General features: G+C 65.3%; 47 protein-coding genes, 1 tRNA gene and 4 pseudogenes (2 of these 52 running past the window's edge). 23 read left to right on the top strand and 29 right to left on the bottom strand.

Annotated features, from left to right (window positions below; all coding sequences use genetic code 11):
• Positions 1-202, top strand: the 3' end of a protein-coding gene (locus QF031_RS02325; RefSeq protein WP_307423554.1) for an alpha-galactosidase. 1,991 nt of this gene lie to the left of the window's left edge; the window shows 202 of its 2,193 coding nt (coding positions 1,992-2,193); its start codon lies off the left edge, out of view; the stop codon is at positions 200-202.
• A 131-nt stretch (positions 203-333) separates the two neighbouring features.
• Positions 334-798, top strand: a complete 465-nt coding sequence (aroQ, locus tag QF031_RS02320; protein ID WP_307423551.1) for a type II 3-dehydroquinate dehydratase — start codon at positions 334-336, stop codon at positions 796-798.
• A gap of 4 nt (positions 799-802) precedes the next feature.
• On the opposite strand, the gene QF031_RS02315 is transcribed toward aroQ, so the two are convergent.
• The gene (locus QF031_RS02315; protein ID WP_307423548.1) at positions 803-1,987 is read right to left on the bottom strand and encodes a MarP family serine protease; all 1,185 of its coding nucleotides are present in this window, start codon (positions 1,985-1,987) and stop codon (positions 803-805) included.
• Between the two features lie 195 nt (positions 1,988-2,182).
• Between QF031_RS02315 and QF031_RS02310 the strand changes: the two genes are divergently transcribed.
• Positions 2,183-2,860, top strand: a complete 678-nt coding sequence (locus tag QF031_RS02310) for a Crp/Fnr family transcriptional regulator (RefSeq protein ID WP_013602309.1) — start codon at positions 2,183-2,185, stop codon at positions 2,858-2,860.
• Positions 2,861-2,915: 55 nt separating this feature from the next.
• On the opposite strand, the gene arfA is transcribed toward QF031_RS02310, so the two are convergent.
• The 8 genes and pseudogenes from arfA to QF031_RS02270 form a co-directional block, all read right to left on the bottom strand.
• A complete protein-coding gene (gene arfA, locus QF031_RS02305) occupies positions 2,916-4,454 on the bottom strand; it encodes an arabinosylfuranosidase ArfA (RefSeq protein ID WP_307423545.1) in 1,539 nt (512 codons plus the stop codon).
• A gap of 55 nt (positions 4,455-4,509) precedes the next feature.
• Entirely contained in the window at positions 4,510-5,406 is an 897-nt protein-coding gene (locus QF031_RS02300; protein ID WP_307423542.1) for a carbohydrate ABC transporter permease, read from the bottom strand.
• 2 nt (positions 5,407-5,408) lie between these two features.
• Entirely contained in the window at positions 5,409-6,347 is a 939-nt protein-coding gene (locus QF031_RS02295) for a carbohydrate ABC transporter permease (RefSeq protein WP_307423539.1), read from the bottom strand.
• A 49-nt stretch (positions 6,348-6,396) separates the two neighbouring features.
• A pseudogene (locus tag QF031_RS02290) lies at positions 6,397-7,656 on the bottom strand (extracellular solute-binding protein); the annotation flags it as partial.
• Between the two features lie 285 nt (positions 7,657-7,941).
• Positions 7,942-8,943 (bottom strand): LacI family DNA-binding transcriptional regulator, encoded by a 1,002-nt coding sequence (locus QF031_RS02285; RefSeq protein ID WP_307423536.1) that lies wholly within the window; start codon positions 8,941-8,943, stop codon positions 7,942-7,944.
• A gap of 58 nt (positions 8,944-9,001) precedes the next feature.
• On the bottom strand, positions 9,002-9,913 hold the full coding sequence (locus tag QF031_RS02280; protein WP_307423533.1) for an NUDIX hydrolase: 912 nt from the start codon (positions 9,911-9,913) through the stop codon (positions 9,002-9,004).
• A gap of 15 nt (positions 9,914-9,928) precedes the next feature.
• Positions 9,929-10,462 carry a RidA family protein gene (locus tag QF031_RS02275; RefSeq protein ID WP_307423530.1) on the bottom strand — a complete coding sequence of 178 codons (534 nt, stop codon included), beginning with the start codon at positions 10,460-10,462 and terminating at the stop codon, positions 9,929-9,931.
• Between the two features lies 1 nt (position 10,463).
• Positions 10,464-10,619, bottom strand: coding sequence for a DUF4177 domain-containing protein (locus QF031_RS02270; RefSeq protein ID WP_009359196.1), 156 nt, complete (start codon positions 10,617-10,619; stop codon positions 10,464-10,466).
• Positions 10,620-10,656: 37 nt separating this feature from the next.
• Here QF031_RS02270 and QF031_RS02265 point away from each other — a divergent pair, with 37 nt between their 5' ends.
• The 5 genes from QF031_RS02265 (at position 10,657) to QF031_RS02245 (ending at position 17,928) form a co-directional block, all read left to right on the top strand.
• Complete coding sequence (locus tag QF031_RS02265; RefSeq protein ID WP_307423527.1) at positions 10,657-13,005, top strand: transglycosylase domain-containing protein; 2,349 nt, start codon at positions 10,657-10,659, stop codon at positions 13,003-13,005.
• 6 nt (positions 13,006-13,011) lie between these two features.
• Positions 13,012-13,956 carry a metallophosphoesterase gene (locus QF031_RS02260; protein ID WP_307423525.1) on the top strand — a complete coding sequence of 315 codons (945 nt, stop codon included), beginning with the start codon at positions 13,012-13,014 and terminating at the stop codon, positions 13,954-13,956.
• A gap of 193 nt (positions 13,957-14,149) precedes the next feature.
• Positions 14,150-15,958 carry an ABC transporter ATP-binding protein gene (locus QF031_RS02255; RefSeq protein WP_307423523.1) on the top strand — a complete coding sequence of 603 codons (1,809 nt, stop codon included), beginning with the start codon at positions 14,150-14,152 and terminating at the stop codon, positions 15,956-15,958.
• The gene (locus QF031_RS02250) at positions 15,955-17,781 is read left to right on the top strand and encodes an ABC transporter ATP-binding protein (RefSeq protein WP_307423520.1); all 1,827 of its coding nucleotides are present in this window, start codon (positions 15,955-15,957) and stop codon (positions 17,779-17,781) included. The genes QF031_RS02255 and QF031_RS02250 overlap by 4 nt, the downstream gene beginning before the upstream one ends.
• Before the next feature lie 70 nt (positions 17,782-17,851).
• Positions 17,852-17,928, top strand: a tRNA-Pro gene (locus tag QF031_RS02245).
• Positions 17,929-18,103: 175 nt separating this feature from the next.
• Here QF031_RS02245 and QF031_RS02240 read toward each other — a convergent pair.
• Positions 18,104-18,319 (bottom strand): hypothetical protein, encoded by a 216-nt coding sequence (locus QF031_RS02240; RefSeq protein WP_307423518.1) that lies wholly within the window; start codon positions 18,317-18,319, stop codon positions 18,104-18,106.
• Between the two features lie 129 nt (positions 18,320-18,448).
• Between QF031_RS02240 and QF031_RS02235 the strand changes: the two genes are divergently transcribed.
• Positions 18,449-19,717, top strand: a complete 1,269-nt coding sequence (locus tag QF031_RS02235; protein WP_307423515.1) for a helix-turn-helix domain-containing protein — start codon at positions 18,449-18,451, stop codon at positions 19,715-19,717.
• Between the two features lie 60 nt (positions 19,718-19,777).
• On the opposite strand, the pseudogene QF031_RS02230 reads toward QF031_RS02235, so the two are convergent.
• Both QF031_RS02230 and purD read right to left on the bottom strand, forming a co-directional pair.
• Positions 19,778-20,717 (bottom strand): annotated as a pseudogene (locus QF031_RS02230) (phosphoribosylaminoimidazolesuccinocarboxamide synthase).
• Between the two features lies 1 nt (position 20,718).
• Positions 20,719-22,035 (bottom strand): phosphoribosylamine--glycine ligase, encoded by a 1,317-nt coding sequence (purD, locus tag QF031_RS02225; RefSeq protein ID WP_307433077.1) that lies wholly within the window; start codon positions 22,033-22,035, stop codon positions 20,719-20,721.
• A gap of 99 nt (positions 22,036-22,134) precedes the next feature.
• On the opposite strand from purD, the gene QF031_RS02220 reads away from it, so the two are divergent.
• The 3 genes from QF031_RS02220 (at position 22,135) to QF031_RS02210 (ending at position 25,218) form a co-directional block, all read left to right on the top strand.
• Positions 22,135-23,721: a molybdopterin-dependent oxidoreductase gene (locus QF031_RS02220; protein ID WP_307423512.1), complete on the top strand. Its 1,587-nt coding sequence runs from the start codon at positions 22,135-22,137 to the stop codon at positions 23,719-23,721.
• A 61-nt stretch (positions 23,722-23,782) separates the two neighbouring features.
• Positions 23,783-24,799: an asparaginase gene (locus QF031_RS02215; protein WP_307423509.1), complete on the top strand. Its 1,017-nt coding sequence runs from the start codon at positions 23,783-23,785 to the stop codon at positions 24,797-24,799.
• A 41-nt stretch (positions 24,800-24,840) separates the two neighbouring features.
• Positions 24,841-25,218: a sterol carrier family protein gene (locus QF031_RS02210; RefSeq protein WP_307423505.1), complete on the top strand. Its 378-nt coding sequence runs from the start codon at positions 24,841-24,843 to the stop codon at positions 25,216-25,218.
• A gap of 20 nt (positions 25,219-25,238) precedes the next feature.
• Here QF031_RS02210 and QF031_RS02205 read toward each other — a convergent pair whose 3' ends face one another.
• Positions 25,239-26,027: an SDR family oxidoreductase gene (locus tag QF031_RS02205; RefSeq protein ID WP_307423502.1), complete on the bottom strand. Its 789-nt coding sequence runs from the start codon at positions 26,025-26,027 to the stop codon at positions 25,239-25,241.
• 59 nt (positions 26,028-26,086) lie between these two features.
• Between QF031_RS02205 and aceE the strand changes: the two are divergent.
• Both aceE and nboR read left to right on the top strand, forming a co-directional pair.
• Positions 26,087-28,901 (top strand): annotated as a pseudogene (gene aceE, locus QF031_RS02200) (pyruvate dehydrogenase (acetyl-transferring), homodimeric type).
• 79 nt (positions 28,902-28,980) lie between these two features.
• A complete protein-coding gene (gene nboR / locus QF031_RS02195) occupies positions 28,981-29,676 on the top strand; it encodes a nicotine blue oxidoreductase (protein ID WP_307423499.1) in 696 nt (231 codons plus the stop codon).
• A 64-nt stretch (positions 29,677-29,740) separates the two neighbouring features.
• On the opposite strand, the gene QF031_RS02190 is transcribed toward nboR, so the two are convergent.
• From QF031_RS02190 to QF031_RS02150, 9 genes are all read right to left on the bottom strand, one after another.
• Positions 29,741-31,198: an HNH endonuclease signature motif containing protein gene (locus tag QF031_RS02190; protein ID WP_307423495.1), complete on the bottom strand. Its 1,458-nt coding sequence runs from the start codon at positions 31,196-31,198 to the stop codon at positions 29,741-29,743.
• Between the two features lie 50 nt (positions 31,199-31,248).
• A complete protein-coding gene (locus QF031_RS02185) occupies positions 31,249-31,899 on the bottom strand; it encodes a uracil-DNA glycosylase (RefSeq protein ID WP_307423492.1) in 651 nt (216 codons plus the stop codon).
• A complete protein-coding gene (locus tag QF031_RS02180) occupies positions 31,896-32,636 on the bottom strand; it encodes a HEAT repeat domain-containing protein (protein ID WP_307423490.1) in 741 nt (246 codons plus the stop codon). Before QF031_RS02180 ends, QF031_RS02185 begins: the two co-directional genes overlap by 4 nt.
• A gap of 103 nt (positions 32,637-32,739) precedes the next feature.
• Complete coding sequence (locus QF031_RS02175; protein WP_307423487.1) at positions 32,740-33,720, bottom strand: aldo/keto reductase; 981 nt, start codon at positions 33,718-33,720, stop codon at positions 32,740-32,742.
• A gap of 32 nt (positions 33,721-33,752) precedes the next feature.
• The gene (locus tag QF031_RS02170; protein WP_307423484.1) at positions 33,753-36,638 is read right to left on the bottom strand and encodes a molybdopterin-dependent oxidoreductase; all 2,886 of its coding nucleotides are present in this window, start codon (positions 36,636-36,638) and stop codon (positions 33,753-33,755) included.
• Between the two features lie 2 nt (positions 36,639-36,640).
• Entirely contained in the window at positions 36,641-37,576 is a 936-nt protein-coding gene (locus tag QF031_RS02165; RefSeq protein WP_307423480.1) for an FAD binding domain-containing protein, read from the bottom strand.
• A complete protein-coding gene (locus QF031_RS02160; RefSeq protein ID WP_307423478.1) occupies positions 37,567-38,790 on the bottom strand; it encodes an XdhC family protein in 1,224 nt (407 codons plus the stop codon). The genes QF031_RS02165 and QF031_RS02160 overlap by 10 nt, the downstream gene beginning before the upstream one ends.
• Before the next feature lie 98 nt (positions 38,791-38,888).
• Positions 38,889-40,430 carry an NCS2 family permease gene (locus QF031_RS02155; RefSeq protein ID WP_307423475.1) on the bottom strand — a complete coding sequence of 514 codons (1,542 nt, stop codon included), beginning with the start codon at positions 40,428-40,430 and terminating at the stop codon, positions 38,889-38,891.
• A gap of 17 nt (positions 40,431-40,447) precedes the next feature.
• Positions 40,448-40,939: a nucleoside deaminase gene (locus QF031_RS02150; RefSeq protein WP_307423471.1), complete on the bottom strand. Its 492-nt coding sequence runs from the start codon at positions 40,937-40,939 to the stop codon at positions 40,448-40,450.
• A gap of 403 nt (positions 40,940-41,342) precedes the next feature.
• Between QF031_RS02150 and QF031_RS02145 the strand changes: the two are divergent.
• Positions 41,343-42,702, top strand: a pseudogene (locus QF031_RS02145) (8-oxoguanine deaminase).
• Between the two features lie 31 nt (positions 42,703-42,733).
• Positions 42,734-43,978, top strand: a complete 1,245-nt coding sequence (ligD, locus tag QF031_RS02140; protein ID WP_307423469.1) for a non-homologous end-joining DNA ligase — start codon at positions 42,734-42,736, stop codon at positions 43,976-43,978.
• Between the two features lie 25 nt (positions 43,979-44,003).
• Here the strand turns inward: ligD and QF031_RS21415 are convergent, their stop codons facing one another.
• Positions 44,004-44,510, bottom strand: a complete 507-nt coding sequence (locus QF031_RS21415; protein ID WP_370874471.1) for a family 16 glycosylhydrolase — start codon at positions 44,508-44,510, stop codon at positions 44,004-44,006.
• A gap of 619 nt (positions 44,511-45,129) precedes the next feature.
• The gene (locus QF031_RS02130) at positions 45,130-45,336 is read right to left on the bottom strand and encodes a hypothetical protein (RefSeq protein WP_307423463.1); all 207 of its coding nucleotides are present in this window, start codon (positions 45,334-45,336) and stop codon (positions 45,130-45,132) included.
• 359 nt (positions 45,337-45,695) lie between these two features.
• On the opposite strand from QF031_RS02130, the gene pucL reads away from it, so the two are divergent.
• Positions 45,696-46,604, top strand: coding sequence for a factor-independent urate hydroxylase (gene pucL, locus QF031_RS02125; protein WP_307423460.1), 909 nt, complete (start codon positions 45,696-45,698; stop codon positions 46,602-46,604).
• A gap of 136 nt (positions 46,605-46,740) precedes the next feature.
• Entirely contained in the window at positions 46,741-48,252 is a 1,512-nt protein-coding gene (locus QF031_RS02120) for a nucleobase:cation symporter-2 family protein (RefSeq protein WP_307423458.1), read from the top strand.
• Between the two features lie 103 nt (positions 48,253-48,355).
• Here QF031_RS02120 and QF031_RS02115 read toward each other — a convergent pair whose 3' ends face one another.
• On the bottom strand, positions 48,356-49,111 hold the full coding sequence (locus QF031_RS02115; protein ID WP_307423455.1) for an IclR family transcriptional regulator: 756 nt from the start codon (positions 49,109-49,111) through the stop codon (positions 48,356-48,358).
• A 223-nt stretch (positions 49,112-49,334) separates the two neighbouring features.
• On the opposite strand from QF031_RS02115, the gene QF031_RS02110 reads away from it, so the two are divergent.
• The 4 genes from QF031_RS02110 to QF031_RS02095 are packed head-to-tail and all read left to right on the top strand — an operon-like array spanning position 49,335 to position 54,518.
• Positions 49,335-50,780: an NAD-dependent malic enzyme gene (locus QF031_RS02110; RefSeq protein WP_307423452.1), complete on the top strand. Its 1,446-nt coding sequence runs from the start codon at positions 49,335-49,337 to the stop codon at positions 50,778-50,780.
• Positions 50,781-50,816: 36 nt separating this feature from the next.
• A complete protein-coding gene (gene aceB / locus QF031_RS02105; protein WP_307423449.1) occupies positions 50,817-52,415 on the top strand; it encodes a malate synthase A in 1,599 nt (532 codons plus the stop codon).
• Position 52,416: 1 nt separating this feature from the next.
• The gene (locus tag QF031_RS02100; protein ID WP_307423446.1) at positions 52,417-53,691 is read left to right on the top strand and encodes a DUF6986 family protein; all 1,275 of its coding nucleotides are present in this window, start codon (positions 52,417-52,419) and stop codon (positions 53,689-53,691) included.
• A 14-nt stretch (positions 53,692-53,705) separates the two neighbouring features.
• Positions 53,706-54,518, top strand: coding sequence for a bifunctional allantoicase/(S)-ureidoglycine aminohydrolase (locus QF031_RS02095; protein ID WP_307423443.1), 813 nt, complete (start codon positions 53,706-53,708; stop codon positions 54,516-54,518).
• Positions 54,519-54,592: 74 nt separating this feature from the next.
• Here QF031_RS02095 and QF031_RS02090 read toward each other — a convergent pair whose 3' ends face one another.
• The gene (locus tag QF031_RS02090; RefSeq protein ID WP_307423440.1) at positions 54,593-55,774 is read right to left on the bottom strand and encodes a zinc-dependent alcohol dehydrogenase; all 1,182 of its coding nucleotides are present in this window, start codon (positions 55,772-55,774) and stop codon (positions 54,593-54,595) included.
• Between the two features lie 179 nt (positions 55,775-55,953).
• Between QF031_RS02090 and QF031_RS02085 the strand changes: the two genes are divergently transcribed.
• Positions 55,954-56,220, top strand: a complete 267-nt coding sequence (locus QF031_RS02085) for a hypothetical protein (RefSeq protein ID WP_307423436.1) — start codon at positions 55,954-55,956, stop codon at positions 56,218-56,220.
• 18 nt (positions 56,221-56,238) lie between these two features.
• Here the strand turns inward: QF031_RS02085 and QF031_RS02080 are convergent, their stop codons facing one another.
• The 3 genes from QF031_RS02080 to QF031_RS02070 form a co-directional block, all read right to left on the bottom strand.
• Positions 56,239-56,952 (bottom strand): HAD family hydrolase, encoded by a 714-nt coding sequence (locus tag QF031_RS02080; RefSeq protein ID WP_307423433.1) that lies wholly within the window; start codon positions 56,950-56,952, stop codon positions 56,239-56,241.
• Complete coding sequence (locus QF031_RS02075) at positions 56,952-57,242, bottom strand: hypothetical protein (protein ID WP_286399205.1); 291 nt, start codon at positions 57,240-57,242, stop codon at positions 56,952-56,954. The genes QF031_RS02080 and QF031_RS02075 overlap by 1 nt, the downstream gene beginning before the upstream one ends.
• A gap of 114 nt (positions 57,243-57,356) precedes the next feature.
• Positions 57,357-57,671: the end of a glycoside hydrolase family 15 protein gene (locus QF031_RS02070; protein ID WP_307423429.1), read on the bottom strand. Its footprint extends 1,494 nt past the window's final position; only the last 315 of its 1,809 coding nucleotides appear in the window; the start codon falls outside the window, past its right edge; its stop codon occupies positions 57,357-57,359.

Genomic DNA, 57,671 nt, shown 5'->3' with positions numbered 1-57,671 from the left:
GGGCGGACGCACCTACCGGGTGGAAGCGGTCTTCCCTCGAGAAGACGACGCCGACTACGGTCACACCTACACCCAGGTCCGGCCACCGGAGTGGCTGGCTGAGGGTGCGGTGGCCCACGGCCGGTTCCTCGCCGAGGTGGGGCTCCCGATGCCCATCCTGAACCCGGAGCACGCCCTGTTGCTGAAGGTCACGGCCCTCTAAGCCATCCCACCCCCATCGATTGCTCCGTACGTGCCGTTTTGAAAGCCCTAAACGGCATTTACGGAGCAATCGACGGGGTGTGCCAGCGTAAGAATGCGCGCCTGGCAGGGCCACCCGATAGATTTGCAGGCATGACTGAAGCCTCCTCCACCGTCGAAGCCGGCCGCGGCACCATCCTGGTCATCAATGGCCCCAACCTGAATTTGCTGGGGACCCGGGAGCCGGAGAAGTACGGCACCTCCACCCTTGCCGACGTGGAACAGCTGGCCGCGGCCGCTGCGAAGGAACACGGCTTCACAGCGGAGTTCCTCCAGTCCAACCATGAGGGCGTCCTGCTGGATGCCATCCACGCTGCCCGGGGCGCCGCCGTCGGCATCGTCCTCAACGCCGGTGCCTTCACGCACACGTCTGTGGCACTTCGTGACGCCCTGGCAGCCGTCCAGCTTCCCGCCGTCGAGGTTCACATCACCAATGTCCACCAGCGCGAGGAATTCCGGCACCATTCCTACCTGTCGCCGGTCTGCGCGGCAGTGATCGTGGGCGCGGGCGTGTTCGGCTACAAGCTGGCCATCGACTACCTGGCCGAGGTCCTGTAACAGCCTACTTTTGGATGCACTGCCCCGAGGAAACAGGCGAAGACAGTGCCGGAGCCTGCTCCGCGACCGGCTCAAGGTCATTCATGGTGATGGCGAAGCCCACTTCAGCGTCCGAGGTGGCCTTGGCGAAGACCACGCCGGCCACCTGGCCTTCGGTGGTGAGCAGCGGTCCGCCCGAGTTTCCGGGCTGCACGTCTCCGGCCAGACGGTAGATGTCCTCCGGGGAGGGGTTGTTGCCGTAGATGTCCGGAACCAGGACCGTGGCGATGTCCTGGACCGTGGCGGGTTTGGACTGGAAGGGGCCGCCATGCGGGTACCCGGCAAACGCAGCCTGGCTGCCGCCCGGCAGGTCGCGGCTTAGCGGCAGCGGCCGGGAGGGCAGGTTGTCCACGGCCAGGACGGCCAGATCGCGCTTGGTGTCGAAGTAGACCACGCGCCCGGGCATCGCGCCGCCGTCGGGCATCTCCACCACGGGCTGCGACACACCGGCCACCACATGCGCGTTGGTGACCACCCGGTCCTCGGACACCACGAAGCCGCTGCCGGTCTGGTTCTGTCCGCATTCATAGGCCGTACCCGCGATCCTCAGAACGGATTGCGCCGCCTTGTTGAGCGCGGGCGTATTGGTGCTCGTGTTGGGGACCTGGACCGCCTGGCCCTGGTCCAGCCCTTCGATCAGCGTGGGGATGCCGTTGCCGATTACCGTGGAGCGCAGCTGCGCCATGGTGGCCTTGACCGGGGTGGGAGTCAGCCCGTCGATGAAGCGGATCACCTTGGATTCGGCCAGCTGCTGGGACACGACGGGCACGCCGAGGGAACTGACACTGAATGCCAGCATGGACATCACCAGCGCGGAAACCACAAGGTTCAGCGCCCCGCCCACCAGCCGGTCCGCCGCCCGCAGCGGCCGGATCCGCACCACGCCGCGGAGTTGCCTTCCCACCATGGTGCCCAGGCCGTGTCCCAGTGCCATGAGTACGACGGCGGCAGCGATGATGGCGGTGAGCCTCCACCCGGAGTCCTCAACGAAGGTGCTGACGAGGGGGACGGCAAAGAAGGCTGCGATGGCACCGGCAGCAAAACCGGCGAGACCGCCGACAGTGACCAGGAACCCGTTGCGGAGGCCGTAGACCAGGTATGACAGCAGCGCCAGGATCAGGACAATGTCCAGGACAGTCAGGCCGACCACAAGGCTCCTTATTTACAGTTGAAGCTCCATTCTAGTGGGGGCCCCTGACAATCTTCTGTGGACTGTGGCGGCCTCCGGCGGACCGCCCGAGGGCTGCCCGCGGATGTTTCGCGTGCCAAGTTCGTCACAGAACCTTGAAAATTCTGAAACAATGGCAAAAGCGCCCACAGCCGATACTTTTACTCAGGAGATTTCATGGACATCGAGGTACTGCGCCGAGCACCCCTTTTCGCCACGCTCGACGACGACGCATTCCGGCTGCTGACCGATGAGCTCACCGAGGTGGACCTGTCCCGCGGCGCATCCGTGTTCCGCGAGGGTGACCAGGGCGACCAGCTGTACTTCATCGTGTCCGGCAAGGTGAAGCTGGGCCGCACCTCCCCCGACGGCCGCGAGTCCCTCCTGGCCATCCTCGGCCCGGGTGAGCTCTTCGGCGAAATGGCCCTGTTCGACCCCAGCCCCCGCACCGCCACCGCCACTGCGGTGTCCGAAACCCGCCTGGCCGGGCTCAAGAACGAGAGCCTGAACACCCTGCTGCGCACCCGCCCCGAGGTCTCGGCCCAGCTGCTGCAGGCCCTGGCCCGCCGCCTGCGCCGCACCAACGATTCCCTCTCCGACCTCGTCTTCTCAGACGTTCCCGGCCGCGTGGCCAAGGCCCTGCTGGACCTCGCAGACCGCTTCGGCCGGCCGGCCACGGACGGTGTCCTGGTGGCGCACGAGCTCACGCAGGAAGAACTGGCACAGCTGGTGGGCGCCTCCCGCGAAACCGTCAACAAGGCCCTGGCCGAGTTCGTCCAGCGCGGCTGGCTCCGCCTTGAGGCCCGCGCCGTGGTCATTCTGGACATGCAGCGCCTCCGCCAGCGCTCCCGCTAGAACCAATAGAAAAGGCCGCCCCGAGGGGCGGCCTTTTCTATTGTCCGGAGTCGGGTCAGCTCTTTGCCACGTCCAGTTCGACGACGGCCCAAGACAGGGCGGGAAGGCTGAGGCGCAGCTCTGATCCGTTTGCCTTTGTCCCCTCCAGCGGCTTCAGGCCCACCCGGTCAGGGTTCTCCTGGCTGTTGATGGTGAAGCGGTCGCCGCCCTCCGGGATTTCCAGGACTTCGGCCCGGAGCACCCGCCGTGCGTCGAAGCCGCGCAGGTTTACCTCCACGTCCGCAGCTTCTTCAAGGCCCCGGTTGGCGAAGAAGAGCGCCACGCGGCCCGTCTCCTCGTTCCAGGTGGCACTGACATCCACCAGGTCGGTGCCGCCGAAGCGGGCGTTTTCGTACTTGTCCGAGTCAACGGACAACCGCAGGATCTGGCCCTTGGCGAGTTCTGCCATCCGGGAGAACGGGTGGAAGATGGTCTGGCGCCAGGCCGGCCCGTTCTCCTCGCTGAAGATGGGCCCAATAACGTTGACCAGCTGGGCCTGGTTGGCGATCTTCACCCTGTCTCCGTGGCGCAGCAACGAGTTCAGCAAAGTGCCCACCACCACGGCGTCCGTCACGTTGTACTTGTCCTCAATAAGCCGGGGGTGTTCGCGCCACCCCGCCTTGGCGACGTTGCGCAACTGGTCCTCGGTGTCCCGACCGCGCTGGTACCAGACGTTCCATTCGTCGAAAGAAAGGTTGATGTGCTTCTTGTGCTTTCCCTTCGCCCGGACTGCATCGGCTGTTGCGATGACCGATTCGATGAAGAAGTCGGTATCCACTGCGCTTGCGAGGAAGCTGCCCGCGTCGCCTTCGTATTCGTGGTAGTAGGCGTGCAGTGATACGTAGTCCACCTCGTTGTAGGTGTGCGTCAGGACAGTCTGCTCCCAGTCGCCGAAGGTGGGCATGCGTGAGTTGGAACTGCCGCAGGCCACCAGCTCGATGTCCGGGTCCACGAAGCGCATGGCCTTGGCGGCTTCCTGCGCCAAGCGGCCGTATTCCTCCGCGGTCTTATGGCCAATTTGCCACGGCCCGTCCATCTCATTGCCCAGGCACCAGAGCTTGATGTTGAACGGGTCCTTGTGGCCGTTCTTGGCCCGGAGGTCCGAGAGCCGGGTGCCCCCGGGGTGGTTGGCGTACTCCACGATTGCCCGGGCGGCATCTACTCCCCTGGTGCCGAGATTGATGGCTTCCATGATTTCGGTTCCTGCCTGGCGGGACCAGTCCACGAACTCGTGGAGGCCGAAGGCGTTGGTTTCCACCGTGTGCCAGGCGCCATCAAGCCGGCGCGGGCGGTCTTCGCGGGGGCCGATCCCGTCCTCCCAGTCATAGCCGGAAACGAAGTTGCCGCCGGGGTACCGGACCACCGTGGCGCCCAATTCCTTGACGAGCTTGAGGACGTCCTGGCGGAAGCCGTTCTCGTCAGCCTCCGGGTGACCCGGTTCAAAGATGCCGGTGTAGACGCAGCGGCCCATGTGCTCCACGAAGGAGCCAAACAGCCGGCGGGGCACCTCACCGATGGTGAAGTCGCGGTCGAGGGTGATTCTGGCGCGGGACATAAGAACTATCTCCTTGGTTGTACTTCAGGTGTGGGGCGGAAAGCGAAGGTGGGCGTCAGGTGCCGGCGAGTCCCGTCGTCGCAACGCCCTTGATGATCTGGCGTTGGAAGAACAGGAACACCACGATCAGGGGCAGGGCCGCGAGCAACGCGGAGGCCATGTTCTGCGCGTACTGGATGCCATAGGCGCTCTTGATGGTCTGCAGGCCCACCGGAAGGGTGAGGAGGGAGGCGTCGTTGGTGGCAATGAAGGGCCACAGGAAGTTGTTCCAGGCGCCGATGAACACGAAGATGGCGACGGCGGCCAGGATGGGCCGGGATAACGGCAGGACGATTTGGGTGAAGATCCTCATCCGGCTGGCGCCATCCATAACGGCGGCTTCTTCAAGTTCGCGGGGAATCTGGTCGAAGAACTTCTTGAGCACGAACACCATGGCGGGGTGGATGACCTGCGGCAGGATGATGGCCCACGACGTGTCGATCATGTGCAGGGCGAGCATCTGGTAGAAGAGCGGAATGATCAGGACCGGCGGAGGGACGATGATGGAGGCGATGATCACCGTCATCAGCACCTTCTTGCCCTTGAAGTCGATCCGGGACAAGGCGTACGCCACCAGCGACGAGATCACCAGCGTGACCGCCGTGATTGCCGCCGAAGTGTAAAGCGAATTCCAGGTCCAGAGCGGGATGTTGCCGTCCTGGAACACCTTCACGAATGCGTCTGCGGTAAAGCCCGACGGCGGGATCCAGCTGATCTTCGGCGAGGCAGCATCCGTCTCGCTCTTGAACGCCGTCACGGTGGCCCAGGCGAAGGGGACCAGCCACAGGAACGCGATAACCGCGGCGACCACGAGGGCAGCGATCTTGCCGGCCGTCATCTTCTTGCGGGGCTGGCGGGTTGCCTGGCTGGTGCTGGTGCCCAATGTGGCACGGTTGAGGGTCTGGGTTGCCATGGTTATGCGCTCCTGCGGCGGGTGATGACGAACTGCATGACCGAGACGAGCACGATCAGTCCGAAGAAGATGTAGGAGATGGCTGCCGAATAGCCCAGCCGGTAGCCGGTGAACCCGGTTTCGAAGATGTACTGCACCACGGGACGGGTCGATCCTCCGGGACCGCCGGCGGTCATCTGGTACACCTGGTCGAAGATCTTGAGCGAGGCAAGGACCTGGAGGAGCACGATCATTACGGTGGTGGGGACCAGTTGCGGCAGGGTGATGGAGAAGAGCTGGCGCCAGGCCCCCGCGCCGTCCAGTGACGCAGCCTCGTAATGCTGGGCAGGGATGTTCTGCATCGCGGCCAGGTACAGCAGGAAGTTGAAACCCACCGTCCACCACAGCGTGGCGATGACGATGGCCCACATGGCCACGTTGGGGTCGTTGAGCCAGGCGACCTTCGGGATGCCGATCTTGGACAGGGAATCGTTGATCAGGCCAAGCTGTGGGTTGTACATCCACGTGAAGAACAGTGAGACCACCGTGGACGCCAGCAGGTACGGGGCAAAGTACGAGAGGCGCCACAGCCACTGCGCCGGTAAGCCGACGTTGAGCAGTGCCGCCATCACCAAGGCGACCAGCACGAGCGGGACCGTGCTGATGACCGTGAAGTAGAGGGTGTTTCCGAGGGAACGCCACATGTCGGCGTCAGCGAAGGCTTCGGCATAGTTCGCGAGGCCGATCATGCTGTCATTGGCTCCGGTAAGGGACTTGCCGGTGAGGCTCATGTAGATGCCGTAGACAACGGGCCACACAAGGAAAACGAGGAAGAACACCAGGAAGGGCGCTGCGAACCCCCAACCGCTGAGGTTGTTCCTGGTGAGGCTGCCGCGGCTCCTCTGGGCTGTTGGTGAAGACACCCGGCTCCCCGGGCTCCGCCGGGTTAATGAAGAACTCATGAAGGACTCCTTTGTCACTCAGTGCGGTTAGGCTCAGTGCGGTTAGACCGGGTTTGGGCCGGGAAAGCAGGGTGTTGGTGCGCTTCTCGAAGGCGGCCCATCCATCAGCTGCCTTGTCGCGTCCAAGGAGGACGTTTTGTACGTTCTCGGCAAAGTAGGTCTGCCAGTCCGAGCCCGAGCCGCTGAACCAGGATTCGGGGTCATAGGCGATGACGTCCGCGGCGTTCGCGTAATGCGCCTGCGGCTTGAGGTCCTTGTAGGCCTGTGACTGGACCACGGGCTGGTAGGCAGGAATGTGTCCTGCTTCGGCCCAGGAGAGAGACCCCTTGAGGATGTCACTGACGAACTTGTAGACGTCCCGTCGCTTCGTTTCGTCCACATTCAGCTGCCGTGGCAGGACGAAGGAATGGGAGTCTGCGTAGGCGGTCGGTGTGCCGTACAGGGTTGGGATGGTTGCGGCGTCCACGGGGAGGCCTGCCTTCTTCATCGTCGGCAGCTCCCAGACACCGCTGAACAGCATGCCCGAGCCGCCGCGGGCGAATTCCGCGATGCCGGTGCTGATGTCGCCGCTCTTGGCTGCGATGGTGTCATCGAAAAGCGATGCCATGAATTCCAGTGACTCGATGGCTGCGTCCCGGTCCACCTTCATGGGCTGGCCGGGTGTCAGTTCCATGTCCGCGCCGTGCTGTTTGTAGAGCGTGTAGAACAGCCGCCACATCTGTGAGCCACTGCCCAGGTAGCCAAAGGACAACCCGTGGGCTTGGGTAACCTTCTGCATTTCCTTGGCCATGGCCATGAACTCCTGCGGGGACTTCACTTCCTGCAGCTGTCCGTTGCCGGCCAGGACGCCGGCCTTGCCGGCCACGTCCGTGTTGTAGAACATGATGAAGGGATGTGAATCCAGGGCGATGGAGAACACCTTGCCGTTCTGCTGGCTCTTGTCCCAGATCCTCGGCGCAAAGTTGTTGGGCGTGACGCCGTTCTCCGCGAGCAGGTCCAGGTCCCATGGGTCAATCAGGCCCCCAGGCGCATAGCCTGGGACCCTGCTGGCGTGCATGATGGCGAGCTGTGGTGGCCGGCCGCCAGCGGATGCCATGGCGAGTTTGGTGTAGTAGGGCGGGCCCCATGCGAGGACGGTCGGGTGCACCTTGAACCCGGGGTTGCCCTCATTGGCTTTGCTGATCAGGGCCTGCATCTTTATGCCGTCGCCGCCGGACAGGAGATGCCAGAACTGGATGTCCCTGGGGGTCGCGGCGGAGGCGTTTCCGCTGCAGCCCGACAAGGCCGCCGCGGCGAACAGGCTTCCCATTGCTGCGGTGCCCGACAATAACTGCCGCCTTGACAGCTTCCTGTCTTCGAAAAAATCAAAGTGCTTCACCCGTCACTCCTTTGGATGGGTCCGCTGAAAGTCATTCCCGTGCCACGGTCCGTTGCCGCAGGATGTCCCTCATCGCAGTCCTGCAGGTCCGGGTGTGACGCAGGCCTCACATTACATCGATGTAATGGCTACGGCAATGAAAAATGTTAGCGTTATCCAAGTGAGGTCCGGGTCTCGATTTGGGCGCTGCGACTGCCAGGCAGCGTGGTCCGAAGCCTAAGGGGCAGTACTCTCCCGCTCCACAATTTCGTAGTCGATGCTGACCACCCGCTGCGGGCTCTGACGGTCATTCATCCGTTCAGTAAGCAGGCGCAAAGCCTCGCGGGCCACCTGGCGCTTGTCAAAGGAGACGGTGGTCAGGGCCGGCACTGTGTGCTTGGCGTCGGCGATGTCGTCGAAGCCGGCGACGGCAACGTCGTCGGGGACCCGGATGCCACGCCTCCACAGCACGCTAAGCGCACCGATGGCCATGGAATCGGTGAAACAGAAAAGCGCATCGGGAACGGGGTGCGAGTCAAGGTATGCGGACAGTGCATGGGCTGCGGTATCCGGGCTCCACTTTTCGCACGGGATGATCAACGACTCATCCTGTGCAATGCCGAGTTCCTCAAGCGCGGATTGGTAGCCGCGGGTGCGCAGGACGGCTGCCGCAGAGCCCCGGTGCGCGGGGGCTCCCAGGACCGCTATGCGCCGCCTCCCCGTCCTGCCAAGTGCAAGTGTCATGTCACGTGCTGCGGCGACACTGTCCACCCATACACGGTCTGCCAGTTTCTGCGAAACTTCCCCAAGCAGGACCACTGGAGGGAGCGAAACGCCCACTTTGACGGCACTCTCGTCGAGCACCACCGGGTTGAGGATGAGCCCGTCGATGAGGTTTGACCGGGCCCGGGACATCAGTTCGTATTCGCGGGTGGGATCAGAACCGGTCTCTTCGAGCTGGACGCTCCACCCCTGCTCATGGGCCACTTCCACGACGCTGTGCGTTATTTCGGCGGAATACGGTGTGGCCAGGTCCGGCAACGCAAGTGCGATCACGCCTGACCGGCCATTGCGCAGTCCCCGGGCGGAAAGGTTGGGGACATAATCCAGCTCGGCCATGGCCTGCTCCACCTTAAAGCGGGTGGGGCCGCTGACCGGGACAATGCCGTTCATGACGTTGGAGACGGTCTTTGGCGAAACCCCTGCGAGGCGCGCTACGTCCTTGACCGTTGCGCGCAAAGGCGCCCCCTTGCTCCCGGTGTGGCTTTGCTGAAGATTTTACCCGGCCCCGCGGATGTCAGCGTTCCCGCTGGTGGTCCCCCGCCACGGTTTTGGCGGCCTCGACTTCCAGCATGAGCCTGCCGTCCTCTTCCACGAGGCTGGGCTGGTAGACGTGGGGCTTGCGCTTGTAGCTCAGGTAGGCGATGCACCCGTTGGCTGAGGCCATTTTCTCGAGCATGATTTCGGAACCGGGGACGAGCAGTTCACCCAGGGTTCGTCCCAGGGTGTTCTCCTGGCCCACTTCGTCGCCCAGCGCACTCGTGTTCCGCTCCTGGATCACCTGCGCGGCGTTCACCCATCGTCCCCAGACGCCCTTGCCTTCCAGCAGCGACGGTTCCTGGCCAAGCGGCAGGGTGGCAGCGAAGTAGCGGGTGTCGAACCTGCGGTGCGCAAAGTCCGGGCTCCGCCAGTTGACGAGGGATTTGAGCAGGTCTGTGCGCAGGGAGAGTCCGCGCTTGCCCAGCACCTGTGCAAGCGTCTTCTCCTGGTCAGCAACAGCCACCCGGGCACGCATCCACTCCGCCGTTGACGTGGCCTCGACGGTGCTGGACATGTCCGGACCCGCCAGCAGGACGCCTGTTTCTTCGAAGAGTTCACGGATGGCGCCCACCACGTGTCGCCGCGCCAGCCCGACGTCGTCCGTTCCCATCTGCTCAGCCCAGTGCTGCGGCGACGGGCCCAGCCAGCCCATGGCGTCGTCGTCGGCAGGGTCCAGGGACCCGCCGGGGAAGGCGAGGACCCCCAGCGGCGAGGAGCCGGGCCTGTAGGCCAGCCACGTCTCCAGGCCGGTGGGGGAATCACGCAGGAGGACTACAGATGATGCATAGCGCGCGGCCCTGGGGGTCCGGTCGCCGTGTTCGAGCCAGCTTTGCGCTGCCCCTTCAAGATCCTGGGGCAGTGCAAAAAGGCGTCGTGCGAGGTGCGGCAAGGGAATGGTCCGGTCTTAGCTGAATTCGGCGATCAGTTCGACCTCTACGGGAGAGTCGAGCGGAAGAACGGCAACACCGACGGCGGAACGTGCGTGCTGCCCGGCGTCACCAAGCACGCGGCCCAGCAGCTCCGACGCGCCGTTGACGACGGCGGGCTGGCCCGTGAACGAAGGGTCCGAAGCGACGAATCCCACAACCTTGACGATGCGGGTGATCCGGTCAAGGTCCCCGATGACACTCTTGACCGCGGCCAGGGCGTTCACGGCGCAGACGGCTGCGTACTTTTGGGCGTCCTCGGGAGACACGGTTGGCTCGTCGGCGAAACCTTCCGTGCCCGCCGACACCTTGCCCGTAGCTTCGAGTTTGCCGTTAATAAACGGCAGCTGCCCGGAGGTGTAGACGTGGCTGCCTGAGACCACCGCCGGGACGTAAGAAGCCACGGGCGCGGCCACCTCCGGAAGGGTTAGGCCAAGCTCCGCAAGGCGCTGCTCGACGGCGGATACCGGCGCCGCCGCGGCGCTGGACTGGGCTTTTGCGGGGGTGCTCATGTTACTGCTTCTCCCTCTTGAGGTAGGCGACAAGGCCGTTGCCGTCTGGTCCGGGGACTACCTGGACGAGCTCCCAGCCGTCCTCTCCCCACTGATCCAGGATCTGCTTTGTGGCGTGGATAATGAGCGGAATCGTCGCATACTCCCATTTGGTCATGAGAGAAAGCGTAGTCCTTGCCGGTAAAGTGGAAAACATGGCCCCTCGCAACAACCCCTTATTCGACACTGCCACCACACTGGGTAAGATCCTTGTTTTCCTTGGCGTGAGCGCGATTTGCGGTGTCCTCGTGGCGGGCCTGCTGGTCCCTGCCGCCGCCGTCTCCGGCAGCGCGGCAAGCGGTTCCATCGATTTCTTCGACTCCCTTCCGGCGGAGCTGAAGGTCGATCCGCCCAGCCAGACCACCCGGATCCTTGCTGCCGATGGCAGCGAGATCGCCAGCGTCTACACCGAGAACCGCACCAAGGTTCCGCTGGACCAGATCTCCCCGAACATGAAAAACGCGATCATCGCCGTGGAGGACAGCAGGTTCTACGAGCACGGCGGTGTGGACACCACCGGCATCCTGCGCGCGCTGGTTGCGACCGCCCGCGGCAACAAGCAGGGCGCGTCCACCATTACTCAGCAGTACGTGAACAACGTCCTCAACTCCAACCTCGCAGCCGCAGGCGAAGAGGACCAGATCAAGCTCAACGGCGTCAACAAGGGCGTGGGCGACAAGCTCCGCGAAATGAAGCTCGCCATCGCCCTGGAGAAGGAGTTCAGCAAGGACCAGATCCTTGAGGGCTACCTGAACATCGTGTTCTTCAACCGGGACGCCTACGGCATTGAGGCAGCGTCCCATTACTTCTTCAGCACCACCGCCAAGGACCTGACCCTCCCGCAGGCAGCACTCCTGGCCGGCCTGGTCAACAGCCCCTCCGCCTTCGACCCCATCACCAACCCGGAGAAGTCCAAGCAGCGCCGCGACCTGGTGCTGGGGCTGATGAAGGACCAGGGCAAGATCACCCCGGAGGAGTACCAGGCCGCTGTAGCTACGCCGGTGGAGCCCAAGGTCACCCAGCCCAAACAAGGTTGCGCGTATGCGGCGTCCGCCCCCTACTTCTGCGACTACATCCTGCACCTGCTGGAGAACAACTCCGCCTACGGCGCGGATCCTGACGAGCGGAAGCGCCTGATCTATGGCGGTGGCCTGACCATCACCACCACGCTGGACCCCAAAGCCCAGGCCACCGCCCAGGAGCAGGTCAACGCCGCTGCCGGAGCCAACCCGGACAAGTGGGGCTCTTCGATGGTGTCGGTGCAGCCGGGCACCGGCAAGATCATCTCGATGGCCCAGAACACCACGTTCCTGCCCGGCCAGGGCTTCGATTCCCAGCTGAATTTCAACGTGGACAAGCTCGATAAGGACGGCAACGACCTCAACGGCATGGGCGGGTTCCAGCCCGGGTCCACCATGAAGCCGTTCACTTTCGCGGAGTGGCTCAACGAGGGCAAGACCATGAACACCGTGGTCAACGCCGCCCAGCGCGTCTACCCCATTGGCTACCCGTGGAAGAACACCTGCGGCAGGATCCAGGGCGCCTACAGCACGGCCCAGAAGAACGCCGGCCTGGACGCCGCTGACGACCTGCAGAACGCCGAGCCCCAGTGGTACAAGCCACTGACGGTCCTGGAAGGCCTTTACAACTCCATCAACACCGTGACGTTTGCTTCGGCGGCACAGCTGGACTTCTGCGGAATCCAGAAGATCGTTGACGCCGTCGGGCTCCACGGCGGCCTTCCGTCGGCGGATGAGCCGAACCCCAAGGTGAACATGATGACGCTGGGCAACCTGCTGGGGTCCACCCAGACGTCACCGCTGACTATGGCCAGCGCGTTCGCCACCTTCGCGAACGACGGCAAGTACTGCGAACCCATCGCCATCACCTCGGTCACGGATGCCACCGGCAAGCAGCTGCCGGCCCAGTCCAGCAGCTGCCGTGACGCCATCAAGCCAGAGGTTGCCCGCGGTGTGAACTACGCGCTGCAGGAAGTGCTGAACCGGGGTTCGGGATCGCTGATCCAGCCCCGGATCTCCACCCGCACCAGCTTCCCCATTGGTGCCAAGACCGGTACGTCCAACAACAACGGTTCCACTTGGGTTGTTGGCCACACCACGGGCCTGGCGACGGCGGCATGGTTCGGTGACCCGCTGGGCGACCAAAGCCGCGCGGGACAGAACCTCACTGTCAACGGCAAGTTCTACAAGGGCATTGACGGCTACATGATTGCCGGGCCCATGTTCTCCAACTACATGAGCAAGATCGCACCGGCATATGGGACCAACCCCTTCCCCGCCCCGCCGAGCAACATGATCAACGGGACAACCACCACCTCGCCTGGAAGGACCACGCCGCAGGCCACCCAGGCTCCTGTTCCGGCACCGCAGGCCACCCAGGCTCCCGTTCCGGCACCGCAGGCAACGCAGGCTCCCGCCACGCAGGCGCCTGCCCCCAGCAGCAACGGAAATGGGAACAACGGCAATGGCAGAGGAAACGGCTAAGCGCATATGAGCATCGATAGCCTGGCAAGCCGCGCCCGTTCGATCGGGCGCGGCTTCGCCGTAACTGCCGGCGCCGGGGCGGCGGCCGGCATCGCCGCTTTCGGGTACGGCATGTGGGAGAAGAACCAGTTTGTCCTGCGTGAGGAGACCCTTGCCATCCTCCCGCCCGGCCGCGCACCGTTCCGGATCCTGCACCTCAGCGACATCCATTTCGTGCCCGGGCAGCGGAAGAAAGCTGAGTGGCTGGGGTCCCTGGCGGACCTCCGGCCGGATCTGGTGGTCAACACCGGAGACAACCTCAGCCATGTCAAGGCAGTGGACCCGCTCCTGGACGCCCTGAAGCCGCTCCTGCAGTTCCCCGGCGTCTTCGTCCCGGGATCCAACGACTACTTCGCACCCAGTCCCAAGAATCCTGCGTCCTACCTGCTGGGACCGTCCAAGGTGAAGCCGAAGCCGGTTGCCTTGGACTGGCCGCGGCTCCGTTCGGGCTTTGGCATGAGCGGCTGGGTTGACCTGACCAACCGCAACCAGTCGCTGGTTCTGAACGGGATGCGTTTCGACTTCTCCGGCGTGGATGATCCGCACCTGAAGCGTGAACGGTATGCAGGGTGGCCCCGCGGAACAGTCAGCCAGAATGCGAAAGACCATGTGAAGGTGGCTGTGATCCACGCGCCCTACCAGCGCGTGCTGGACCACTTCACCGAGAGCGGTGCCGACCTCCTGCTGGCCGGCCACACGCACGGGGGACAGCTGTGCATCCCCGGTTATGGCGCCATCATCGCGAACTGCGACATCCCCACCTGGCGGGCCAAGGGCCTCAACGACTGGTCGAGCAACGGAAGCACGACGCCGGTCAACGTCTCTGGCGGGATCGGCACCTCGCGCTTCGCTCCGGTAAGGATCGCCTGCAAACCCGAAGCCGTCCTGCTGACCCTCACCTCGCCGAACTAACCCGCTGCTCCATCAGGTTTGATCGCCTAAACGGGGCCACGGGGACAACGACTAATAGAGCGGACGGTATTACGGACTGCAATAACTGGGCAAGCAGCCGACGGACATCATCATCCCTGTGAATCGCATCACGCCATGGCATAGGGTGGCTGCTAGAGGAAACAACATTCGTTTTAGAGCTTGAGAAGCGGGCATGGCCAAGCAGACTCCCTTTTTCCGATCCATTAGCCGTCTTTACCCGCACGTCCGGCCCATCATCCCCAGGCTCCTGCTGGGTCTGCTCTGTGCGCTCCTGGCCAGCGTCGTCGCCCTGACCATCCCGCAGGTGCTGCGGGTCCTGGTCAACACGGCCCTTCAGCCCGGGGGCACCTCGGAGGCAGTCTGGACTTCGGCGGGCGTCATCCTGGTCCTGGGCGTCGCCGAGGCAGGACTGGTTGCGCTGCGCCGGCAGTTCGTCATCAACCCTGCCACCACCGTGGAAACCAGGATGCGGGTGTCCCTCTACGACCACCTGCAGGAACTCACTGTTTCGTTCCACGACCGCTGGGGCTCCGGCCAGCTGCTCTCCCGTGCCATGACGGACCTGAACTTCCTGCGCCGCTGGATGGCCTTCGGCGCCATCATGCTGGTGGTCACCACCCTCACCGTGATCATCGGCATCGTTGCCATGTTCGCCATGAGCTGGCAGCTGGCCCTGATCTTCCTTGCCGCCGCCGTTCCCATCACCATCAACAGCTTCCGGTTCCGCACCCGGTTCAGCAAAGTTGCGCGGCGCAGCCAGGACCAAGCCGGCGATCTTGCCACCACCGTGGAGGAATCCGTCCATGGCATCCGCGTACTCAAGGCCTTCGGCCGCAGCCGCGAGGCCCTGGAGAACTTCAACGAGCAGGCCGAGGAACTGCGCCAGACCGAGATCGAGAAGGCGCGCCACCAGGCAACGTTCACCATGGTGGTCACCCTGCTTCCGGAACTGGCGCTGGGAGCGGGGCTGGTGGTGGGGGTCATGCTCTGCGCCAGCGGCCAACTGAGCATCGGCGCCCTGGTGGCGTTCTTCGCCACTGCTGCCGTCATCGCCTCCCCCGTCGAATTCTCCGGCATGCTGTTGGCCATGGCACTCACGGCCAAGACCGCCGTCGACCGCCACTACGAGGTGATGGACACGCAAAACACCATCACCAGCCCTGCCCAGCCCCGGCTTCCGCGCGAGCTGGCCGGCGCGCTCCGCTTCAACAACGCAACCTTTGCCTTTGAGGACGCCCCGGACAAGCCCATCCTCAAGGACATCGATCTGGACGTCCGCCCCGGCGAAACCATGGCCCTGGTGGGCATCACCGGCAGCGGCAAGAGCGCACTGATCCAGCTGGTGCCGCGCCTCTACGACGTCACCAGCGGCGCCATCACCATCGACGGCGTGAACATCCGCGACTTCGACGTGGAGGAACTGCGCAGGATCGTCGGGGTGGCTTTCGAGGACACCACGCTCTTCTCCAATTCCGTGCGGGACAACGTCCTGCTGGGCGCCCCGGTGCGGAGCGAGGAGGTGCTGGACGAAGCACTGGACGTGGCCCAGGCACACTTCGCCTACTCACTGCCCGAAGGGGTGGACACCCTGATCGGCGAGGAAGGCCTGAGCCTGTCCGGCGGGCAGCGGCAACGGATCGCCCTGGCGCGCGCCATCGCCGCCCGTCCCCGCGTGCTGGTCCTGGACGATCCCCTGTCCGCCCTGGACGTTCATACCGAGGAACTGGTGGAAGCCCGCCTCCGGGAGGTCCTGAAGGACACCACCACCCTGATCGTGGCCCACCGACCCTCCACAGTGGCCCTCGCGGACCGGGTGGCGCTGCTGGAGGACGGCCGGATCACCGCCGTCGGGACACACACCGAACTGCTTGCGCACAACCAGCACTACCGCTATGTCATCGCAAGCCTGGACCGAGAACCGCGGGACCTGGACTCCGAATTGTCGGCGCTTGAGGACCAGGCCGAGGAAGTGACCCGATGAGCACCGCAACGTTCGGCACCGCCAATGAAGACAATGCCCACCTCAGCAAGAGCGACAGCAGGGCAGTACGACGGCGGTCGCTCGCCTTGCTGGGGTCGCTGATCCGTCCGGTGCGGGTACGGTTCTGGCTGACCATCGCCATGGTGGTCCTCTCGCAGGCAGCGCGCGTGGCCGGCCCGACGCTGATCGCCTTCGGCATCGACCACGCGCTTCCCGCACTCCAGGCCGGCGACAACCTCCCTCTCGTGTTCACCGGCGCCGCCTACCTGCTGGCAGCTATTGCGACGGCGGGACTCACCGCCCTGTACGTCACCTCCACGGCGCGGCTCAGCCAGGCGATGCTGCTGGACCTGCGGGTGCGCGTGTTCCGGCATACCCAGCGGCTCAGCCTGGAGTTCCACGAAAAGTACACCTCCGGCCGGATCATCGCCCGGCAGACCTCGGACCTGGAGGCACTGCGCGAACTGCTCGATTCCGGCGTCAGCTCCCTGGCCTCGGGCATGCTGTTCATGGCCTTCACCGCGATCACCATTTTTGCCTTGGACTGGCGGAGCGGCTTGCTGGTGCTGGCCGCCGGGGTGCCCATGTTCTTCCTCTCCCGCTGGTACCAGAAGCACTCGCAGATCGCCTTCCGGGAATCCCGGGTGGTCTCCGCGCGCCTGATTGTGCATTTCGTGGAAACCATGACCGGCATCCGCGCCGTCAAGGCCTTCCGCAAGGAGAAGGAGAACTCCGAGCGCTACGGCAAGCTCGCTGAGGACTACCGGCTGGTCACCGTCCGCTCCATCAACCTCAACGGCATCTTCCAGCCGGGGCTGGTGCTGATCGGCAACGTCTGCGTCGCAGTTGTCCTGCTCTTTGGCGGGTTCCGGGTGCTGGGCGGCGACCTGGCCGTCGGCGTGCTCCTCGCCCTGATCCTCTCCACCAAGCGGTTCTTCCAGCCGGTGGACCAGATGGCCATGTTCTATAACTCGTTCCAAAGTGCGCAGGCCGCCTTGGAAAAGGTCTCCGGGCTGCTCGAAGAAGTCCCCACAGTCCGGCCGCCCAAGAACCCGGTGGCCCTGCCGAGTGCTACCGGACGGATCGACTTCAACGACGTCGAATTCCGCTACGGCGACGGCCCGCTGGTGGTCCCCCGCCTGGACCTGCACATCCCGGCCGGTCAGACCGTGGCGCTGGTGGGACAGACGGGCGCCGGAAAATCCACCCTGGCCAAACTCATCGCCCGGTTCTACGACGTCACCTCCGGCGCCCTCACCCTTGATGGGGTGGACCTCCGGGACTTGGCCACTGCCGACCTTCGCCGGAACATCGTCATGGTCACCCAGGAGGCTTTCCTGTTCAGCGGTTCAGTTGCGGACAACATCGCTTTGGGCCGGCCGGAAGCCTCACGGGCGGAAATCGAAGAGGCAGCCAAGGCTGTTGGCGCCCACGAGTTCATCCTTGAACTTCCCGAAGGCTACGACACGGACGTCAACAAACGCGGCGGCAGGGTCTCCTCCGGCCAACGGCAGCTGATCAGCTTCGCCAGGGCTTTCCTGGCCCGGCCGGCGGTGCTGATCCTGGACGAAGCCACCTCCTCCCTGGACATCCCGTCCGAACGCCTGGTCCAGGCAGGGCTGGCCCGCCTGCTGGCCGGAACTGAAGCGGCACGGAGGACTGCGCTGATCATCGCCCACAGGCTTTCAACCGTGGAGACGGCAGACCGGGTGCTGGTGGTGCACGACGGCCGCATCGTGGAGGACGGCACGCCCGACGAACTGATCGGCGGCGGCGGACGGTTCGCCGACCTGCACGGGGCGTGGAAGGACTCGCTGGTCTGAGTTCCAGGTCCAGGATTTCGCATCAGGGGCCGGGATCGGCTATCCTTGTAAAGTTGCTTTTGCAGCGGATCGGGATGTAGCGCAGCTTGGTAGCGCGCTTCGTTCGGGACGAAGAGGTCGCAGGTTCAAATCCTGTCATCCCGACCAAAACGGAAAGAGGGTCTCCTTGCGGAGGCCCTCTTTTTTCATATCGATGCGGTAACGGACGCCCGCCCGATCACGACCAGATTCTGGCCCGAATCCGGCTCTTGGCTTTTAAAACGAACAGCCCCGGAGCTGTTGCTCCGGGGCTGTTCCTTCGCCTCCTGTGGTGAGGAAACTACTACATCGGGTTGGGCCAGTTGCCGCTGTAGGTGACGTACGTGGTATCGGTCTTCTTATCCTTGGTCTTGCTGGACATCGGATTCGGCCAGTTTCCGCTTGCTACCGAAGTGTCTGAGTTGTCAGTCAGGGAGCCGGCCGACAGCACTGCGGGGGCGGCCGCAGAGAATGCCAAGGCACCAGCCAATACAGCAGCGGCTGCAATTTTTTTCAACATGTTTGTTCCTCAATACGAGTCGGATTCGTTACACTTCAGCACTGCCCTTGTTGACACTCATTGTAAAATGTTTTCCACAGGGGCTGTCAAGCGTTTGGGGCGAAGACCGTCCAGAGAGGAGGATGTCCCTTGGGCAACGGATTCGGAGAAAAGCTCCGGGCGGAGCGCCTTGAGCGCGGACTGACACAGGCAGAACTCGGTAAGGACCTGTATTCTCCGAGTTACATCTCTCTGCTCGAGACGGGCCGGAGGGAACCTACCGCCGAAGTAATCGAGGAGTTGGCACGCCGGCTCGAGTTGGCTCCCAAGGCGCTGGAGGCTTGGAGCCAGCCGGTTTCCCTTAGTGACGCTGAGTACGTTCTCGCTGGGCTCTATGCTCGGCAGGCCTGGGACTTGCGTGACTACGCCTTGGCAGCCGGTCATGCGGCAACTGCGGCTCAATATGCACTGGAAGGTAGGAACACCAGCGCGTGGTGGAACATGACCTACATGCAGGCCGAGTGTCTCATGAGGCACGGTGACCTTCAGGACTGTAAGCAGATCATCGCGCGGCTGGTTGAGCATCCGATGGCCCGTGAATCAGTGGGCTTGGGGGTCCGCGCACGGCAGATGATGGCTGCCGTCCTGCAGCGGGAGGGCCAGCTTTCCGCTGCGGTGGACGAGGCGTTGGAGGCGATGAAGCTTGCTGAACAATTGCCCAAGAGTTCCACCATCATTATTGGTGCGCTGCGGGTCCTCATCGGGGTACTCGCGGAAAGCGGCCGGCTGGAAGAAGCCTGGAGGTACTGCCAGCAGCTCAGCGGACAGGTCAACGAAAGCACTATGCCCCAACTAGCCGGAGAAGTGGCCTGGGTGGTGGGTAACGTGGCTTTCATGCGGCACGACTACCAGGAGGGGGTCAAGGAGCATGAGCGGGCCGCAAGGCTTCTCTCGCCAGCAAACGACATAGAAATGTGGGCGCGGTTCAACAAGGCGTCCGCGGCTGTCCGCCTCCAATCAGGAATCGTTGAACCCGAAACGCTCGCATCAATTGAACGGGCAGAGCTGGCTTTTTCCATCGTGCACGGAATGAAGAGTGACGAGCTGGAAGTGGCTTTCATTCGAGCCAGATGGTTGTACCTCACAGGCGATGTATTGGCCGCCATCGGGAAGTTGCGCGACATCCATGCGCAGCGCGAAGCGTTGGCCAAGCACACGGCGGGTGAGGTTTCGCTCCTATTGGGTAAAACCCTTAAGGCTGCGGGGGAGCCCGACGAAGCACTCATCTACCTACAGGAGGCCCAGAAAGCCTTCAGTTCGGCGGGGGCACAGGACCTCGTCCAGCAGGCACTGGACGCGATTCTTGAAATAAAGCTGGCACAGAAACGCGCCGAAGCCGCCGCTTCAAAGGCCAGCTGACGAACCTAACAGCCAAAGCCAGGTAAGCGCGGGGAGTGCGCTTACCTGGCCAACGCCGTCTTAGGAAAACGTCTTTCCCGTGATCTTCTCGTACGCTTCGACGTACCGGCTGCGGGTGCGCTCCACAACGTCGGAAGGGAGTGCAGGCGGCGGCGCATCTGAGGACTTGTCCCAGCCGGACTCGGCCGACGTCAGCCAGTCCCGCACGTACTGCTTGTCGTAGGACGGCTGGGCCTGGCCTGGCTTGTAGGTGGCGGCATCCCAGAACCGCGAGGAATCCGGCGTGAGCACTTCATCGCCCAGCGTGATGGATCCGGAGACGGCGTCGTACCCGAATTCCACCTTCGTGTCCGCCAGGATGATGCCGCGCTCCCGGGCGATCTTTTCCGCCGTCGTGTAGATCTTGAGCGTCAGCTCGCTCAGGCGGCCCGCAATATCGTCCCCCACCAGCGCCACCACGGCGTCGTACGTGATGTTTTCGTCGTGTTCGCCGATCAGGGCCTTAGCCGACGGGGTGAAGATGGCGTGCTCCAGCCGCGATCCTTCCACCAGCCCTTCCGGCAGCGGGATGTTGCACACAGTGCCGGACGCCTTGTACTCCTGCAGCCCGGACCCCGTGAGGTAGCCCCGGGCGATGCACTCCACCGGAAACATGTCCAGCTTCTTGCAGATCATTGCCCGGCCCCTCAACCTCGGCCGGCACGCCGTCCTCCACGGTGGAACCGAGCACGTGGTGTTCAACGCCCAACTGGTCGAACCACCAGAGGCTCAGCTGGGTGAGGATGCGCCCCTTGTCGGGGATTTCGCTGGACAGCACGTGGTCGTAGGCGCTGATGCGGTCGCTGGCCACCACCAGCACGCAATCCTGGCCAACGCGCTGCAGGACGGACTCGTCGGCGGGCTCGTACAGGTCGCGCACCTTGCCGGAGTAGATGTGTTTCCACCCCGGCAGGTCCAGGGTTTCAGTGGCGTAGCCGCGGTTCTCGGAAGTTTCACTCATGTCAGGCCTTTGCTTTCACGATGGGCATCGAGCTGGTGGCGCCGTAGGGGACCTTGATTTCGCCGCGGGTGGCCTTGCGGGCGATGTCAGTGCGGAACTGCGAGCCTTCCAGCTGGACCAGCTCCACGCCGTCGTACGCCTTCTCGCGCGCCTCCACCAGGTCGCTGCCCAGGGCAACCACCGCGAGGACGCGCCCGCCTGCGGAAACCACCTTGCCGTCCTCATCCAGGGCGGTACCCGCGTGGATGACGTGCACGCCATCCAGGGCTTCCACCTTTTTGAGGCCGCGGATACGGTCGCCCGTGCGGGGCTTGTCCGGGTAGTTTTCGGAAGCAATAACGACGGCGACAGCGGCTTCCTTGGCCCAGCGCAGCTCCTCGGCCTTGTCGAGTTCGCCCTTGGCGGCTGCCATCAGCAGGGCACCGAGGGGGGTCTTGAGCCGCGCGAGGACCGCCTGAGTCTCGGGGTCGCCGAAGCGGACGTTGAACTCGATGACGCGGGTGCCGCGCGAGGTGAGGGCCAGGCCGACGAAAAGCACGCCCACGAACGGGGTTCCGCGGCGGGCCATCTCGTTGACGGTGGGCTGGGCCACGCGGTCCAGGACTTCCTGAACCAGGCCTTCGGGGGCCCATTCAAGCGGGGTGTAGGCGCCCATGCCGCCGGTGTTGGGCCCTTCGTCGTTATCGAAGATGCGCTTGAAATCCTGCGCCGGTGAGAGCGCCACGGTGTTCTGCCCATCGCAAAGGACGAACAGGGAAACTTCGGGGCCGTCCAGGAACTCCTCGATTACCACCGATCCGCCGGCATCGAAGCAGGACTGGGCGTGGGCCAGGGCTTCGTCGCGGTTCCTGGTAACCACCACGCCCTTGCCAGCGGCCAGGCCGTCGTCCTTCACCACGTATGGGGCGCCGAAGGTATCCAGTGCGGACGCTGCTTCCTCGGGGTTGGTGGCCACCATGGCCATGGCAGTGGGTACGCCGGCCTCGGCCATGACTTCCTTGGCGAAAGCCTTCGACGCCTCCAGCTGGGCTGCAGCCTTGCTGGGCCCGAACACGGGAATGCCGGCTTCACGCACGGCATCGGAGACACCGGCGGCGAGCGGAGCCTCGGGGCCTACCACCACGAGGTCTACTGCGAGCCGGGTGGCAAGCCCCGCAACTGCCTGGGGATCGTTGCCGTTGATGTCGTAGGTGGGGACCAGCTTGCTGATGCCGGCATTGCCCGGCGCCGCGTGGACTTCGGACACGTTCGGGTCGGCAAGCAGGGAGCGGACAATGGCGTGTTCGCGGCCTCCGGGGCCAATAACGAGTACCTTCACAGTGTCCAAGGGTACTTTGTGCACCCTTCGCGCTCCTAAGCTGTGACCTTCCCTGGCCGCCCGATCAATCCGCGCCCCCGCCCGTTCCGAACCCTACACATGACAACGCTTCGAAACCGGAAAACCGGCCCCGCCGCCATGGCCGCACTGGCAGGCGTGGTGGCGGCCGCCGTCGTACTTGCCGTTGCGGAGCTGATTGGCGCGTTCTTTACCGCCAGGGCAACCCCGCTTTTTGCCCTGGGGTCAACCTTCATCGACTTCACGCCGCCGTGGCTGAAGGACTTTGCGGTCACCACGTTCGGCACGAACGACAAGGCCGCCCTGTTCGTGGGCATGGGCCTGACCATCGCTGTGCTTGCGTGCGTACTTGGGGTGATGGCCTACCGGAAGTGGGCGCTGGGCGTTCTGGGGGTGTTGTTCATGGGGGCCGTGATCGTGGCCTGCGTGGTGACCCGCGCGGGTGTCAGCCCCGCGGACGCCATCCCTACGGTGCTGGGAACGGCAGCCGGGCTGTTGGTCCTGCGCCGCCTGATGGTGCGTTTGTGGGGGCTGAAGGAGTGGCCGGAAGCTGCGGCGGACACAGCGTACGACGGCGGCACGGGCCCCGGTGGCGAAGGCACCAGCCGCCGTGGTTTCTTTACTGCCGCAGGGATCACCGGGCTGGCTGCCGGTATCGCGGCCACCGGCGGACGGCTGCTGGGTGCCGCGCGCAACAACGTGGTGCAGGCCAGGGAAGCTCTCCGGCTGCCGGCACCGGCGAAAGCAGCGGCCGCGGTGCCCGCTGGCGTCCAGTCCCCCGTGCCGGGTGTTACCCCGTGGCTGACGCCAAACAATGAGTTCTACCGCATCGATACCGCCCTGAGCGTCCCGGAGGTCAACGTCGATGACTGGGAACTGCGCGTGCACGGACTGGTGGAGCAGGAAGTCACGCTGACCTTCCAGGACCTGCTGGACGCGGAGCTGATCGAGTCGCACGTGACCCTTACCTGCGTGTCCAACCCGGTGGGCGGCAACCTGGCCGGCAACGCCAGGTGGCTGGGGCTTCCCATCCGCGAAGTCCTGGCCCGGGCCAGGCCCAAGGACGGCGCGGACATGGTGCTGTCCACCTCCATCGACGGCTTCAGCGCCTCCACTCCCCTCGAGGTCCTGCAGGACGGCCGTGACGCAATGCTGGCCATCGGCATGAACGGCGAGCCGCTGCCACTCGAGCACGGCTACCCGGTGCGGATGGTGGTCCCCGGGCTGTACGGGTTTGTCTCCGCCACCAAGTGGGTGGTGGACCTGGAGGTGACGCGTTTCGCGGACAGCAAGGCCTACTGGACCGAGCGCGGCTGGTCAGAGCGTGGCCCCATCAAGACCATGGCCCGCGTGGAGGTGCCCAAATCCTTCGCGAAGGTACCGGCTGGAAAAGTTGTCGTTGGCGGCACTGCCTGGGCCCAGACCCGCGGCATCACCAAGGTGGAGATCCAGATCGACAGCGGTGACTGGGCGGAAGCCACCCTCTCCACCGAAGCCTCGACCAGCACCTGGCGCCAGTGGTCCTACGAGTGGGACGCCACGCCCGGCCCGCACTACATCAAGGTCCGGGCCACCGACGGGACCGGTGAAGTCCAGACCGACAAACGGGCCGATCCCGTCCCTGACGGCGCCTCCGGCTGGCAGTCGGTGATGGTCACGGTTCAGTAGCCGGCGGCGCTGCAGCAGAAGCTTCACCGTTCCGTAGGGGGCTGGCCCATAGACTGGCGGTATGCCGCATAATCCGCATGCCACCTTCACCGTGGACTCCGCCGTCGAACTGGCCGTGATCGAACGCAGCGGCTTTGTGGAGTCGCGGCACGTTGGTTCCGCCGTCCTTCTGTCCGCCGACGGTTCAGTGGTCACCGAGCTTGGCGACATCAATACCCCCATCTATGCCCGGTCCACGCTGAAGCCGTTCCAGGCGCTGGCTTCCATGCAGTCCGGGGTTCCGCTGCGCGGCGCCCAGGTGGCCATTGCCTGCGGGAGCCACACCGGTTCGCTGGACCACATGGACGTGGTGGCAGGCATGCTCAAGGCGGCCGGAGTCCGGGAAGACCAGCTGCAGTGCCCGGAAGCGTGGCCACAGGATGAAACTGCCCGCAACTGGCTGGTGCGCTCGGAAAAGGGAAAATCCCGGCTGGCCTACAACTGTTCCGGGAAGCACGCAGCCTTCCTTTGGGCCTGCACTGAGAACGGATGGGACACGCACAGCTACCTGGAGCCCAACCACCCCCTGCAGCAGCGGGTCCGCACCGTCATCGAGGAATACACGGGTGAGCAGATCGCGCACCTGGGCATCGACGGGTGCGGCGCGCCCGTGGCCGCTGTTTCCCTGAAGGGGCTCGCCAGGGCGTACTCCCAACTGGCCAAGGCGCCGGGTGACCAGAGCTTCAGCGCCAGGGCCGCCACCATCGCCACCTCGATGCTCGACTACCCGTGGGCCGTGCAGGGCCGCGGGGAAGCCAACACCCTGGTGATGGACGAACTCGAGATCATCGCCAAGATCGGGGCCGAGGGCGTCCTGGCCATGGCCACACCCCAAGGCGTTTCCGTGGCCGTCAAAATCCTCGACGGAAACATCCGCGCCACCTCCCTTGTGGCCCTGACCCTTCTGGCGGCAGCAGGGGCCGTGGAAATTCCGGGCGTGGCCAGCGCCCTGGAAAAGGTGGTTGAACCTGTGCTTGGCGGCGGACGCCCCGTGGGCAAGATCCGCCTGGGTCCTGCCGTTTCCGCGCTCCTGGACTGACACCCCCTTCCCCAACTGACTCAAAAGGAAAGACTGCAAGCATGGCCGTAGCCCGCCGTCGTATTGACGTCCAGGAAGGCAAAGCAGCACTGAAGGCCTGGCTGGGAGCTGCCCAGCCGCCGTCGGACGCTCCCCTGCCGCGGGCCGTCCTTGCCACAGCCGTAAGGTACTCGCTGGAGGAACTGACCGCCCGGGCCCCGGGCAACTCCGTGGAGGTGCGCGTGCCGCCGTTTGGCGTCACCCAGTGCGTGGAGGGCCCGCGGCACACCCGCGGCACCCCACCCAACGTGATTGAGTGCGACGCCGCCACCTGGCTTGCGATGGTCACGGGCCAGACTGCGTGGGCAGACGCTGTTGCTGCCGGCAAAGTTGCGGCATCCGGCCTGCGCGCGGACCTGTCGGCCCTGCTCCCTCTTTAGTCCGCGGGTTTACCGCGCGTCTACCCGCGGCCGATGAAGGGCATGCCGGCCGCGGTGACCACAATTGACCCGATGCTGGCCGAGGCCGGCATGTTGGCCATCATCAGCACTGCGCGCGCCGCATCGGCCACGGGGAACATCGGCTCGATTTTCCGGCTCCCGTCGGCCTGCAGCGCCCCCGAACCGACCCCGATGGTGTCCATGATCTCGGTGGCGGTATTGCCGATATCGATCTGCCCGCAGGTGATGCCGTAGCCCCGGCCGTCCAGTTCGATGCTCTTGGTGAGGCCCGTCATGGCGTGCTTGGTGACCGTGTACGCCACGGTGCGGGGCCGGGGAGAGTGGGCCGAAATGGAGCCGTTGTTGATGATCCGCCCACCCTGCGGCTCCTGCGCCTTCATGGCCCGGACCGCAGCGGCGGCACAGAGCATGGACCCGGTGAGGTTCACCGCGACCGTGTCGTTCCATTCCTGGAGGCTGATCTCGTCCACGGCCGCTGCCGGGCCGAACACCCCAGCGTTGTTGAACAGCACGTCCACGCGCCCCCACTGTTGCAGGGCTGCCTGGAAGAGGCGTTCGACGTCGCCGGGCCGGGTGACGTCGCAGGGCACCACGAGCGCGTCCGGGTGCCCTTGCGCCGTTGCAGCGAGTTGTTCTTCCCGGCGTCCCGCAAGTGCCACGCCGTAGCCGTCGGCCAGCATCTGCCGGGCTACCTCACGACCGATGCCGGATCCGGCCCCGGTGACGACGGCGACTTTCCGCCTTTCGGCAGGGGTGGTTATCGGGTTCTCCTTGGCTGCAGCGGTCATAATTGCATCGTACCGCCCCGCTCACCTAATCTCGAACAGCAGAATTGTTTTCTCACAATATGAAAACATGTCCCCGTTTGTTCAATGATGAAAAGAGGTTGGACGTGGCTGCAGGAGAAGAGACCTCCCATATCCTCAGCGGGTTGACTAACCAGCTGCCTGATCGTGATCCGGAAGAAACTGCCGAGTGGGTTGAGTCCCTGGATGCGTTGATCAGGGAACAGGGTACCGAGCGTGCCCAATACATCATGCGGAGCCTGCTGCAGCGCGCGGGCGCGCAGAGCGTGGGGGTCCCGATGGTGACCACCACCGATTACGTGAACACCATCCCGGTGGACCAGGAAGCCGAATTCCCCGGGAACGAGGAATACGAGCGCCGGTACCGGGCGTACATGCGGTGGAACGCCGCGGTCATGGTGCACCGGGCGCAGCGGCCCGATATCGGCGTCGGCGGGCACATCTCCACCTACGCCGGGGCCGCGACCCTGTACGAGGTGGGGTTCAACCACTTCTTCCGCGGCAAGGACCACGCCGGCGGCGGGGACCAGGTCTTCTTCCAGGGCCACGCCTCCCCCGGCATGTACGCCAGGGCGTTCATGGAAGGCCGCCTGTCCGAGGAGGACCTGGACGGGTTCCGGCAGGAAAAGTCCCGCGAAGGCCACGCCCTGTCCTCCTACCCGCACCCGCGCCTGATGCCGCACTTCTGGGAATTCCCCACCGTGTCCATGGGCATCGGGCCGATGAACGCGATCTACCAGGCCCAGAACAACCGCTACCTGCACAACCGGGGCCTGAAAGACACCTCGGACCAGCAGGTCTGGGCGTTCCTTGGCGACGGGGAAATGGACGAACCCGAATCCCGCGGCCTGCTCCAGCTTGCCGCCAACGAGAACCTGGACAACCTGAACTTCGTGATCAACTGCAACCTCCAGCGCCTGGACGGCCCGGTGCGCGGCAACGGCAAGATCATGCAGGAACTCGAAGCGTTCTTCCGCGGCGCGGGCTGGAACGTGATCAAGGTCGTCTGGGGCCGGGAATGGGATGACCTGCTCACCCGCGACACCGACGGGTCCCTGGTAAAGATCATGAACGAAACCGTCGACGGCGACTACCAGACCTACAAGGCCGAATCCGGCGGGTTCGTCCGCGAACACTTCTTCGGCAAAACCCCGCAGACCAAGGACCTCGTCGCGGACCTGACCGATGACCAGATCTGGAACCTCAAACGCGGCGGCCACGACTACCGCAAGGTCTACGCCGCGTACAAAGCCGCCACCGAATTCAAGGGCAAACCCACCGTCATCCTCGCCCACACCGTCAAGGGCTATGGCCTCGGCCCGCACTTCGAGGGCCGCAACGCCACCCACCAAATGAAGAAGCTCACTATCGGGGATCTTAAGGAATTCAGGGATTACCTGCGCATTCCCATTTCGGATGAACAGCTCGACGCCGACCCGTACCGGCCTCCCTACTACCACCCGGGCTTCGATGCGCCCGAGATTGCCTATCTCCTTGAACGGCGAAGGGCCCTGGGCGGTTCTGTTCCCGAGCGCCGGGGCAGATACCAGGCTGTGGTTCTTCCGGACCCGAAGTCCTATGAAGTGGCCAAACGCGGCTCAGGCAAGCAGATGGCGGCGACCACCATGTCATTTGTGCGCCTGCTCAAGGATTTGCTCCGGGACAAGAATTTCGGGAACCGGATCGTGCCCATCGTGCCGGATGAGTCCCGGACTTTCGGCATGGATGCGTTCTTCCCAACGGCGAAGATCTATAGCCCGGCTGGCCAGAACTACCTGTCCGTGGACCGTGACCTGGTCCTGGCCTACAAGGAATCCCCCGCAGGCCAGCTGATCCACCCCGGGATCAACGAAGCCGCGCGCCGTGGCAGCCTTCACCGCCGCCGGAACCTCCTACGCCACCCACGGCATCCCGCTGGTCCCGGTCTACGTGTTCTACTCCATGTTCGGCTTCCAACGCACCGGCGACGCCTTCTGGGCCGCCGGAGACCAGATGACCCGCGGCTTCATCATCGGCGCCACCGCAGGACGGACCACCCTCACCGGCGAAGGCCTCCAGCACGCCGACGGCCACTCCCCCCTGCTGGCCTCCACCAACCCCGCCGTCCTCACCTACGACCCCGCCTACGGCTACGAAATCGGACACATCGTCCGCTCCGGACTCGAACGGATGTACGGGGAAGGGTCCGAAGGACACAACGGCGACAAGAACGTCATGTACTACCTCACCGTGTACAACGAACCCATCCTCCAACCCGCAGAACCCGAGAACCTCGACGTCGAAGGCGTCATCAAGGGCATCTACCTGCTCGCCCCGGCACAGGCCGCAGGACTGAACGAAAACGGTCCCCGCACCCAGATCCTCGCCTCCGGCGTCTCCGTGCCCTGGGCCCTCGAAGCCCAGCGCGTGCTGGCCGATGACTGGAACGTCTCCGCCGACGTCTGGTCCGTGACCTCCTGGAACGAACTGCGCCGCGACGGCCTCGCCGCCGAAGAAGAAGCCTTCCTCAACCCCGGCCAGCCCACCCGCGTCCCCTTCGTCACCCAGCAACTCGAAGGAGCCACCGGCCCCATCGTCGCCGTCTCGGACTACATGAAAGCCGTCCCGGACCAGATCCGGCAGTTCGTCCCCAACGAATTCGCCACCCTCGGCGCCGACGGCTTCGGCTTCTCCGACACCCGCGCAGCAGCCCGCCGCTACTTCAAGAACGACACCCACTCCATCGTCGTGAAAGTGCTGCAAATGCTCGCGGCGAGGGGCGAAGTTGCGGCAGACGCGCCGTCGTACGCCATGGACCGCTACAAGCTCCTGGACGTCAAGGCCGGCACCACCGGCGGGGCAGGCGGAGACGCCTGACAACCACCGCCGGCAGCAGTCGGGGCAGTTTCCGGGGGGAGCCTGCCCCGACTGCTTTGGCATTGGCTAGGGTGCAGCTATGAGGAACACGGAACATCTGGGCGTGCCCACCCGGTCCGTCACAGGAGTACTCCTTGCGGCCGGGGCCGGGACACGTCTGGGTTTGGGACCGAAGGCCCTGCTGCCGTACCAGGGCCGGCCGTTGGTGGAAGCCGTCGCCAATACACTGCTCGACGGCGGTTGCCGGGAAGTGGTGGTGGTCCTAGGGGCAGGAGCGCCGCAGGTGACAGCGACCGCCGGGCTGGAAGGCTACCGGGTGGTGATCAACCCTGAGTGGCAGTCCGGCTTGGGCAGTTCCTTCCTGCTCGGCAACCAATCCGCGGACCCTGCGGACCACCTGCTGATCGCCCTCGTGGACCAACCCGGGCTGACCGCGGCGACGGTGCAACGGCTACTGGCCCGGCACGGTCCCGGCCGGATCACCGCCGCAGCGTACCGCCGCCTCTTGCCCGAGGGCGCGCTGCCTGACATTCGCGGCCGCGAAGATATCGCCGGCCCCGAAGACAACCGCGGGCAAGCGGGGCAGCTTCGCCGCGGGCACCCCCTGCTCATCGATGCCTCCCTGCGGGAGGCCGTGTGCGCAACGGTTACGGGCGACGCCGGGGCGCGTGGCTTCCTGCGGAGCCATCCGGAACTAGTGGATGAAGTGGACTGCAGCGACCAGTCCACCGGGGAAGATGTGGATACCCCGGACCAGCTGGGCCTTCTCCAGTAGCAGCCGAGATCCACTGGCACCCGACCACCACCAGAAGGCCACCTCCAGCAGCACGCGAAGACGGTCAGGCGTGGGCGCGGAGGAACCGATCAAGGGCATCCTCCCAAGGGGACCCGCGGTGATGAACGACGTCGATGCCGCCAACTGACAGACCCTCCGGCCAGCGTGGTGGTTCCCAGTCCTGGTGTTCGCTTTGGTAGTGCCGGCCGGTGGGTGAGGTCCAGCCGGGTGGTTCGTTTTTGGTGGCCGGGGTGGGTTGCCAGCCAGTGCTGTGCCGGAGTTTGTGGTGTTTCGGGCAGGGCTGACCCAAGTTGGCGATCCCGGTGGTGCCGCCCTTGGCCCACGCGAGGATGTGGTCGGCGTCGTTGTCCAGCGAGTTGTTGCTGCAGCCCGGGAACGGGCATTTCCCGTCCCGCATCCGAAGCCAGGCCCGCATCGCGCCGGTCACCCGGTAGCCCGTCCGCCCGATCTCCAGCGGCGCCCCGTCCCGCGGATCCACCAAGACCCGGTAAAACGAGTCGGCACCGTTCGCGACCAGGTCCCTGGCCATCGACGGCGGGATGGGGCCGTACCCGTCCAGCATCGCCGGCTCATCGGTCATACCCATCAGGGAGAACACCGGGACCGTGACCAACACCTGCGCCCGGATCGGCGACGACGGTAAACCCGCTCCTTCCACGACCCCCGCTGCGGTATGTCTGTCGTCCGTGGCACCGCTGCCAAGAATCGCGTCGGCGAAGTTGTCGGCCCGCAACTGCGGCATGCCGCGGCGCTCCTCCGGTCCCTGCATGGCACGCGAGATAGCCGTAAGCCGGTTCCACCCGGCCAACGCCTGGTCCGCGGGTAGACAGGCGGACAGCCAGGCCATCCCGTCCTGGTCCGCCCGGAACTCCACCCGCCGGTCCGCCACCCCCTTCGCATGCCGGACTTCAATGCTCTCCGCATGGTGGCGTTCCCGCCACGTCCGGGCCTTGGCCTTGAACCGGTGCGCCGGCATCTGCCCCACCGGGCACCCCCGGGCCGGGTCAGCTGCATCAGGATTCAGGAAATGCCCCTCCAACGCAGCGGCACCGGCAACATCAAGACCGGCCGCCTCATCCGCCATCACCACCGCGTGCTGCCACGACAGGACACCTGCCTGCAAAGCTTCAAGCGTCCTCGGCAACGTCGACCTCAGAGCATAGGAGGTCGACAGGAACGACGACGCCGCCCGCGGCCCAAGCGCCAAAACGCACCCAATCTCCGCAGCGACCGCCATCTCCTGCGCGTGCACCGGAACATCGGGTCCCGCGACTGCACAGGCACTGTCCGCGTACTTCACCGCGGCTTTGGCCTTTACCGCAGCAATCCCGGCCTCCACCTCCCGGGAACCGGCAAGAATGTCCAGGCACCCATCCGCCAGGCCAGCCAACGGATCAGCCTGAGAGAACGGCTCCGAACCGGCCCCGTCCACCTCCGCACTAAGCACAGCAAGGGCAGCCTTGATGTCCTCAAAGGCCCTCACCACCGCCTGTGTTCCCATGTACTAATCATGGCAAGGGGGTACGACATTGAGGCTGCGAAGGGTTCAACTCAACCCTGCATCCCACCAGCCAGCAGTTGCTCCAGCCCCTGCTTGAACCGCGCACGCCCGCCGTGGGCCGGATGCCGGATTTTCGGCACGTCCAGGCCGCTTCGCTGAATGCTGTGCTGGGCTACATTGCCCACGGCCACGATGGAATCGACGCCAAAGAGCGCCGCAAGTTCCTGCCAGAAGGGAGTCCCCAGCATCGTCTCTGAAGGCCTGGGCGTGCGGTTGGACAAGGGCTTACCCGGCTGGTGCGTGTGCCAGGGGAAAGCACTCCACAGCAACGGAAGAAGCCCCAACTCTTCCAATACCTGCCACAGCACTGTTGCCGTGGGCTCGGCAGCTACCCCAGCAGCTTCGGGCGGAAGCACATAACCTTTGCCGGGCCCGAAAAGCCCGAAGCTGTTGGCTGGCCCTCCGAGGATGACCCGGTTGGTGAACGGTACCCCGGTGATCCTCATCCCCCGGAAACCCGGAGCCTCCCCTACCAGCAGCACCTGAGGCCGCCTGTCCAGCATCTCCTGCAGGTAAAGCTCCAGGTTGCGCCGGCGCAGGGCATTCTCCGCAACCGCGTGGTTAAAGAAGTTGTTGCAGTCAGGCCCCAGGTCCACGGCTGCAAGCCGCTCTACGAATGACGTGATGGCACGGTCGGTCATTCGCCGGCCTCTTCCAGGCGGGCGGAAAGACGTTCCGCCCCAACCGGGTCAGCCCTGGCAAGGCGCGCCTTTTTAAGGTTCTCGCGCAGTATCCAGCGCACGTCCTTGTCCGGGCTTGCGGCCCACTTCTCCAGGTACTCGAATCCCTTGTCCGGAGCGGCGACGACAGCCACGCTCCAGCAGTAGCCGAGCCCCTGCCGCAGCACGCGGAACTCCTCGGTCCGCCGCAAGTCGGGATCGGTTCCTGCAACGGCAGTGGTGATTTTATCCAGGACATCGAGTGCCCTGCCTGCATCCCCGGAAGCGCGGAGCAGCCGGGGTTCACAGATACCGGCAGCCACGGCGCGCTTCACCAACGGTCCATCACCAAGCCACTCAGCGGACAGTGCCCACAATGCGGGCATATCGGCATCACCCAGCCGCTGCAGCGCCATGGCAACACCCTCCCGGACCCGCCAGCGGTCATCTTCCGCCAGCGCAAGGAGCGTTGCGGCTGCGTCAGAACCACCCTCCACAAGCAGGCGGCCCAAGCCAATGGCGCCGCACATGGCCAGGTACTCGTCCAGGCTCCCGGCGCACAGCCGCACCAGATCCGGCTCCGCCACGTCGGCAAAGGCCGCTGCCAGTTCGAGGTTGCCGCGGGGTCCAGGAAGCCCGGACTCAGCATTCAGATAGGCGGTCCACTCCCCGGGCGGAAGCGATTCCAGCACCGCCCGGTAATCCGACCGTTTGCCCATCGGTGAACTCCTTGCCGCCGGCGTGCCACCGAGCGGAGTGGGTAAGAGAGCCGCCCGGGGTCCCCGTGGCGAGCGAAGCGAGGCTTGGGGCAGGCGGCGAACGCTACCAGCGCGGGTGGATGGCCTCGCGGAAGTAGTGGTCGTAGATCCAGCGAACGCCGTCGTCGAACTCCTTGCCAACGCCGACGCCGGCGGCTGCGGCGTTGGCCCGGGCCTGGTCCACATTCCGGGCACCGGGAATGACGGTGGTGACCCCGTCCTGGGCAGCAATCCAGGCGATGGCCGCCTGGGCAGTGCTGGCACCTTCCGGCACCAACTGCTCGAACTCCTTGACTGCCTTGAGCCCCAGCTCGTAGTCAACGCCGGAGAAGGTTTCCCCGACGTCGAAGGCCTCGCCCTGCCGGTTGTAGTTCCGGTGGTCGTTCTCAGCGAAGGTGGTGTCCTTGGAGTACTTTCCGGACAGCAGCCCCGACGCCAGCGGCACGCGGGCGATGACGCCAACCCCTGCAGCCTTTGCGGCAGGCAGCACTTCGTCCAGCGGCTTGAGCCGGAAGGCGTTGAGGATGATCTGGACGGAAGCCGTGCCCTCGTGGCGGATGGCCTCGAGGGCCTCGTCCGTACGCTCCACCGAAACGCCGTAGTTCCGGATGGCACCTTCGGCCACAAGGGTATCGAGGGCGTCGTACACCTCGTTATTGCTGTAGACCGGGGTGGGCGGGCAGTGGAGCTGGACCAGGTCCAGGGTGTCCATGCCCAGGTTCTTCCGTGAACGGTCCACCCACTGGCGGAAGTTGGCCAGCGTATAGTTCTCCGGCCGCTGTTCCATCCGGCGGCCCATCTTGGTGGCAACAGTGACGCCGTGCCCAGGGTTATCCGCCAGGAACTTCCCGATGGCCTGCTCGCTCTTGCCGTCGCCGTACACGTCGGCGGTGTCGAAGAGGGTGACGCCTGCCTCCACCGAGGCTGCGAGGATGGCCTGTGCCTGGGCCGGGTCCACGTTGCCCCAGTCCGCGCCGAGCTGCCAGGTACCGAGTCCCACAATGGAGACGTTCCGTCCGGTCTTGCCTAAAATCCGCTGTTCCATCCCATGACTATATGCAACGATGCAACCCCGGGTCAGATCCGACCCCGGGTTGCGCCCGCACAAGCGGAAGTGTTAACGCCGGCTGGCCTAGGAAAGAACTGTTCCGTCCTGGACGCCAGCCCCGCCTCCTTGAGCCCCAGGTAGATCCGGTCCCGGGCAATGGGCAGGGACGCAAAGCGCACACCGGTGGCGTTCCGGATGGCGTTGGCGAGCGCCGGCGCCACGGGGTTGAACGGGCTTTCGCTCATGGACTTCGCCCCCAGCGGCCCCACTTTGTCATTGGTGTCAGCGAAGTACACCTCACTGCGCGGCACGTCCGCGAAAGTAGGAATGTGGTACTGCCGCAGGATGTCCGTGGTGACCTTGCCGGCGTCGTTCACCACAACTTCCTCGTACAGGGTGGCGCCAAGGGCCTGGGCGATCCCGCCCTCGATCTGTCCCCGGCACTGGCGCGGGTTGACGACGACGCCGGCATCGGCCGCCTGCACGCTTTGCAGGATCTTCAGTTCGCCCGTGCCCCGGTTCACCGCCACCCGGAAGCCATGCACGTTGAACGCGACGGAGCGCGGTGTACCGCCCCAGCGCCCCTCGGCAGCGAGTTCGACGCCGGCATCCGCAGCGGCCTGCGCCAGTTCAGCCAGTGCCACAGGAGTTCCGTCGATCACCACGGCGTCGCCGTCAAGGACGCAGGCGGAGGCCTGGGTTTGATGGATTCCCGCGGCGAAAGCCCGGATGCGAACAGCCAATTCCTCCGCGGCGGCGAGGGTGGCCTTGCCGGCCACCACGGTGCCCGCGGAACCGAACGCGCCGGTATCGTGCTCCACCAGGTCCGTGTCCGACTGCCGCACCACCACCCTGGCGGCTTCCGTGGAAAGTGCCGTGGCGGCGAGCTGGGCATGGACGGTGGTGGTGCCGTTGCCGAACTCGGCGGTTCCGACGTCGGCCTGGTACGTTCCGTCCGGCAGGAGCCGGAGGCGGGAATGGGCAAAGTGGCCGCGTGGCGGGACGGTGTCGATCATGGACAGGGCAGTGCCCTCACCCACCACCCAGTCCGGGCCGAGATCGTCCAGGCTTGCTTCCCGGTACCGGGCCTTGCCCCGGTCCAGCGCGTCGCGGACCAGGTCCAGGCATTGGTCCAGCCCGTAGCTGCCGTAGTGGACGTCCTCCTCCGGGTCGGGCTGGGTGGACAGCATGTGGTCGCCCTCGCGGACCATGTTCCGGCGGCGGAACTCCAGGGGGTCCATCCCGATCCCGGCCGCCAGCTCATCCATGGCGGATTCGATCGCGAAGATCATCTGGCTGAGCCCATAACCACGGAACGCCCCTGCCGGGACCGTGTTGGTATAGACCGAACGGGCATCCACCTTCTTGTTGGCGCAATTGTAGACAGCCAGGGATTCTCCGCAGCCGTGGAACATGACGCCGGGGCCGTGGTTGCCATAGGCGCCGGTGTTGGTCACCACGTCCAGCTCCAGCGCAGTCAGCCGCCCTTCCCTGCTGGCCCCGGCCTTCAGCTTGATGCTGAACGGGTGCCGGGTGGTGGTGGCGGTGAACTGCTCGGTGCGGGTCAGTTCCAGCTGGACCGGCTGCTGCAGTTTAAGGGCCGCGAGCGCCACGAGGTCCTCGGTCAACACCTCCTGCTTCCCGCCGAAGCCGCCGCCCACCCGGCCGGCCACCACATGCACCTTCTCCTCCTCCAGCCCGAACACCCGGCAGAGGGTCCGTCGGACCAGGAACGGGACCTGGCTGGAGGTGCGGACCTGCAGCCGCCCCTCGGCGTCCACGGAGGCGGTGGCCGCGTGGGTTTCCAGCGCCACGTGCTGTACCCGCTGGGTGCGGTAGGTCTGTTCGTGGATGAAGTCGGCGGCAGCGAAGCCATCGGCCGCGTTCCCCAGTTCGGAGTGCAGCTCCGCCACCACATTGTGGTCCGGCCGGGCAATACGGGACGTTGTGCCGTCCTTATCGCCGTGGACCAGCGGCGCCCCGGGAAGCAGCGCCTCCTGCGGTGAGAAGACCGCCGGAAGCTCTTCATACTCGACCCGCAGGGCACGGACACCGGCTTCCGCAGCGCCCACGGATTCCGCGACGACGGCGGCCACCCGCTGCCCGATGAACCGCACCACATCATCGAGCACCCGGGTGTCGTCGGGGTCATCGGTGAAGAGTTCGTGCTGGGCCGTTGAAAACAGCTGGGCCGGCGCGACTTCATGGGTGAAGACGGCAACCACGCCAGGGACCTTCAACGCTGCTTCCCTATCGATCGAGACAATGCGGGCGTGCGCGTGCGGCGAGCGCAGGATCTTCAGGTGCAGCAGCGCCCGCTGCTGGTCCCTTGGGAGGTCCAGGGTGTAGCGGGCGGCGCCGGTGACCACTGCGCGGCTGGCAGGCGCCGGGACGTCGTCGCCCAAGCGTCCGGGCTCCGGGTCAGGCTGCCGCTCCCCTGCGATGCCGGAACCCTGTCCGGCAGGGTTCGGGTGGCCGGCGTCCCCGCAGACCGCATCGGCGATGGCACGGTATCCGGTGCAGCGGCACAGGTTGCCCTTGAGGTTCCGGGGCAGGTTCTCCTTTTGTTCGTCGTCGAACGTAGCCGCGGTCATCACCATGCCTGCCGTGCAGAAGCCGCACTGGAAACCCTGCCGTTCCATGAACTGCTGCTGCACCGGATGCAGTTCCCCGTCACCGCCACTGGCACCAGCGAGCCCCTCGATGGTGGTGACTGCGTGTCCTTCGGCCCGGAACGCCGGATAGATGCAGCTGTGCACCGGCGTCCCGTCTACGTGCACTGTGCAGGCACCACAGTCCCCGCCGTCGCAGCCCTTCTTAACGCCGGTGTTGCCCTGCTCGCGCAGGAACGTGCGCAGGCATTGCCCCGGACGCGGGTCAGCATCGGCAGGGGTTCCGTTGATGTCGATGGCCATGCTCAGGCCCCTTTCGAAAGTATGGTTGCCCCGGTTCCCGGCGCAACGCCAGGCCGGGGCGGCCAGAAGTCGCCGGAGACCGCCAGACCCGGTGTCCCGTCAGACACCGCAAGCTCGGCGCGGATCTCCTCTGCCAGCCGGTAGGTCATGTCGCGGCGCCAGTCAGGCAGGCCATGGATGTCGTCATGGTAGAGCTCTGCCGCAATGGCATCGTCCAGCGCGGCGGCCAGCCGGTCCCCATCCGGCAGTACGTCGAAGCGCAACTGGACCGGCCGCTTGGTGGCGGCGGTGACGGTCAGCGTTAAGGAGGTTCCGCCGTCGAGCCTTCCAATGAGGAGCACCCCGGACCGGCCCAGGTTGCTCAGCGACAGGCGGCGGAAGGCCACCCTCGCGGAAAGGGCCGACGCCGGCAGGTGGACGCTGCGGAGCAGTTCACCGGGTGCCAGGCAGTTTTTCGCATCCCCGGTGATGAACTCCGCCACCGGGATGCTGCGGGTGGTTCCGCCTGGGCTGAGGATGGTGGCAACCCCGTCCAACCCGGCGCAGAGCGAGATGATGGGCCCGGCGGGCAGCGAGGTGCAGAGGTTGCCGCCGACCGTGGACATGTTCCACACCTTGAAGGACGCCACGAAGGAATCGCAGCATGCGCGGACCAGATCCAGCCCGGGCCACGTATGGCCGGACACCTCCGGGGAAACGGGCAGGCTGTACAGCTGCGCGATGGTGCAGGTGGCGGCCAGCTCGATCCCGTCATCGTTGACGGTGAGGGGCGTCCAGCCGGCCGCGCCCAGGTCCAACAGGCGCCTGAGCGGCTCCGGCCCGAACGCGTAACTGCCGTAGGAGAAAAGGACGGTGCCGCCAGCCAGCCAGGCGTCGCCGTCGCGCCATTGTGCGGGGTCGGTGGTGCGGACCACCGCCTCGATGGTGTTCAGGTCCATGCGATCTCCTGCTTTTTGAGGTCTGTGGGCCGTGGGGCAGCCGGGTGGTGGTGGATGGTGCCGGACGTTTCCCGCAGGGGTATACAGGTGGCCGCGCGGGTGCGGGCGGCGATCAGTTCCGCGGTGACGGACACCGCCACTTCGGCAGGGGTGACGGCACCGAGGTCCAGTCCGATGGGCGAATGCAGCTGGGCAATGCGCTCCGGCGCGATGCCCGCGTTGAGGAGCTGGTCAACCCTTTGCAGGTGGCTCCGGCGGGAACCCATGGCGCCCACGTAGGCGAGGTTTAGTGCCAGCGCGGCTTCCAGCAGGGGGAGGTCGAACTTGGGGTCGTGGGTCAGAACGGCCGCCACGGTGCGGCTGTCCGTCCGGCCCTCGGCCGCTTCCGCTGCCAGGTAGCGGTGCGGCCAGTCAGTGACCACCTGGTCGGCGGCCGCGAACCGGGGCTGGGACGCGAAGGCCGGCCGGGCATCCACGAGGGTTACGTGGTAGCCCAGCAGCTTGGCGGCCAGGACCAATGCGGCACCGAAGTCGTTGGCGCCGAACACGAGCATCCGTGGTGGGGCCAGCCGGGACTCCACCAGGATGGCGGCCTCTCCGGAGGCCTGCGCGTGGCCGGACGTCTCCCGGGCGCATTCTCCCGGCTGCGTGAGCCGGACCAGCCCGGCACCCCCGCTGCGCACCAGGGATTCCACCTGCAGTGCCGGTTCCCCGTGCAGCAGCGCGGCCAGCTGCGGTGAGGCTGCCAGGCGGAAGGCGCCTGGATCGGAAAGTACGACGGCGGCACCTCCTCGAGTGCCCAGCAGGCGGACCAGCGCGATAGGACGGTCCGGGCCTGATTCGGCGAGTTGCAGCAGTGCCGTCCGGAGCGGGTGTGGGGTTGCATCCGGCCCGGTGGCGGGTACCGGCTGTACATGGATGCCCAGCTCTCCCCCGCAGGTGAGACCGGCGGCGAAGGCGTCGGTGGAACTGAAGCCGAAGGTCCCGTGGCGCGGGACGCCGTCGTCCATTGCCTCAAGAGCGAGCGCCACCACGGCGCCTTCCACGCAGCCGCCGGACAGGCTGCCAAGGACGTCACCGGATGCGGCGACCAGCATGGAGGTGCCCACGGGCCGCGGCACCGACCCGGAGGCGGACACGATGGTGACTACGGCGAACTGCCTGGTTGCGAGCCGGGGCACCCACGGGCCGAGCGAAGGGATCAAGTCAAGCATTGGCGGCGCTCCTTCTTCCGCAGCGGTGGTGTCAATTGTCGGTCCTTCCGGGGGCCGGGCCAAGGGCTGGTTCGGCCCCCGGAGGGAATGGGCAACGCTTAGCCGCCCAGGAGGGCGTTGATTGGTCCGCGGGCGAAGTACACAAGGAAACCGGCGCTGACCACCCACATCAACGGATGGATTTTCTTCGCCTTGCCGGAGGCCGCGCCGATGATGGCCCAGCTGACGAAGCCGACGCCGATGCCGTTGGCGATCGAGTAGCTCAGCGCCATGGTGACGATGGTGAGGAATGCCGGCAGCGCCACGGTGAACTTGGTGAACTTGATCTCGCGGATCTGGGCCATCATCATGGCGCCCACCACCACCAAGGCCGCGGCGGCCACCTCGAGCGGCACCACGCTGGTCAGCGGGGTGAGGAACATCGAGCCGAGGAACAGCACACCGGTGACCACTGACGCCAGGCCGGTGCGGGCGCCTTCGCCGATCCCTGCCGCGGAGTCGATGTAGACAGTGTTGGAGGAGCCGGAGGTGGCCCCACCGGCCACGGCGCCAAAGCCTTCGACGATGAAGGCGGACTTGAGCCGCGGGAACGTGCCGTCCTTGTGCGCGACGCCGGCGCTCTTGGCCAGGCCGGTCATGGTGCCCATGGCGTCGAAAAAGTTGGTGAAGACGAGGGTGAAGACCAGCATGGTGGCAGCGAGTCCGCCGATCCTGGCGAACGCGCCGAAGAGGTCGAACTGGCCTACCAGCCCCAGGTCAGGGGCCGACACGAGCTGGCCGGACAGAACGGGGGTGTTCAGGTGCCAGCCGCCGGGGTTGGTGGCGCTGGCCGGTCCCAGTTTCATGATGGCTTCGACGACGGCGGCCAGCACGGTGGTGCCGACGATACCGATGAGCAGGCCGCCCTGAACCTTGCGGGCAACGAGGATTCCCATGGCAAGGAGGCCGACGACGAACACGAGCGTGGGCACGGAGGTGATGGAGCCGCCGTCGCCCAGCTGGACGGGCGGGCCGCCAGCGGTGGGCCGGACGAAGCCGGAGTCCACGAAGCCGATGAAGGCGATGAACAGGCCGATGCCCACGGTGATGGCGGCCTTCAGTTCCTTGGGGACGGCCCGGAAGATGGCCGTCCGGGCGCCGGTGACGCCGAACAGCACGATCAGGATGCCGTTGATCACCACCAGGCCCATGGCCTCGGGCCAAGTGACTTCCTGGATCATGGAGACGGCCAGGAAGGAGTTGATGCCCAGGCCGGCGGCGAGGCCGAACGGCAGGTTGGCGATGATGCCGAAGAGGATGGTCATGACGCCGGCGGTGAGGCCGGTAACGGCACCCACCTGGGCCGCGGAGAGCCAGCCCCCGGCGACGTCGGTGGGCGCGTTGTCCGCGCTGAACCCGCCCAGGATGAGGGGGTTCAGGATGACGATGTACGCCATGGTGAAGAAGGTGACCAGGCCGCCGCGGAATTCGCGGGCAAGGGTGGAGCCGCGCCGGGTGACCTGGAAGAAGCGGTCCAGGAAGGATTCCGGAGCCGACGGCCGGGGTGTTCCGGTTGCCTGCGTGGAAGTGCGCGGCGCCCGCCGGGAGGTGGTGGTGCTTGGAGCCGAATGCTCCTCGTGGGAATGGTCCAGGATGGTCATCGAAGCCGCCGGGCCTATTAGTCGATCCTGGATTCGAGCGTGTTCCAGGTGTTGAACGGCTCCAGCGGTGCCGGTGCCTGGGGATCGCCCAGTTCCAGCTTGGAGACCGGCATCAAGGAATCCCTGTCCTGGTTGTCGAAGTACTCGTAGAAGACGGCGTCATCGAAGCCGACGGACGCGGCATCGTGGCGGTCCGCCGCGTAGACAACGCGGCTGACCCGCGCCCAGAGTGCGGAGGCCAGGCACATGGGGCATGGCTCGCAGCTGGTGTAGAGGACGGCGCCGCTGAGGTCGAAGGTGCCCAGTTCGCGGCAGGCGGTGCGGATGGCGGTAACTTCGGCGTGGGCGGTGGGATCGTTGTCCGCGGTGACGCGGTTGACGCCGTCGAACGTTTGCCCGTCCGCCGTGACAATCATGGCGCCGAACGGGCCGCCGCTGTTGAGGACGTTGGCTGTTGCCAGCCGGATGGAGCGGGCCAGGAATTGCTCGGCCGTGACGGTGGTACTCATGATGCGACTTCCTTTTGCCGGGAAGCCTGTTGCCGCGCAGGACCAGTAGAACCAGGTGCGAACGGTTACCAGGCTTCAGCATGTGCTGTGAAGGTTAAGTTGCGCCTGGTAGATAGCTTCCCGGGTTCGGGTGCCCGCCTTTGGCAGAATTGAGATTAGCACCGGTTTGTGGCCCACGCCATAGTTTTCTGGAATTAAATTTTCGCTATGTGAAATGCCTGTTTCCGGCCCTTCACACGGCCGCCCAGGCCAAATGGTCACAAACAGCAGCGTTGGCGCAGCTGCGGCCGCTTACCTAATGTGGGTCGCACCCGTCCCGTTTGAGGGACACGGGAACCTGGATCAGCAGACAGGGCCTCACTGAGCTGGATTTACTGCAACTGCGCTCAGACAAGGACAGCCCATGCCCCTCCCCTCCCCTGCACGTCTCTGGATCCGGAATCCGCTGGCCGCATTCAGCGCCAACAGCCTCGACGCCTCCGGTGGATTGGTCATTAGTGACGGTGTCATCGCCGAGGTCCTCGCCGCAGGCCAGCAGCCGTCCGCACCCTGCACGGAGACCTTCGACGCCGGCAGCCACGTCCTGTTGCCCGGGCTGATCAACACCCACCACCACTTCTACCAAACCCTGACGCGCGTGGGGTCCGGTGGCCAACGCCCCCCTGTTCCCCTGGCTGCAGAACCTGTATCCGGTGTGGGCCCGGCTCGCACCGAAGGACCTGGAGCTTGCCACCACCGTTGCGCTTGCGGAACTGCTGCTCTCCGGCTGCACCACCGCCGCCGACCACCACTACCTCTTCCCCGCGGGCCTCGAGGACGCCATCGACATCGAGGTTGCCGCCGTCGGCCGGATGGGCATGCGCGCCACACTCACCCGCGGTTCCATGACCCTGGGCCAGGACGACGGCGGCCTACCGCCACAGTCCACCGTGCAGGATCCGGAGGTGGTGCTGGAGGACAGTGAACGCTTGGTGGACCGCTACCACGAGTGCGGCGAGGACGCGGTGGTCCAGATTGCCCTGGCCCCCTGCTCGCCGTTCTCCGTGACCAAGGAGATCATGGCCGAAAGCGCTGCACTCGCGGAACGGCTGGACGTCCGGCTCCACACGCACCTGGCCGAAACACTGGACGAGGAAGACTTCTGCCGGGAGATGTTCGGGCTGCGGACCGTGGACTACCTCGACAGCGTGGGCTGGCTGACGGAGCGCACCTGGCTGGGGCACGGAATCCACTTCAGCGACGCGGAGATCACGCGCCTCGGCGCGGCGGGAACCGGCGTCGCGCATTGCCCCACCTCCAACATGCGCCTCGCCTCGGGCACCGCCCGGGTGCTGGAACTGGAGGACGCCGGAGTCCCGGTGGGGCTGGGAGTGGACGGCTCGGCGTCGAACGATGCCTCCAACATGATTCTCGAGGCGCGCCAGGCCCTGTACCTGCAGCGCCTCCGCTACGGCGCGGACGTGCCGGTGGAGCGTGCGCTCGGCTGGGCCACCCGGGGATCCGCCGCCGTCCTGGGCCGGTCCGGCCTCGGCCAGCTGGCGCCCGGGATGCAGGCCGACCTGGCCCTGTTCAAACTGGACGATCTGCGCTTCTCCGGCAGCCACGACCCCGTCGCTGCCCTCCTCCTGTGCGCCGCGGACCGGGCCGACCGCGTCATGGTGGGCGGGCACTGGCGGGTGGTGGATGGCCGGATCCCGGGGCTTGACGTGGCCGGGCTCGTCGCGGAGCACTCGGCGGCCGCGAAGCGCCTGGTGAAGGGCTGACGGCCACGGGCCCAACTGCTACCGTGGCGCCATGACTCCGTCTAAGACGCCGCCCGAGGTTCTGGATATCGATGGGATTGAAGTCCGGATTTCAAGCCCGGACAAGGTGGTGTTTCCGGAGCCGGGGCTGACCAAGCTCGATCTGGTGCGCTACTACCTTGCGGTGGCGGACGGTGCGCTGCGGGGCGCGGGCGGCAGGCCCATGGTGCTCAAACGGTTCCCGAAAGGCATCGATGCCGAGCCGTTCTTCCAGAAACGCGTGCCCGAGAACCACCCGCCCTTTATCGATACCACCACCCTGCACTACGCCTCCGGGACCTCGGCCGAGGAAGCTGTCATCCGGGACGCCGCGGGTTTGGCATGGGTCATCAACCTCGGCTGCCTGGACCTGAACCCGCATCCGGTCCGTGCGGAGGACCTGGAGCATCCGGACGAGCTGCGGGTGGACCTTGACCCCATGCCGGGCGTGGACTGGTCGCAGATCGTGGACGTGGCCTACGTGGCGCAGGAGGTCCTGGACGACGTAGGCCTGGTGGGATGGCCGAAGACCAGCGGTTCGCGTGGGCTGCACATCCTGGTCCGCATTGCTCCCGAGTGGTCCTACAAGGACGTCCGGCTGGCGGCTGAAACCCTGGCCCGCGAGGTGGAGAACCGGGCTCCCGGCCTGGCCACTGCGCGCTGGTGGAAGGAGGAGCGCGGTGAGAGCGTGTTCGTGGACTTCAACCAGAACGCCAAGGACCGGACGGTGGCCTCCGCCTACTCTGTCCGGCCGCTGCCCGATGCCCGGGTGTCCACGCCAGTCACCTGGGACGAGATGCGCACCGTCCGGCCTGATCAGTTCACTGTTTCCACCGTGCTGAAGCGGTACGCGGAGATCGGCGACCCGCATACCGGTATTGATGGTGCAGTGGGCAGGCTGGACGGACTCCTGGCCCTGGCCGAAAAGCTCGGCCCAGCCGAGAAGGCACCACGCAGCGGCAACGGGTCCGGCCGCCGGCAGTCCCTGATGCCGCTGATCGAGGTTGCCCGGACCAAGACCAAGCCGGAGGCCCTGGCGGCGCTGGAAGAATGGAAGTCCGGGCACGCCGCCGTCGTGAATGCCCTGCAGCCCGCCGACATCCTGGTGGATGGCATGCGGGGCTCAAGCTCGCTTTGGTACCGGGTGCGGGTCAACCTGCAGCACGTTCCCGAGGCCGAACGCCCCGGCCAGGAACAGCTCATTGCGGATTACGATCCGTGGGCCGGCAAGGAGTGGCCCGGGCGTCCCGGTTCCTGAATACGGCTCGTGAGTCCCGCCCGGGTTACTGCCAGGCGCGCACCCAGTCCACCTTTACGGCTCCGGCCGGGCCAAGGGTTTGCCGGTCTCCCCACAGGCCCACGTTCAGAATCAGGTAGTGGGGCGCATTTCCGTCATTCGTGGCGTAGGAGAATACAAGTTTGCCGTCAAAGTAGACGTCGTTGCTTCCCACTTTGCGGTGCACACCGTAAATGTGGAACCCACCCCCGTAGCACCCAATAAACCACTTGGCGGGATGCCCGCTCGGGGAGTGGTAGACCGTGCTCATGGTGCCTTTGAGCGGCTCCGCTATGTCGATTTCGCCCGTCGCAGGAAAGTCCTGCCCGGTGGTCCACCAAGCGGGCCAATTGTCGATGCCGCCCGAGCAGGTTCCCGGGAAGAAGATGCGCGCCTCAACGTAACCCGTGGTGTATTCGAAACCCGCATGCCCGGGAACGCCGTCCTTCGGATTGGTGGAGAGCAGCGAGCCGGAGCTCGGGTCAGAAAGCTGGAGGCGGGCTTCGCCGTTCACAACAGTGACATTGCTTGAGCAGGTTTTGACCCCGTTCTTTTTGGATTCGGGATTGCAGTCGCGGAACCAATAGGGCGTCCAGACCGCGCGGTTCAAGGTGTTGAATTCCTCGTTGAATACCAACCGCCACGGACCAGGAGGGCCCAAGGGACCGGCAGCCTTATCCTCAACCACCGGAGTACCCACTGGGGCTTTCCCACCAACTGCCGTGTCCCCGACGGGGGCATCGGTCGGCTTGCTGGATCCTTCGGTTCCCGATGACTGGGCAGCGGATTCATCTGTCCCGCCGGTAGCGGCCGGTTGCTCCGCCGCAGCGCCATCTTCGGACTCCGAAAGTGCCGGCCCCGCCGTGGGGTCAGTACCGGACACCGATGCCTCCTGTCCGGGCGCTGAGTCTTCCGGCGGGCCCTGCAACCGGATGGCACTTCCCGACAGCCCTGCAAGGACCAGCAGACAGCACAGGACCTGCAACAAGCGGGCTGTGGCCTGGGGCATCGCTGTCCTTTCCTCGCACACGGTGGCAGTGGCCAGACCATGGACGAAGCCTGCAGGCCCGCGGTCGGCTGCCTATCGTGCAAGCCTAGGAGGCCTGCTTCCGCAAATCCCGAGTAGCACCTACTCAGCTTTGGGGACGGCTTTTACCCGCTTTCACTGCCGGAGTACGCAACGAGTGGATCCACCGGGAGAAGCGGCCGGTGGCGTGCAGGCGGTCCTCCGGAACATACAGGTCGGGGTCCACGCCGCCTCCCAACGGGAGGTAGAACTCCTGTGCACTGGTTCCTGCAGACGGCGCTGCCGGCACAGAATGGTTGTCCTGCTGGTACATTGAAACCTCCTTATTTCGTATTATGAAAAGCATTTTCTACCATGCGAAAAGGCTACGGCAGCGTGGAAGGTGCGGTCAATAGAGGCGCCATGAATCCAGTCACCCTCGGCAAGGCACAACCGGTCACAAAGCAATTTTTAAACTTGTGATGTACACCACCGGTTTCGGGAGGTACGCTGATATGCAACTCGTGGCGCAGGTCACGTAACCTGGGAGCAGCAGGCAGGGTCGTAATGAGCTGGCATCAAAGGATGCCGGCTCTTTTTTGTTGGGTCGGCTCCATCGGAACGCGCATGAAACGCGCGCTTAATTTCAGTGATGGAACCTAGGTTCCACTTACCGGAAGTTGGGAAAAGACCATGAGCAGCAAGATCATTCTCGGCAGGAACCAGTTCGGCAAGGCCGAGGTTCGGGTTGTCAAGATCACCCGGGATACCGACCGCCACCAGATCGAAGACCTCAATGTCACCTCGCAGCTGCGCGGCGACTTTGAGGCTGCGCACCTCGAAGGCGACAACGGGCACGTCGTGCCCACCGATACCCAGAAGAACACCGTCTACGCCTTCGCCCGGGAAGGCATCGGCTCTCCCGAAGCCTTCCTGCTTCGCCTCGGCGAGCACTTCACGTCAAACTTCAGCTGGGTCGACGGCGGGCGCTGGGCCGCCGAGTCCTATGCCTGGGATCGGATCCAGGCCCACGGCAGCGAGCACGACCACTCCTTCGTGCGAAACGGCCAGGAAGTCCGGACCGCTGTCCTGGTCCGCGACGGTGACGCCGAACACCTTATTTCCGGCTTGAAGGATCTCACGGTGCTGAAGTCCACCCAGTCCGGCTTTGTCGGGTACCCCAAGGACAAGTACACCACCCTGGCGGAAACCACCGACCGCATCCTGGCAACTGATGTCTCCGCACGTTGGCGCTTCAAGGCCGGCACGGACTTCTCCGGCTTCGATTTCAACAAGAACTACGACGACGTCAAGAGCCTCCTGCTGGAAGGGTTCACGGAGAATTACTCCCACGCCCTGCAGCAGACCCTGTTCGACATGGGCGCCAAGGTCCTGGAGGCACACCCGGAGATCGACGAGATCAAGTTCTCCATGCCCAACAAGCACCACTTCCTCGTGGATCTCTCGCCGTTTGGCCTCGACAACCCCAACGAGGTCTTCTTCGCAGCCGACCGCCCCTACGGCCTGATCGAGGCTACGGTCCTGCGCGAGGATGCCGTTCCGGCCGAAAATGCCTGGACCGGTATCGCCGGCTTCTGCTAAGCCCCACTCGGCCAGACGGGCTCAACCACCGGTGGTTGAGCCCGTCGAAACTTATCCAGCACCACCCACAGCCTTACCTGTTAGCCAGACAACGTTAGCCAGACGAGGACGTCTGCCATGAACCAGAAAGTCTGCCATGAACATCAAGAACCCCCTCAAAGCCGGCGCTAAGCAACGCAGCAAGCGCACGACTTTCAACCGCCCCGAAGATGAGCGGCTCTCAATCGGAAGCAGCTTTGCCTACGGCTTCCAGCACGTCCTGACTATGTACGGCGGAATAATTGCCGTACCCCTCATCGTGGGCCAGGCCGCGGGCCTGAGATCCGCCGATATCGGCGTCCTCATTGCCGCGGCCCTCTTCATGGGTGGACTCGCCACCCTCCTGCAGACCATCGGCGTTCCGTTCTTCGGCTCGCAACTGCCTTTGGTGCAGGGGGTGTCCTTCGCCAGCGTGGCCACCATGGTGGCGATCGTCAGCGGCGGTGGAGGCTTGCCGTCAGTCTTTGGTGCGGTGATGGTCTCGGCCGCCATCGGCCTGATCATTGCTCCAGTCTTCTCCAAGATCGTCAGGTTCTTCCCGCCGGTGGTTACCGGCACCGTCATCACCACGATCGGCCTGACCCTGATGCCCGTCGCGGCAAACTGGGCCATGGGCGGCAACAAGAAGGCCGAGGACTACGGAAGCATGGCCAATGTCGGCCTGGCTGCAGTGACCCTCGCGCTGGTTCTGCTGCTGAGCAAGGTCGGCAGCGCCACCATCTCCCGGCTGTCCATCCTCCTGGCCATGATTGTCGGCACGGTGATCGCCGTGGTGACCGGGATGGCTGACTTCTCGAAGGTGGGCAACGGGCCGATCGTTGCGTTCCCCACCCCCTTCCACCTCGGTGCCCCCACATTCGAGATCGCAGCCATCATTTCCATGCTGATTGTGGTTCTGGTGATCCTGACAGAAACCATGGCGGACATCCTGGCCGTGGGCGAAATCGTTGGTACCCGCACTGATTCGAAGCGGATCGCAGCCGGCCTTCGCGCTGATATGGGCTCGAGCCTCATTGCACCGATCTTCGGTTCCTTCACCCAGAGTGCATTTGCCCAGAACGTGGGCCTGGTGGCAGTCACCAAGATCAAGAGCCGTTACGTCGTCGCAGCCGGTGGCGTGATCCTGGTCCTACTGGGCCTGCTGCCGGTCATGGGCCGTGTCGTCGCAGCAGTCCCCACGGCGGTTCTTGGCGGCGCCGGCATCGTGCTGTTCGGTACGGTTGCCGCCAGCGGAATCCGTACCCTGGCCAAGGTCGAGTACAAGAACAACATGAACCTGATCATCGTGGCTGCGTCCATCGGCTTCGGCATGATTCCGATCGCCGCGCCCACCTTCTACGACAAGTTCCCGTCCTGGTTCAGCACCATCTTCCACTCCGGGATCAGCTCAGCCGCAGTCATGGCCATCCTGCTGAACCTCCTGTTCAACCACCTCAAGGCCGGCAACTCGGAGTACCAGTCCGTCTTCGCTGCGGGCACCGGCAGGGTCATCCGGGAAGAGGACCTGACATGCCTTGAGCACGGCGACCGTTTTGAAGACGGCAAGCTCATCGACTGCAACGGCAAGGAAGTCCCCATCCAGTCAGCCGAGAAGGCGTCAGACCACTAAGACCTGACGCGAAATGGCAGTTCACGGCAGTGTTCTCTGGGAACATTGCTGCGAACTGCCATTTCGCAGTTGGGGAACGACGGCGGGATGCCGCTTGCGTGCCTCAGGTGCGGTTCAGCTCGCGGGAGATGGCCTCGGCGGCTTCCCGGAGAATGGGCACGGCCTTATCGGCGAAGTTTTCATCCACCCGGGACACGGGGCCGGAGACGGAGATGGCAGAGGGTGTTGGGGCGTTGGGCACCGCCATGGCGAAGCAGCGGACGCCGAGCTCCTGTTCTTCCTCGTCAATGGAGTAGCCCCGCTCGCGGATGAGTTTCAGGTCCGCCAGGAGGTCATCCACGTCGCCGATGCTCTTGACGGTCGGGGTGGGCATCCCCGCGCGGGCAACAATGCCGCGAACGGTGTCGTCGTCGAGCTGGGCCAGAATGGCTTTTCCGACGCCGGTGGCGTGCGTGTGGGCACGCCGGCCCACCTCGGTGAACATGCGCATGGAGTGCAGCGACGGCACCTGGGATACGTAGATCACCATGTCCGAGTCCAGCACCGCCATATTGGCGGTCTCACCCAGCCGGTCCACGAGGATCTTCAGCTGCGGCTGGGCCAGGGCGCCGAGCTGCTTGTTGGCACCTTCGCCGAGGCGGATCAACCGGGGGCCGAGGGCGTAGCGCCGGTTTGGCAGCTGGCGGATGTAGCCGAGCGACACCAGGGTGCGAAGCAGGCGGTGGATGGTGGGCAAAGGGAGGTCCGTCGAGGACGACAGCTCGCTGAGCGTGACGTCACCGCCGGCGTCGGTGATGAGCTCGAGCAGCTCGAAGACACGCTCTACCGACTGCACCCCACCAGAGGCTTTTTCTGCCATTCCGTCGTCTCCTACGCCTCGGAATCTGACAACTCTTATCCGCATCGTGAAAAGAATTGCTTAGAACACCCAACATACCGCACACCGGTGCCCATCGCGACGCTGGCCCCCAGTCGCAATCAGAGGGGCTTGTCTTTCCATAAAGTAGATAATAATATCCATAATACGAAAACATTCGAATCAAAAGCAGCAGCCGGACCAGGCCCTTACAGGAGGACATTCAATGGCGAACCCCAGCCCCGGAAACTCGATCACCCTGCGCGTCGAAGCGCCTTCAAGCTTCAGCGCCACCAGCGAGCTTGCCGCAGCCGTCGGAGCAGCCGGCGCGGCCATCACCGCACTTGACGTCACCGAGTCCCACCACGAGACCCTGGTAGTCGATGTCACCTGCAACACCACCGACGACGCCCACGCCGCACGCGTGAAGGACGCCCTCAACGCCCTCGACGGCGTCACGGTCCAGCACGTCTCGGACCGCACCTTCCTGATGCACCTCGGCGGCAAGCTCGAAGTCGTCCCCAAGGTTCCCCTCCGCAACCGCGACGACCTCTCCCGGGCCTACACCCCCGGCGTCGCCCGCGTCTGCCTGGCCATCGCAGAGGACCCCGCCGCTGCCCGCAACCTGACGGTCAAACGCAACACCGTCGCCGTGGTCACCGACGGGTCAGCCGTGCTCGGCCTGGGCAACATCGGCCCCGCCGCGGCCCTTCCGGTCATGGAGGGCAAGGCCGCCCTGTTCAAGCAGTTCGCCAACGTCGACGCATGGCCCGTGTGCCTTGATACCCAGGACACGGAGGAAATCATCCGCACCGTCAAGCTCCTGGCCCCCGTCTTCGGCGGCGTGAACCTGGAGGACATCGCCGCTCCCCGCTGCTTCGAGATCGAGGCCCGCCTGCGCGAGGAACTGGACATCCCGGTCTTCCACGACGACCAGCACGGCACCGCCATCGTGACCCTGGCCGCCCTGGTCAACGCCCTGCGCGTGGTGGACAAGAAGATCGCGGACGTCAAGATCGTGGTGTCCGGCGTGGGCGCCGCCGGCTCCGCCATCATCCAACTGCTCAAGGCCCAGGGCGCCCGGCACATCGTGGCCGCCGGCCGCTCCGGCGCCATCCACAAGGGCGAGACCTACAACGATTCCCACCGCACCTGGATCGCAGAAAACACCAACCAGGAGGGCTTCTCCGGCAGCCTGCACCAGGCCCTGGTGGGCGCGGATGTCTTCATCGGCGTGTCCGCACCGAACATTCTGGGCGAAGAGCACATTGCCTCCATGGCACAGGACGCGATCGTGTTCGCCATGGCCAACCCCACCCCGGAGGTAGACCCGGCTGTCGCGTCACGGCACGCCGCCGTGGTGGCCACCGGCCGCAGCGACTTCCCCAACCAGATCAACAATGTCCTGGCCTTCCCCGGCCTCTTCCGCGGGCTCCTGGACGTGGGGGCAAGCGACATCACCCCGGAAATGCTGGTGGCTGCTGCAGAGGCGATCGCAAACCGTGTGAATGATAATGAGCTCAATGCGAGCTACATCATCCCGAGCATTTTCGACCCGCACGTGACCGCCGACGTCGCAGCCGCCGTTGCGGCCGCAGCCCAGGCCTCAAACGTTGCAACGGCTGCCGAACCGGCCGATTCCGCAGCGGAGCCGGCACTCGCCTCCGCCTGACCCGCCCGACTTCCCAGCCCAAGGAAAGGACCAGAAATGGCCATCACCGTCACAGATCCCCGGCCGATCAACCGTGCAGAGGAGATCCTCACGCCCAAGGCACTGGCCTTCGTGGAGGAGCTCCACACCCGGTTCGCCGGCACGCGTAACGAGCTCCTGGCCGCGCGTGCCGTCAAGCGGCAGCGCGTCGCCGAGACCGGCAAGCTGGACTTCCTGCCGGAGACCAAGGACGTGCGCGACGGCGACTGGAAGGTTGCGCCGGCACCGGCGGCATTGCAGGACCGCCGGGTGGAGATGACCGGCCCCGCGTCACCAGCGAAGATGGCCATCAACGCCCTGAACTCCGGCGCCAAGGTGTGGCTGGCTGACCTCGAGGACGCCAGCACACCCACGTGGGCCAACGTCATCGACGCCATCCTGAACCTCCGTGACGCCGCCCAGGGAACCCTGAGCTACACCTCGGATGAAGGCAAGGAGTACCGCCTGCGCACCGACGCGCCCCTCGCCGTCGTAGTGGCCCGCCCCCGCGGCTGGCACATGCAGGAAAAGCACCTGCTGGTCAATGGCGAACCGGCTGTGGGTGCGCTGGTGGACTTCGGCCTGCACTTCTTCCACGTGGCCAAGCAGCTGGTCCTCAACGGACAGGGCCCGTACTACTACCTGCCCAAGATGGAGAGCCACCTCGAGGCCCGGCTGTGGAACGACGTCTTCGTGTTTGCGCAGGACTACCTGGGACTGAACCAGGGCACCATCCGAGCCACCGTCCTGATCGAGACCATCCCGGCCGCGTTCGAGATGGACGAGATCCTGTACGAGCTGCGGGACCACGCTTCCGGCCTGAACGCCGGCCGCTGGGACTACCTGTTCAGCATCATCAAGTACTTCCGCGACGCAGGCGAGGAGTTCGTCCTGCCGGACCGCGCCTCCGTTGTGATGACCGCCCCCTTCATGCGCGCCTACACCGAGCTCCTGGTCAAGACCTGCCACAAGCGCGGCGCCTTCGCCATGGGCGGCATGGCAGCGGTCATCCCCAACCGCCGCCACCCGGAGGTCACCGAAGCAGCCTTCGAAAAGGTCCGCGCGGACAAGACCCGCGAGGCAAACGACGGCTTCGACGGCTCCTGGGTTGCCCACCCGGACCTGGTGCCCACGTGCCGGGAAGTCTTCGACTCCGTGCTCGGCGACAAGCCCAACCAGGTGGACAAGCAGCGGCCGGAGGTTTCGGTCACCGCGGAGCAACTGCTGGACGTCCAGTCCGCCGGCGGCCAGGTCACCGAAGCCGGCCTGCGCCTGAACCTCTACGTTGCCGTTGCCTACACGGCCGTGTGGCTGTCCGGGAACGGCGCCGTGGCCATCCACAACCTGATGGAGGATGCCGCCACCGCGGAGATCTCCCGCTCCCAGGTGTGGCAGCAGATCCGCAACAAGTCCATCCTGGCGGACACCGGCAACACGGTGACCAAGGAACTGGTGGAGCGGATCCTGGGCGAGGAGACCGAACGGCTTCGCACCGAGTTCGGCGACGAAGCGTTCCGCCGCTACTACAAGCCGGCTGGCGACCTGATCGCGGATATCTGCCTGTCCGACGACTACACGGACTTTCTGACCACCCCCGCTTACGAGCTGGTGGACTGAGATGGCAGCACCCAAACCCTCGCTCTCCGCAGGGGACCTGGCCTCCATCGACGGGCAGCTTGCCGCCACCGACCGGCTGCTGGAGCAGAACTACCCGGGCGACGACGGCTCCCGCCAGCCCGTGCACACGGTGTACGTGCCCGCGGACCGGTTCACACCGTCGCTCGCGGCTGACTGGGGCGCCCAGGCAACGGCGACGGCGGAAGCACACGGCGGCTTCGAAAAGCTGGGCCGGCTCCTGGGCCAGGACGCGGCCCTCGCCGAGGCCGTCGCCTCCCGTGTGGAAGCCAAGCTCGCCAGCGAGCCCATCGAGGACCTGCGCCTGGACTTTGAGGACGGCTTTGGGGACAGGGGCGACGACGCCGAGGACGCCGCCGCGGTTGCCGCGGCTTCCGCGGTGGCCCAGGCCGTCGCGGCCGGGTCCGCTCCCCCGTTCATCGGCATCCGCTTCAAGTGCTTCGAGGCTGCCACCCGGGCCCGTGGCCTGCGGACCCTGGACCTGTTCGTCTCAGGGCTCGCCGGCGCCGGGGAGCTGCCCGAAGGCCTGGTACTGACCCTGCCCAAGGTGACCACGGTGGCGCAGGTGCGGGCCATGGACTTCGCGGTGTCCCGGCTTGAGGAAGTCCACTCGCTTCCCGCTGGCCGGCTCCGCTTCGAAGTGCAGGTGGAAACCCCGCAGCTGATCCTGGGCCCGGAAGGAAACTCGCCGGTGGCACAGCTGCCGCACGCCGTCCCCGGGCGGATCAGTGGCCTTCACTACGGCACCTACGACTACTCGGCGTCCCTGCAGATCTCCGCGGAGTACCAGTCGATGGAGCACCCGGTGGCGGACTTCGCGAAGGAAGTCATGCAGCTGGCAGTGGCCGGAACCGGCATCCGGCTCTCCGACGGGTCCACCAACATCATCCCGGTGGGTGACAACGTGGAAAACGCCTGGCAGCTGCACGGCCGCCTGGTGCGGCGGTCGCTGGAGCGCGGCTACTACCAGGGCTGGGACCTGCACCCGGCCCAGCTGCCCAGCCGGTTCGCCGCCACCTATGCGTTTTACCGCGAGGGCCTGCCGGCTGCCGCGGCCCGCCTGCGCAACTACGTGGAGCGGACCGAAGGCGGGGTCATGGACGAGCCCGCCACCGCCCGCGCCCTGGCCGCCTTCGTCCTCCGCGGCGTCCAGTGCGGCGCTGTGGGTGCCGAGGAAGTCCAGGCGCTTGCCGGCGTCGGAATTCCCCAGCTCACTGCACTGGCGCACCCGCGGCTGGCCACCACGTTCAACTCTTAAGTAAGGATTCACCCATGGGCAAGTACTACTCCCCGACCGGCGGGCTGCCGCCGCAGACCCACCTGACCACCGAGCGGGCCATCGTCACCGAGGCCTACACGGTCATCCCCAAGGGCGTCATGACCGACATCGTGACCAGCAACCTGCCGGGGTTCAGCAACACCCGTTCCTGGATCATCGCGCGCCCGATTTCAGGTTTCGCCACCACCTTCTCCCAGCTGATTGTGGAGATCGGCCCGGGCGGCGGGGCACCCAAGGCAGAGTTCGAGGCCGGCGTCGAAGGCGTCGTCTTCGTCACCAGGGGCAAGGTCAACCTGACCCTCGACGGCGAACTGCACCCACTTGAGGAGGGCGGCTATGCCTACCTCGCCGCCGGCTCGGAATGGGGCCTGGAAAACGTCTCGGACGACGTCGTGTCGTTCCACTGGATCCGCAAGGCCTATGAACGGCTCGAAGGGTTCGAGGCGAAGTCCTTCGTCACCAACGAAAAGGACGTGGAGCCCACGTCCATGCCGGACACCAACGACGTCTGGAAGACCACGCGCTTCACGGACTCGAACGACCTGGCGCACGACATGCAGGTGAACATCGTGACGTTCCAGCCCGGCGGCGTGATCCCGTTCCCGGAAACGCACGTGATGGAGCACGGCCTGTACGTCCTGGAGGGCAAGGCCATGTACCTGCTCAACAATGACTGGGTGGAGGTGGAGGCCGGCGACTTCATGTGGCTGCGCGCCTTCTGCCCGCAGGCCTGCTATGCCGGCGGCCCCGGCGAGTTCCGCTACCTGCTGTACAAGGACATGAACCGCCAGGTAAAGCTCACCTAGGCTATTCCGCCTTCAGGCAGCAGCAGAGGCCGTTATGGAGTTCCATAGCGGCCTCTGCTTTTTGGTGCTGTTGGTCAGGCGCCCGGGTTGAGGACCACCTTGATGCAGCCGTCTTCCTTCTTCTGGAACTTCTCGTACAGGGCGGGCGCCCCGTCCAGGCCCGAGCGGTGGGTGACCAGGTCCATCACGCCCAGCGGATCGGCGTCGTCCTCCACCAAGGGAAGCAGCTGGTCGGTCCAGTGCCGTACGTTGCACTGGCCCATGCGCAGCTGAAGCTGCTTGTCGAACATGGTCAGCAGCGGCATGGGGCTGGCTTGGCCGCCGTAGACACCACTCAGCGACAGGGTGCCGCCGCGGCGCACCGCATCAATGGCCGTGTGCAGCACCGCAAGCCGGTCCACGCCCGCGGTCTCCATCGCCTTTTGCGCCAGCTTGTCCGGCAGGAGCCCCAGCGCCTGGTGCGCAAACCCTGCCACCGGTGAACCGTGCGCTTCCATTCCGACGGCGTCAACTATTCCGTTCGGGCCCCTCCCGTCGGTCATCTCCCGCAGTTCGTCGGCGACGCCTTTTGTGTAATCAAGCGTTTCGACTCCATGGCGGGCGGCCATCTCGCGCCGTTCCGGGACGGGATCGACGCCGATGACCCGGTAGCCGCGGTGCGCTCCGATCCGAGCCGCGAACTGGCCCACCGGCCCGAGCCCGAAAACCGTCAGGACGCCGCCGGGTTCAACATTGGCGTACTCCACCCCCTGCCAGGCGGTGGGGAGGATGTCCGAGAGGAACAGGTAGCGTTCATCGGGAAGCTCGCTGCCCACCTTGATGGGGCCATAGTCGGCGTGCGGGACGCGAAGGTATTCGGCCTGGCCGCCGGGAACCGACCCGTACAGCTCCGAGAAGCCGAACAGGGCTGCGCCGGAGCCCTTCTCTTTCACCTGCGTCGTTTCACACTGCGACTGCAGGCCCTGGCGGCACATGAAGCAGTGGCCGCAGGAGATGTTGAACGGGATCACGACGCGGTCGCCCTTGCGGAGGTTGGTGACTCCGCTGCCCACTTCTTCCACAACACCCATCGGCTCGTGGCCAACGATGTCGCCCTTGTGCATGTACGGGCCCAGGACCTCGTAGAGGTGCAGGTCTGAGCCGCAGATGGCGGTGGAGGTAATCCGCACAATCGCATCCGTCGGTTCCTGGATGACGGGATCGGGCACTTCTTCTACGCTTACCGACCGTTTTCCTTGCCACGTCAGTGCTTTCACAGTCTCCCTTTCGCTCTGCTTTGCCCATGGGGTCTCCCTGGGCGGGGCAGGGCACCCGCGGGCACCCTTTCTTCGACCGTATCGTTTTTGCGGGAAAAAAGTAAGCATGCTGATCAATAGGTTGTGGCGGCCGCCGTCTGCTTCTAGCGTAGAAAGGGTCCCGGAACACCAGGAAGACGATGCGAAAGAGGAACGCCATGTCGCTGGACCAGCCGGAACCGGTCGAGATCTCCACCCGCATGCGCCCGGGCGAATGGACGGAGGAAAGCCTGGCGGAACTGGTCAGCACCTACCGGACACGCGTGGAGGAGATGGGCGCACCCGCGGCTGAGGTGGCAACTGACATTGAGCGGAGCGACGACGGGTCAGTGAAGGTAGTGGTGTCCTGGCCAAAGCCGGCGGTCGCTGGCCAGGACGATTCAGTGCCCGGCGGCGGGCCGCTGTGAGTTACCGGTCGTTGTGATTCAGCCGTTCGGCCGCAGCGCAAGCAGCCGGCCTATGGCGCTGGAGCCAAGGTTTTCCAACAAATCACGGGGCCCCTCGTAAACCTCCACGGCGCCCGCCTCCCGCAGCTGCGCTGCCTGGATGCCGCCGCAGGTGACCCCGATAGCGGGGATACCCAGGGCGCCCGCTGCCTTCATGTCCCATACGGCGTCGCCCACATAGACCGCGTTCCCGGGCTCGATACCAACGGCATCCAGGGCTGCTTCAAGGATGTCCGGTGCAGGCTTGCTTTCCTTCGCATCGTTCGCACTGGTGGCGGCGTCAATGAACGCGTCTGCGTCCAGGACGGACCGCATGACCTGAAGGTCCCGCTGCCGTGCAGAGGAGGCAAGTGCCACGGCCAGCCCGCCCGCGTGGCACTGGCCCAGCAGTTCCTTTGCCCCGTCCAGAGGGCGGAGCGATGGCCAGTGCGAGGCATACAGCGCGCCGTGGCTGGCCATGATGTCCTGGTCCTCATCACGGTCCCGCCCGTCCGGGAGGAGGGTGTCCACCAGCCGGGCGCCGCCCATGCCAACGAGTTGGTGGATGGCCGCCATCGGCACGTCATACCCGTATTGGCGGAACGCGCCCCACCAGGCGATGGTGTGGATGTACGACGAGTCGATAAGGGTGCCGTCAACGTCAAAGAGGACCCCCCGGCGGTCGCCGCCAGGGAGTGTCGGGGACTCCGCCATCAGCCGACCGCTGCCCGTCGTACTTCCGGGGCCTTTTTCCGCCTGGCCGCTTCCTCCTTGGGGGAATTGACAGGGCGTACGCGTTCCCGGATCACGGACCCTGCGCCGTCCAGGCTCTTGTCCCGGATGAGGCCGGTTCCTGCGATTTCACGGGCCATCGCGACGCCTGCCACAGCAGCCCTTTTGGTCGGGAAGGTCACCGAGATAGCCATCAGGTTCCCACTTCCGTCCATCATCCTGATCCGGTAGCCACCGTCAGGGGCATCAACGAGCTCAAAAAAGCCGGCCATAACTATCACTCCTCCATCAATCACGGCGCTGTGCTTGGGAGCACTCCATGAGGTGTTAGTAAGTATACTTATCTATCCCGCGAAGGAGAAGTTCCCGTCCCGGTCCGCACCGCCTCAGCGCGAATCCGCCTGGTTGGACGGAAGGGGAGTGTCACTGCGCCGAACCGTATCCTGATGGAGCTCCAAAGCGCTAGTCACAAGGGCGAAGTGGCTGAACGCCTGCGGGGTGTTTCCCAGTTGGCGTCCTGCCTTGACAGCCCATTCCTCGCTTAACAGCCCCACGTCGTTGCGCAGTTCCAGCAGCCGCTCGAAGAGTTCTTGCGATTCCTCATGGCGCCCGGCGCCCAAGAGTGCCTCGACCATCCAGAATGAACAGGCCAGGAAGACGCCCTCATCGCCGGGCAGGCCGTCGTCGCTCTCTTCCGGCTT

This window comes from Pseudarthrobacter defluvii (assembly GCF_030816725.1).
In the GTDB taxonomy this organism is placed as follows: domain Bacteria; phylum Actinomycetota; class Actinomycetes; order Actinomycetales; family Micrococcaceae; genus Arthrobacter; species Arthrobacter defluvii_A.
The sequence above is the reverse complement of the archived record's forward strand: the minus strand, read 5'-3'. Positions and strand labels throughout refer to the sequence as shown.

Excerpts from the sequence above, each read along its gene's own strand:
- QF031_RS02110 (WP_307423452.1), top strand. The coding sequence starts at position 49,335 with ATGGCGAACCCCAGCCCCGGAAACTCGATCACCCTGCGCGTCGAAGCG.
- QF031_RS02210 (WP_307423505.1), top strand. The coding sequence starts at position 24,841 with ATGGCCGTAGCCCGCCGTCGTATTGACGTCCAGGAAGGCAAAGCAGCA.
- QF031_RS02175 (WP_307423487.1), bottom strand. The coding sequence starts at position 33,720 with ATGGAACAGCGGATTTTAGGCAAGACCGGACGGAACGTCTCCATTGTG.
- aroQ (WP_307423551.1), top strand. The coding sequence starts at position 334 with ATGACTGAAGCCTCCTCCACCGTCGAAGCCGGCCGCGGCACCATCCTG.
- QF031_RS02220 (WP_307423512.1), top strand. The coding sequence starts at position 22,135 with ATGACAACGCTTCGAAACCGGAAAACCGGCCCCGCCGCCATGGCCGCA.
- QF031_RS02190 (WP_307423495.1), bottom strand. The coding sequence starts at position 31,198 with ATGGGAACACAGGCGGTGGTGAGGGCCTTTGAGGACATCAAGGCTGCC.
- QF031_RS02240 (WP_307423518.1), bottom strand. The coding sequence starts at position 18,319 with ATGTTGAAAAAAATTGCAGCCGCTGCTGTATTGGCTGGTGCCTTGGCA.
- QF031_RS02155 (WP_307423475.1), bottom strand. The coding sequence starts at position 40,430 with ATGACCATCCTGGACCATTCCCACGAGGAGCATTCGGCTCCAAGCACC.
- QF031_RS02310 (WP_013602309.1), top strand. The coding sequence starts at position 2,183 with ATGGACATCGAGGTACTGCGCCGAGCACCCCTTTTCGCCACGCTCGAC.
- QF031_RS02215 (WP_307423509.1), top strand. The coding sequence starts at position 23,783 with ATGCCGCATAATCCGCATGCCACCTTCACCGTGGACTCCGCCGTCGAA.
- QF031_RS02185 (WP_307423492.1), bottom strand. The coding sequence starts at position 31,899 with ATGACCGACCGTGCCATCACGTCATTCGTAGAGCGGCTTGCAGCCGTG.
- QF031_RS02150 (WP_307423471.1), bottom strand. The coding sequence starts at position 40,939 with ATGAGTACCACCGTCACGGCCGAGCAATTCCTGGCCCGCTCCATCCGG.
- QF031_RS02080 (WP_307423433.1), bottom strand. The coding sequence starts at position 56,952 with ATGGCGGAGTCCCCGACACTCCCTGGCGGCGACCGCCGGGGGGTCCTC.
- pucL (WP_307423460.1), top strand. The coding sequence starts at position 45,696 with ATGAGCAGCAAGATCATTCTCGGCAGGAACCAGTTCGGCAAGGCCGAG.
- QF031_RS02260 (WP_307423525.1), top strand. The coding sequence starts at position 13,012 with ATGAGCATCGATAGCCTGGCAAGCCGCGCCCGTTCGATCGGGCGCGGC.
- QF031_RS02165 (WP_307423480.1), bottom strand. The coding sequence starts at position 37,576 with ATGGACCTGAACACCATCGAGGCGGTGGTCCGCACCACCGACCCCGCA.
- arfA (WP_307423545.1), bottom strand. The coding sequence starts at position 4,454 with ATGTCCCGCGCCAGAATCACCCTCGACCGCGACTTCACCATCGGTGAG.
- QF031_RS02095 (WP_307423443.1), top strand. The coding sequence starts at position 53,706 with ATGGGCAAGTACTACTCCCCGACCGGCGGGCTGCCGCCGCAGACCCAC.
- QF031_RS02170 (WP_307423484.1), bottom strand. The coding sequence starts at position 36,638 with ATGGCCATCGACATCAACGGAACCCCTGCCGATGCTGACCCGCGTCCG.
- QF031_RS02275 (WP_307423530.1), bottom strand. The coding sequence starts at position 10,462 with ATGAGCACCCCCGCAAAAGCCCAGTCCAGCGCCGCGGCGGCGCCGGTA.
- aceB (WP_307423449.1), top strand. The coding sequence starts at position 50,817 with ATGGCCATCACCGTCACAGATCCCCGGCCGATCAACCGTGCAGAGGAG.
- QF031_RS02300 (WP_307423542.1), bottom strand. The coding sequence starts at position 5,406 with ATGGCAACCCAGACCCTCAACCGTGCCACATTGGGCACCAGCACCAGC.
- QF031_RS02270 (WP_009359196.1), bottom strand. The coding sequence starts at position 10,619 with ATGACCAAATGGGAGTATGCGACGATTCCGCTCATTATCCACGCCACA.
- QF031_RS02130 (WP_307423463.1), bottom strand. The coding sequence starts at position 45,336 with ATGTACCAGCAGGACAACCATTCTGTGCCGGCAGCGCCGTCTGCAGGA.
- QF031_RS02265 (WP_307423527.1), top strand. The coding sequence starts at position 10,657 with ATGGCCCCTCGCAACAACCCCTTATTCGACACTGCCACCACACTGGGT.
- QF031_RS02115 (WP_307423455.1), bottom strand. The coding sequence starts at position 49,111 with ATGGCAGAAAAAGCCTCTGGTGGGGTGCAGTCGGTAGAGCGTGTCTTC.
- QF031_RS02160 (WP_307423478.1), bottom strand. The coding sequence starts at position 38,790 with ATGCTTGACTTGATCCCTTCGCTCGGCCCGTGGGTGCCCCGGCTCGCA.
- QF031_RS02120 (WP_307423458.1), top strand. The coding sequence starts at position 46,741 with ATGAACATCAAGAACCCCCTCAAAGCCGGCGCTAAGCAACGCAGCAAG.
- QF031_RS02075 (WP_286399205.1), bottom strand. The coding sequence starts at position 57,242 with ATGGCCGGCTTTTTTGAGCTCGTTGATGCCCCTGACGGTGGCTACCGG.
- ligD (WP_307423469.1), top strand. The coding sequence starts at position 42,734 with ATGACTCCGTCTAAGACGCCGCCCGAGGTTCTGGATATCGATGGGATT.
- QF031_RS02100 (WP_307423446.1), top strand. The coding sequence starts at position 52,417 with ATGGCAGCACCCAAACCCTCGCTCTCCGCAGGGGACCTGGCCTCCATC.
- QF031_RS02180 (WP_307423490.1), bottom strand. The coding sequence starts at position 32,636 with ATGGGCAAACGGTCGGATTACCGGGCGGTGCTGGAATCGCTTCCGCCC.
- QF031_RS02250 (WP_307423520.1), top strand. The coding sequence starts at position 15,955 with ATGAGCACCGCAACGTTCGGCACCGCCAATGAAGACAATGCCCACCTC.
- QF031_RS02205 (WP_307423502.1), bottom strand. The coding sequence starts at position 26,027 with ATGACCGCTGCAGCCAAGGAGAACCCGATAACCACCCCTGCCGAAAGG.
- nboR (WP_307423499.1), top strand. The coding sequence starts at position 28,981 with ATGAGGAACACGGAACATCTGGGCGTGCCCACCCGGTCCGTCACAGGA.
- QF031_RS02255 (WP_307423523.1), top strand. The coding sequence starts at position 14,150 with ATGGCCAAGCAGACTCCCTTTTTCCGATCCATTAGCCGTCTTTACCCG.
- QF031_RS02085 (WP_307423436.1), top strand. The coding sequence starts at position 55,954 with ATGCGAAAGAGGAACGCCATGTCGCTGGACCAGCCGGAACCGGTCGAG.
- QF031_RS02295 (WP_307423539.1), bottom strand. The coding sequence starts at position 6,347 with ATGAGTTCTTCATTAACCCGGCGGAGCCCGGGGAGCCGGGTGTCTTCA.